At 36.3% G+C, this 40,809-nt stretch carries 36 protein-coding genes; 23 read left to right on the top strand and 13 right to left on the bottom strand.

What is annotated here, in order from left to right:
* Positions 1-796 precede the first annotated feature (796 nt).
* A complete protein-coding gene (locus tag H6W52_RS17950; protein WP_087709790.1) occupies positions 797-1,258 on the top strand; it encodes an Lrp/AsnC family transcriptional regulator in 462 nt (153 codons plus the stop codon).
* Between the two features lie 72 nt (positions 1,259-1,330).
* Here the strand turns inward: H6W52_RS17950 and H6W52_RS17945 are convergent, their stop codons facing one another.
* The 5 genes from H6W52_RS17945 to H6W52_RS17925 form a co-directional block, all read right to left on the bottom strand.
* On the bottom strand, positions 1,331-2,368 hold the full coding sequence (locus tag H6W52_RS17945; protein ID WP_116099967.1) for a heme-binding protein: 1,038 nt from the start codon (positions 2,366-2,368) through the stop codon (positions 1,331-1,333).
* A gap of 33 nt (positions 2,369-2,401) precedes the next feature.
* The gene (locus H6W52_RS17940; protein ID WP_116099968.1) at positions 2,402-3,208 is read right to left on the bottom strand and encodes a hypothetical protein; all 807 of its coding nucleotides are present in this window, start codon (positions 3,206-3,208) and stop codon (positions 2,402-2,404) included.
* 69 nt (positions 3,209-3,277) lie between these two features.
* Entirely contained in the window at positions 3,278-4,768 is a 1,491-nt protein-coding gene (locus tag H6W52_RS17935) for a ferritin-like domain-containing protein (protein WP_116099969.1), read from the bottom strand.
* Between the two features lie 5 nt (positions 4,769-4,773).
* The gene (locus H6W52_RS17930) at positions 4,774-6,837 is read right to left on the bottom strand and encodes a GMC oxidoreductase (RefSeq protein ID WP_116099970.1); all 2,064 of its coding nucleotides are present in this window, start codon (positions 6,835-6,837) and stop codon (positions 4,774-4,776) included.
* Positions 6,834-7,277: a hypothetical protein gene (locus H6W52_RS17925; RefSeq protein ID WP_116099971.1), complete on the bottom strand. Its 444-nt coding sequence runs from the start codon at positions 7,275-7,277 to the stop codon at positions 6,834-6,836. The genes H6W52_RS17930 and H6W52_RS17925 overlap by 4 nt, the downstream gene beginning before the upstream one ends.
* 308 nt (positions 7,278-7,585) lie before the next feature.
* Between H6W52_RS17925 and H6W52_RS17920 the strand changes: the two genes are divergently transcribed.
* The 6 genes from H6W52_RS17920 to H6W52_RS17895 all read left to right on the top strand — a co-directional run bounded on the left by H6W52_RS17920 (position 7,586) and on the right by H6W52_RS17895 (position 14,929).
* On the top strand, positions 7,586-8,386 hold the full coding sequence (locus H6W52_RS17920) for a Cof-type HAD-IIB family hydrolase (RefSeq protein WP_116099972.1): 801 nt from the start codon (positions 7,586-7,588) through the stop codon (positions 8,384-8,386).
* A gap of 285 nt (positions 8,387-8,671) precedes the next feature.
* Positions 8,672-10,714: a CTQ-dependent lysine 6-oxidase LodA gene (gene lodA / locus H6W52_RS17915; RefSeq protein WP_116099973.1), complete on the top strand. Its 2,043-nt coding sequence runs from the start codon at positions 8,672-8,674 to the stop codon at positions 10,712-10,714.
* 1 nt (position 10,715) lies between these two features.
* On the top strand, positions 10,716-11,819 hold the full coding sequence (lodB, locus tag H6W52_RS17910; protein WP_116099974.1) for a lysine-epsilon-oxidase maturase LodB: 1,104 nt from the start codon (positions 10,716-10,718) through the stop codon (positions 11,817-11,819).
* Between the two features lie 101 nt (positions 11,820-11,920).
* Positions 11,921-12,631, top strand: a complete 711-nt coding sequence (locus H6W52_RS17905) for a glycohydrolase toxin TNT-related protein (protein WP_116099975.1) — start codon at positions 11,921-11,923, stop codon at positions 12,629-12,631.
* Positions 12,632-12,643: 12 nt separating this feature from the next.
* Positions 12,644-13,060, top strand: a complete 417-nt coding sequence (locus tag H6W52_RS17900; protein ID WP_116099976.1) for a hypothetical protein — start codon at positions 12,644-12,646, stop codon at positions 13,058-13,060.
* 144 nt (positions 13,061-13,204) lie between these two features.
* A complete protein-coding gene (locus tag H6W52_RS17895) occupies positions 13,205-14,929 on the top strand; it encodes a DUF4041 domain-containing protein (RefSeq protein WP_116099977.1) in 1,725 nt (574 codons plus the stop codon).
* A 52-nt stretch (positions 14,930-14,981) separates the two neighbouring features.
* Here the strand turns inward: H6W52_RS17895 and H6W52_RS17890 are convergent, their stop codons facing one another.
* Positions 14,982-15,398: a hypothetical protein gene (locus tag H6W52_RS17890; protein ID WP_076390434.1), complete on the bottom strand. Its 417-nt coding sequence runs from the start codon at positions 15,396-15,398 to the stop codon at positions 14,982-14,984.
* A 242-nt stretch (positions 15,399-15,640) separates the two neighbouring features.
* Positions 15,641-16,834 (bottom strand): MFS transporter, encoded by a 1,194-nt coding sequence (locus H6W52_RS17885; protein WP_116099978.1) that lies wholly within the window; start codon positions 16,832-16,834, stop codon positions 15,641-15,643.
* A 196-nt stretch (positions 16,835-17,030) separates the two neighbouring features.
* On the opposite strand from H6W52_RS17885, the gene H6W52_RS17880 reads away from it, so the two are divergent.
* Positions 17,031-18,614, top strand: a complete 1,584-nt coding sequence (locus tag H6W52_RS17880; protein ID WP_116099979.1) for a Na+/H+ antiporter — start codon at positions 17,031-17,033, stop codon at positions 18,612-18,614.
* Here H6W52_RS17880 and H6W52_RS17875 read toward each other — a convergent pair.
* Positions 18,600-18,932, bottom strand: coding sequence for a hypothetical protein (locus tag H6W52_RS17875; protein WP_116099980.1), 333 nt, complete (start codon positions 18,930-18,932; stop codon positions 18,600-18,602). The genes H6W52_RS17880 and H6W52_RS17875 overlap by 15 nt on opposite strands.
* A gap of 843 nt (positions 18,933-19,775) precedes the next feature.
* Between H6W52_RS17875 and H6W52_RS17870 the strand changes: the two genes are divergently transcribed.
* From H6W52_RS17870 to H6W52_RS17840, 7 genes are all read left to right on the top strand, one after another.
* Positions 19,776-21,035 (top strand): aminotransferase class I/II-fold pyridoxal phosphate-dependent enzyme, encoded by a 1,260-nt coding sequence (locus tag H6W52_RS17870; RefSeq protein ID WP_116099895.1) that lies wholly within the window; start codon positions 19,776-19,778, stop codon positions 21,033-21,035.
* A gap of 7 nt (positions 21,036-21,042) precedes the next feature.
* On the top strand, positions 21,043-21,672 hold the full coding sequence (locus H6W52_RS17865) for a TetR/AcrR family transcriptional regulator (protein WP_087709820.1): 630 nt from the start codon (positions 21,043-21,045) through the stop codon (positions 21,670-21,672).
* A gap of 98 nt (positions 21,673-21,770) precedes the next feature.
* Positions 21,771-22,856: a DNA polymerase III subunit gamma/tau gene (dnaX, locus tag H6W52_RS17860; RefSeq protein ID WP_116099896.1), complete on the top strand. Its 1,086-nt coding sequence runs from the start codon at positions 21,771-21,773 to the stop codon at positions 22,854-22,856.
* 32 nt (positions 22,857-22,888) lie between these two features.
* The gene (locus tag H6W52_RS17855; RefSeq protein WP_116099897.1) at positions 22,889-23,476 is read left to right on the top strand and encodes a hypothetical protein; all 588 of its coding nucleotides are present in this window, start codon (positions 22,889-22,891) and stop codon (positions 23,474-23,476) included.
* Between the two features lie 488 nt (positions 23,477-23,964).
* Positions 23,965-25,044 (top strand): chorismate mutase, encoded by a 1,080-nt coding sequence (locus tag H6W52_RS17850; protein WP_076390562.1) that lies wholly within the window; start codon positions 23,965-23,967, stop codon positions 25,042-25,044.
* A gap of 164 nt (positions 25,045-25,208) precedes the next feature.
* Positions 25,209-26,135: a ribosome small subunit-dependent GTPase A gene (gene rsgA, locus H6W52_RS17845; protein ID WP_087709826.1), complete on the top strand. Its 927-nt coding sequence runs from the start codon at positions 25,209-25,211 to the stop codon at positions 26,133-26,135.
* Positions 26,136-26,562: 427 nt separating this feature from the next.
* The gene (locus H6W52_RS17840; RefSeq protein ID WP_076390425.1) at positions 26,563-26,979 is read left to right on the top strand and encodes a nucleoside-diphosphate kinase; all 417 of its coding nucleotides are present in this window, start codon (positions 26,563-26,565) and stop codon (positions 26,977-26,979) included.
* 54 nt (positions 26,980-27,033) lie between these two features.
* Here the strand turns inward: H6W52_RS17840 and H6W52_RS17835 are convergent, their stop codons facing one another.
* The 3 genes from H6W52_RS17835 to H6W52_RS17825 form a co-directional block, all read right to left on the bottom strand.
* Positions 27,034-28,875 carry an alpha-L-fucosidase gene (locus H6W52_RS17835; protein ID WP_206608151.1) on the bottom strand — a complete coding sequence of 614 codons (1,842 nt, stop codon included), beginning with the start codon at positions 28,873-28,875 and terminating at the stop codon, positions 27,034-27,036.
* 295 nt (positions 28,876-29,170) lie between these two features.
* Positions 29,171-29,821 (bottom strand): ribulose-phosphate 3-epimerase, encoded by a 651-nt coding sequence (gene rpe / locus H6W52_RS17830; RefSeq protein ID WP_076390423.1) that lies wholly within the window; start codon positions 29,819-29,821, stop codon positions 29,171-29,173.
* Between the two features lie 39 nt (positions 29,822-29,860).
* Positions 29,861-30,934, bottom strand: a complete 1,074-nt coding sequence (locus H6W52_RS17825; RefSeq protein WP_116099899.1) for a M42 family peptidase — start codon at positions 30,932-30,934, stop codon at positions 29,861-29,863.
* A 51-nt stretch (positions 30,935-30,985) separates the two neighbouring features.
* Between H6W52_RS17825 and H6W52_RS17820 the strand changes: the two genes are divergently transcribed.
* Entirely contained in the window at positions 30,986-31,690 is a 705-nt protein-coding gene (locus tag H6W52_RS17820) for a DUF4294 domain-containing protein (protein WP_116099900.1), read from the top strand.
* Between the two features lie 30 nt (positions 31,691-31,720).
* Here H6W52_RS17820 and H6W52_RS17815 read toward each other — a convergent pair whose 3' ends face one another.
* Together H6W52_RS17815 and mnmD are read right to left on the bottom strand one after the other, a co-directional pair.
* Positions 31,721-32,137: an NUDIX domain-containing protein gene (locus H6W52_RS17815; RefSeq protein WP_087709834.1), complete on the bottom strand. Its 417-nt coding sequence runs from the start codon at positions 32,135-32,137 to the stop codon at positions 31,721-31,723.
* 197 nt (positions 32,138-32,334) lie between these two features.
* Positions 32,335-33,009, bottom strand: coding sequence for a tRNA (5-methylaminomethyl-2-thiouridine)(34)-methyltransferase MnmD (gene mnmD, locus H6W52_RS17810; RefSeq protein ID WP_116099901.1), 675 nt, complete (start codon positions 33,007-33,009; stop codon positions 32,335-32,337).
* A gap of 84 nt (positions 33,010-33,093) precedes the next feature.
* Here mnmD and H6W52_RS17805 point away from each other — a divergent pair, with 84 nt between their 5' ends.
* The 7 genes from H6W52_RS17805 to H6W52_RS17775 all read left to right on the top strand — a co-directional run bounded on the left by H6W52_RS17805 (position 33,094) and on the right by H6W52_RS17775 (position 40,336).
* Positions 33,094-34,164, top strand: a complete 1,071-nt coding sequence (locus H6W52_RS17805; protein ID WP_108408762.1) for a branched-chain amino acid aminotransferase — start codon at positions 33,094-33,096, stop codon at positions 34,162-34,164.
* Between the two features lie 1,266 nt (positions 34,165-35,430).
* The gene (locus H6W52_RS17800; RefSeq protein ID WP_116099902.1) at positions 35,431-35,940 is read left to right on the top strand and encodes a hypothetical protein; all 510 of its coding nucleotides are present in this window, start codon (positions 35,431-35,433) and stop codon (positions 35,938-35,940) included.
* An 81-nt stretch (positions 35,941-36,021) separates the two neighbouring features.
* Complete coding sequence (locus H6W52_RS17795; protein WP_228408246.1) at positions 36,022-37,059, top strand: peptidylprolyl isomerase; 1,038 nt, start codon at positions 36,022-36,024, stop codon at positions 37,057-37,059.
* Positions 37,060-37,212: 153 nt separating this feature from the next.
* Positions 37,213-37,788 carry a hypothetical protein gene (locus H6W52_RS17790; RefSeq protein ID WP_116099903.1) on the top strand — a complete coding sequence of 192 codons (576 nt, stop codon included), beginning with the start codon at positions 37,213-37,215 and terminating at the stop codon, positions 37,786-37,788.
* 85 nt (positions 37,789-37,873) lie between these two features.
* Positions 37,874-38,998, top strand: coding sequence for a DUF262 domain-containing protein (locus tag H6W52_RS17785; protein WP_116099904.1), 1,125 nt, complete (start codon positions 37,874-37,876; stop codon positions 38,996-38,998).
* Complete coding sequence (locus H6W52_RS17780; RefSeq protein WP_116099905.1) at positions 38,998-39,705, top strand: HEPN domain-containing protein; 708 nt, start codon at positions 38,998-39,000, stop codon at positions 39,703-39,705. Before H6W52_RS17785 ends, H6W52_RS17780 begins: the two co-directional genes overlap by 1 nt.
* Before the next feature lie 64 nt (positions 39,706-39,769).
* Positions 39,770-40,336: a hypothetical protein gene (locus H6W52_RS17775; protein ID WP_116099906.1), complete on the top strand. Its 567-nt coding sequence runs from the start codon at positions 39,770-39,772 to the stop codon at positions 40,334-40,336.
* The last annotated feature ends 473 nt before the right edge of the window (positions 40,337-40,809 follow it).

Genomic DNA, 40,809 nt, shown 5'->3' with positions numbered 1-40,809 from the left:
TTTTCTCTCTCGTTTCATAGGTTAAAATTAAGGTTTTATGCTTAACTTTAACTGGACGCTAAATTAGTACATCCAATAACCTTATTTCATTTTTGTGTACAGTTTCCGAAGATGATTTTAATGTCTGATTAAAAATCAATAGAAAATAAAATTATAATTTTCGCATAAATGTATGTATAATGGATATGTTTTTGATATTTTTAAGATAAATAAGTAAATTAATCTTTAATTTTATTTATAAAAAGTGAAAATTTCTTTAATGTTAATGAAAATTAATTATTCATAGAATAATATTCTTTTTAATAGTTTATTTTTAGTCTTTTTTAAGTATTGTAATAGTTTTGATAATCTTCGTAAACCACAGTGGAGGGCTATACAATACCTGAAATTTATTAAAAGAGCAAAAAAAAACAGTTGCACAACCTGTGCAACTGTAGTCCCTAAGATTATTTAAACTAAAAATGTGTATTTTTAATTGAAATATTTTTTTTAATATTATCAGATAAATGTATATTTATTGATTTAAACTGTAAAAAGTAAGGGTTACAAAACAAGACCACCCCATAATTAGAGTGATCTTGCTATAAAATATTCCCTTTTACTTGTATGTCTTTGTAATTATATTTTGTAACAGCATCTTCATTCTTGGTGTTTTAGTTTTAGTAAAAATAGAGATTAAGAATAAAACAATAATCAATGTCATATAATTAAGTAAAATAAACTTTAAAATTGTTATTATGTAGAATATAATTCTTTATATTTGGAGGAATAATAACCTCTAAAAGAATAATATTCTATGGAACATCTCGATAGTAAAGATTTACAGTTACTCAGATTACTCCAAAGTGATGCAAAACTAACCGTAAAAGAACTGGCAAAAGAAGTTAATCTTTCTCCTTCGCCGGTTTTTGAACGGGTAAAGCGACTGGAACAGGAAGGATATGTAAAGAAATATGCCGCCGTTTTGGATGCTGAAAAACTTAATTTGGGATTCACTGTATATTGCCAGTTAAAACTAAAAAGCAACGACAGTTATCTCGCGGTAGAATTTGAAAGAGAAATTATGGAAATTGAAGAAGTGGCAGAATGTTACAGTATTTCCGGAGATTTTGACTTTCTGCTTAAGGTATACGTGAAAGATATGAAGCAATACCAGAATTTTGTTTTTAATATTCTCGGAGCCGTTCCGTCCATCGGAAGCACGCACAGTACTTTTGTGATGGCTCAGGTAAAAAATACACATGGATTAACCATTTAATTCTTAAGCTGTTTCAGTGTAAAAATAAAACCTCCGGATTTCTCCGAAGGTTTTTTTATGAAATCACAAAACCTAAATTTCACTTGGGGTAAGACCTGCGGTAGGATCAAAAGCTTCATTTTCGTCCATGCTTCTAAACTGCATCTCTGTTTCCTGTCTTTTTCTCATCGTATTAACCGTTACGTGAGGCCAGTTAATCGGCTGTGCAGAACCTGTTGCCGGAAAAACAAGATTGATGGTTTGCGAATACTGAAGAATCTGATCTGCGTTTCCATCGCTGTCCGTAATATCTTCGATCCAGAAAGTCGCATCCATTTTGGTTGCATTTACATTCGTCTGGATAAAAGGAATATTTAAAATTCCGCCATTCGCATCTGGAGTGTTTGTAGACATCTCAATCACTGTCATGTTGGTTACTCCTCCTTTAGAACCTACTAAACTTTCCAGAGTAGACTGAAGAAAAGCGTTTGGATTTACCTGATTAAATTCCGCAAACTGAGGATTTCCGATAATCGGATCCGAATATCCCAGTTGAGTAATTGGCCCTCCATTCAGCATCGTAGGAATAGACGAAGCAGGATCAAAGAAGCCTGTTCCCGGATTTTCTGCATCGAAAGAACTTCCAAGAGCCAATAAAGAGTTTCCGTGAGGAATCGTCGACATTCTTGAAATAGTGTAACCTCCGTTCGGCTGTCCTATATTAAGAAACAAACCTGTTTCTACGTGTATGGTTGAACCTTTAGGAAAACCTCTGTCGTTACAAAAGCTTGTTTCGCATGCACTTACGATCTGCTGTTCATACAATAATCCGAAAATTAACTGTTCAACCTGTTGTCCTTTTACAACAGGGCCTCTGTTTCCTGCCTGTACGACAACAGGATTAAAAGTTAGTGTTTCTGTATAAGGAATGACCTCAAAGACAAAGCCCGTATCCTGTCCCGGTACGGAAATCGTGTTCCAACCCGAAGAAGCCTCACTTCCCGGAATCTGTACATTTTCCCAGACACCTACAAGAGGAGCCAGAGCTCCAAGATCTGATGATGCAACTTTGTGTAACGGAAGAACCTGTGCTCCCAAAGTTAAGCCTCTTACTTTACTTTCTAAATTCATAATGATGGGTTTTATGGTTAAGTTTTAGTTTAATTAAATATAATATGCTCTTGTCTGAATGGCTGCCGGAGCCGACATGCTGGATCTTACCGCGAAAGCTGGAGTATTTCCGATAAGGATTTCCATATCTTTTTTCATCGGATGTTCGGAGTTTCCATATTCCATGCTTACTCTTTTTTTGCTTTCTTCGGCATTTAGGAAATACAAATTCGTAGGTTGTAAAATATTCCATCGGCAGCCAATCAGTTTTCCTTCGTTCTGCCCGTATTCTGTAATAGGCGAAAAAGCCGACATTTCAGGAATAAGATCTGCGAAATCTGCTTTACAGGTGAAAATGGTTTCTTCGCTGTTTTCAGGATCGTTGCAGGTTACTGTCCATGTATTTTGTCCCGGAACGTTAAGGGAAGGAATATTGATGGTAAAAGTTGTTTTGAATTTCGGCTCTCCGAACAGTTCTATTCCGGCCTGTATCGCCATATCTGCATCGCAGGGAACATGAACGCGTTTATGTCCCATTAATTTCGTTTGTTCTTCCCCTCTCAGATATTCTTCTGCGGTAACAAAAGCAACGGTATCTTTTTGAGATTCAGGATAGCAGACAATATTCAATTCAATTTCCTGAGTTGTGCTTGCTCCGTTTGGAAACTGACCTGTGTAGTTCTGAAAATTAAAACTCACAATAGCTTTTCCGTCAAAATTCGAAGCGGTAAGCCCTGTGTTTTCAAGGTGTTTTAAAACTTTTTCGCGGTCTACAAGAAAAGCAACTTCGAAATTAAAAAGTGTCGCGTAATAGAAGGGAAGTCCGAATCCTTTCGGAATTGGAGGTAATTGATTGCTCATGGTAAATTAGTTGTTAAAGTTTTATTGTAAAGCCCATTAATTAAAAAAAACGGGCTTTAGTTTTATTTTTTAGTTAGAAGGATACTCAAAAGTTGGTCCTGCGTTGTATTGGGAAGTCAATGGCTGGCTCATCAATCCGATTGCCTGCTCTTTCAATGCATACATATACATGATGGATTTTGCCAGTTCTTCAGAATGTCCTTCTACGGCAGCCTGAATTGCATCCAATAACTTTTTATATGTAATATTAAATTGTTTTCCCTGTTCAAATAACTGCGGATTCGACTGGTAATCTGACATTTTAGGGTTCGGTTTCATCGGATACGCTGCGTTCCAGTCAACAGGAAGCGGTTTCCCAACCGGTGGAGTGGTTACAGGCATCATTCCGTTTTCATCGGTGAACGGTCTGTAATCTCCCCCTAAATAAAAATGTTCATGGAAAATTTCCTTAAATCTGAAATAATGAGCCAGTTCCGCACCTTCCTCAAACTGTGAAGGATCTACATCGAAAATAGAATCATCCGCGCCTTCTCCTTGTCCCTTAATTTCCTGAAAAACAAGAATAACGCCTTCTAATGCATCAACAGGATACAGTTTTCCGCCGCTTCCGTAGTATTGTTCCGGACGGATCTGTTTCGTGGGATCTCCGGTAAAAATTCCGCCTTTATTTAATTCTTCAAAAGTCTGCGGTAGTTTTCCGTTTGCTTTATAATAGGCAATAATCTGGAATACAACAATGTAAAAGAACACCACATCATAATATTCTCCAATGGTATGAACATTTTTCATGATGAAATCCTTCATGTTTTCCAAGGTCCATGAATTATTTTCCTGAACGGCACCTCTTGAAAGCATGGCTTCCGGTTGTGCGTCATAATCGTATTTCGGTGCTTTTACCAAAGGATTACTTGGGCTTTCAATGGCAATAAAGGTTGCAATACTGTTGGATGAGAATGTTTCCAGACCTACGTAGAAATCCACATTCAATGGTAGTTTCATCGGGTAATTAGGATAATTCTGCGGTCTGTTTACCGAAGGCTGAATGCTCACTGCATTCATCACGTTACAAACCATAATCATGTGAAGCATTTCTTCTACCGCTACACTTCGGATGATCTGTGAAGGAAGAATATTCGTTCCGTCTTTAATAGAATATAAAGCCGTTAAATATGGAGGAATTGTGGAATGCTCGATTAAAATCGCAGTCTGAAGCAAATCCTGTAAAATCGGACGGTAATCTAGATTCTCTAATCCTTTTTTTACCTGAAACGCCTTTTCTCCGGAGAAATCTGCGTTCGGATTAATTTCCGGAACTTCACCGCCAAATTGTGATCTAAGATATTCGTTAAACGCATCAATCTGGTTGTTAAGCAAAAGATTGGTTACGTTTTTACTGTGGTATTTTATTCCTTCAATCCAGTTTTCTTTACTGTTTGTGTTGTCAAATAATAACGACTGTAAAGAAATGGCTTCGTCTAAGATGGTATTTTTATCTGAAGAACTTCTTAGAAGGCTGCTGTTTTCCTGAGGTTCTGTTTTATTGATTAGTCTTTGTCTCATGTTTTCTATTTTAATATGTTTTCCAGATCTTTCAGAATAGATTCTACGGAACGGATGGTAAATGCGGATAAAGTAAGAGTAGGGTTGGAAGTTCCCAAAGTCGTCATATTTCCGGCTCCTACAATGTATAGATTCGGATGATCCCACGATTTACAATAGCTGTTCGTTACAGAGTCGTCCGGATTGTCGCCCATTCTGTGGGTTCCTACAATATGTCCGGCTCCGTTATAAGAATATCTTACATTATTATATACAAAAGTATTATTGTCTGTCGCATTGTATTTGGTGAAATCTTCAATACCCAGTCTTGCAAACATTTGGTCGGAAGCTAATTTTGCCTGCTCCATTGCTCTCATTTCGTATTCTGTAAGCCCGTAATTGATAACAGGACGCGGAATTCCCAATACATCCAGATATTGGTCGTTAATAGTTACACGGTTATCAGGATTCGGAAGCTGCTCTATTTCAAAATGGAAAAGCACCTGTCTGGAAAGTCTGTGTGTTAATGCATCTTTCAGTTCTTCTCCAAAAAGACCGTCATTTAAAAACTCTGAAAGGTCTGATCCCGGAGAAGAAGCCGGCCAGCTCCATCCCCAGTTGTCAAGAGGAGAGATCCATGCAGAAAACTCGCTTCTGAAATTTCCGTCACGGAAAGACGAAATGTTGGTGGTGGAGCCGGGACCTCTGTAAGAATAAACAGGATCCGGAAATAATCCCCAAGTAAGCATTACCATGTGATCCATCAGGTTTCTTCCCACCTGATCGCTTCTGTTGGCAACGGTTTTTTCAACATTTTGCCCGTTTTCGAAAACAGTGTATTTCGAATTTAAAAGAATTTTCGGATTTTCAAAAGCATTAGCAGCAAGAATAACGATTGTTTCGTTTGTATCAATAACCTCTTCTACAAATTCTGTTTTTTCTCTTGAAATATATCTTCTGATATGAACTTTAGAGATTTTTTCCTGATCTGCTACATCTACACTCAGTTTGTACACTACGCTTTGTGCCTGAACCTGAATATTATGATTTCTCTGAAGATTCTGGTTTTTATTAACTTTATATAAAGCTTTTTTCAGCGTTTTCAGAGCGTTGTATTTTGCCTGAACCGGACAGATCGGAACGCAGGATGCATTTCCTTCACAACGTTCTCCCATATAAGGATTCCATACAGCTCCTAAAGCTTTGTATTCTTCGCTTTCAATATTTTTTAAAGTCAGAGTATATCCCGATTCTGATGCTTCAGCTTTCACTATTTTGGATGTTCCGTAAGCAATATTCGGGGTAGAATTTCTTCCCTGCGGAGACGGAACAAGCATTATCGGATATTCTTCAAAGTTGAGCTGAACCGAAGTTCCTGCCAATCCGTTAATAATCTGATGATCCATATAACTCTGCGGAATTTCTTCCATCGGAAAAACATAATTTTTACCATAATATTCTTCAATACTTTCCTTAATAGGATATTCCTGCGCTGCAACGTTTCCGGAAACACCGATCTCAAATTCAGCCATTTCATAATAAGGCTTTAATGTCTCATAATCAATTGGCCAGTCCATCGCTCTGCCATATTGTTCCTTCAGTCTGAAATCGTTCGGAAGCATTCTTGGGGTAGTTCCGAGCCAGTGAAGTGTAGTTCCGCCTCCTACACGAATGGCATCACTTGCAAAAGGCATCGGACCGAACTGTACCAGATAACCTTTTTTATCCGGAAACGGCGGAACAATCGGTTCTATATCCAGAACATTCGGAGAGGGAGCCTGTTTCAGATTCGGATACGGTGAATTCGGAACTTTGGCTTCTTCTATGTAAAACTTACGGATGTAATCGTTGTAAGTAACCATTGAGGTAGCAGAATCTAGTTCTATCCCGGCTTCCAATCCTGCTTCATACATTAAAATTGATAGTTCTTTATACGTTTTGGAGTCGTCCGTTTCGGAACGGTGGATCATTTTTTTTGCATCGGCATCAAAAACGTGATCTGTTAAAAGTTTGGCAATCAAAGATCCTGCGATTCCTGTTCCTACGATGATTACATCTTTCTTTTGCTGAGGTTTTTCTGTCTGATTCATGAGTTGCTGTTTACAGGTTTTGTTTCCCAAGATTTAAAGCCCGGCTGTTTTGCTCCCGGCGGATGCGCATGCATTACCGTCCATATGAGACCTTCTTTGTAAGATCTGTCGTTTACGTAAGCGCCTTCCCAGGTTCCCATATACCAAAGGGTAATTACACTCTGGGCAATTTCATGAGTTGCGGGATTGGCAATAATTTCTGCGGTGATCGCAATTTTCAGCTGATCCTGACTTGCCGAATTTTCCAGAACATTTTTAGAAATATTCAGAAATTCAATAAAAGTGGCAGTTTCAATCTGGTTGAGAATGTACTTGTAATAAATCTCGGCTAAGCCTGTAGATTGGAGCTCGTTCACGGAAAATCCGGTGAGGGATTCTGAAATAGCCATGAACACGTCGTAATAGTAATCGTCGACGTTGAGGATTTTGTTGATAATCATCTCGTTGAATTATGGTTAAAGTTTTAGTTTTTATGCTTAGATAATTTTATTTATCAGGTAAATTGGGTTATCTAATTTTCGTCTATAAAGTTATATATTTTTCACATTGATTAGAATAAATGTTGTTTATTTAGAATCTTTCAAAAGTAAATGTTTTGTTTTGATGATTATTATAAAATAAACGATTTTATCAATCGAAATTTATCAATATGATTTTCTGTTAATCATTTCGTAAAATTGAGAACCTGTAATTTAAAACAATAGCAATATCTTTGTATTATAAATTAGAATTACAGTAAAATATTTTTATGAATGATATTAAAATGATTGTGACAGATATGGACGGAACGTTTCTGAATTCTTCCCATGAAGTAAGTCCGGAATTTCCGAAAATATATGAAGAGCTGAAGAAAAGAAATATTTTATTTGTTCCTGCGAGCGGAAGACAGATGTTCGGGATTACCAAATATTTTGGTGAGATAGAAAGTGAAATGGCGTTCATCGCTGAAAACGGAGGGTACGTTATTTACAAAAATGAAGAGCTTTTTGCAGATCAGCTTGATCCAAAATATATCACGGAAATTATCGCAGCAATCAGAACAATTCCCGGAGCAATTGCTGTTTTGTCCGGCAAGAAAAAAGCATATTTTGAAACCGATAATCAGGATTTTATAGATTACGTTTCCCAGTTTTATACAGATAATGAAAGAAAGGAAGATCTTACGCAGGAAATTGATGACAGTATTTTTAAAGTTGCGGTATATCATTCCGGCGGTTCGGAATTAAACGTTTATCCTGTATTAAAAGATTTTGAAAAATATGATTTGGAGGTAGTGGTTTCCGGTCAGTATTGGCTGGATATCATGAATAAGAATATTAATAAAGGAATGGCACTGGAAAAACTGCAGAAAGCTTTGGATATTACTCCGCAGCAGACTATGGCTTTTGGAGATTATATGAATGATATTCAGATGCTTGAAAATTCAAAATATTCTTATGCGATGCAGAATGCGCATCCTCTGGTAAAAAAAGCGGCAAGTTTTGAAGCCGGATCTAATGATCATTTTGGAGTTCTTAAAGTAATTAAAGACTATTTAAACATCAATTAAAACTTTCATTTATAATAATTTAAACCTTCAGATTTTATATCCGAAGGTTTTTTGCTTATTAAACGTTTAATTAATAATATTAAACTGTTTATGATTGCTGTTAATTTAAAATTTTCAATTTATTTATAATAATTTCACCAACATATGAGAAAATTATTTTAAATTTATCATCTGAATAATTGCTGCTTTTTGCGAGTGATATTTGTAAAACAAACTAAACAACCATTTATAAAAGGCGGAACCGAAAAGCCAATAAAAGAGTAGGGAAAACTAAATAATTAAACCATGAATCTATCAATTCACCCATCAGTAGGTGTTGCCCGATTAGGGAATAGCACAACTGAAATCTGCCTGTCTCCGGACACCATCGGTGGTCTGCCGTTTGATGCCGATAACAACGGAAATTCCTTAGGTCCGATTACTTCCTTTAAAGATGCTGCAGGTCTTATCAAAAGACAGGGACAGCCTTTTAAAATCCTTTCAGACACAGGACAAGAAATCACCCTAGACACTCCAAACGTAGCTTCTATCGAATGGACGGTGCATTTGGCAAATAAAAAAGCAGCGTGGTATCAGTACAGCGAGCTTCAGGGAAATCTGTTGTACGGTCAGGAAAACAGCTACGAAAATCAGAACATTCCATTCAGAAATCCCGATGTACCGCAGAATGACAGACAAACTTTAATCGTCGATCCGGGACCCAGAACCATTTCCGGTAAACAAAGTTCGATAGGATTCGATCAGAACAATGTTCCTGCAGGTTATCCTGCACAATACCCTCCACAGAAAGTTTTATACGGTGTTCCGGTGGTTACGTTGGGAGATCTTCTCACAGATAATTCCGGAAGGCTGGTTGTTTTGGGAGGATTTGGTCATGCGGGCGGAAATTTACCTTTAACAAGTTATGGAGGTTCCAGTACATGGCACGACGATATTTCGGACGGACCTGTTTACTGTACGGTAAACTTTAATGACGGAACGCCTTCCGTTTCACTTACAGCATGGGTAATTATCGGATCTCCGGATTTCGCGCCGGAAATTGTGAATATTTCAAATTTAAGCGACACGATGTTTGATGTCGGGGTAAGAAATTTCAATCTGGTTCCTGAGATGTACAGCAACGGAAATTATAATCCGAACTTTCAGGCAAATTTCCAGAGAGATATTTTACCGATTATCAACAGAATCAGCAAATATCAATGGGTTGCCAATGTACAGTCGATGATGGCTTTTACCAGCAATATTTTTGATTTTACAGACAATTCTGAGGCAAACCGCCAGAATAGACAGAATTATTTTTCATATTTCAGACAAAATGATGCTCAGCCGCCGGTTCCTCCTTACTTACCTCAGGAACAGCTTCTGAAAGAAAACGGAACTGATATTTTCCCGATGATGCCTTTAAATTCAGGAAGCAACTCGGTGAGCAATACGAATATCATGAAATTCATGGCATTGGATGAAACTCAGCTTTTCCTGATGCAGCAGTGGGCGAACGGAAATTTTGTAAGCGATCCGAATTACGAACAATATCCTGTAAATGCAATGGATGCAGCAAGTGTAGGAAATTGTGTAGGACTTCCGATGTGTCCGGGAATTGAAGTAACCTGGAATTTACAGAATCCTATTATTTATGCAAATCCTTATAGAATTTTACAATACGGAAACGAACAGCAATATGCAGCACAAGGTTTAACGCCGTCTCGCGACGAATGTGAAGGCGGAGGCTGCGAACCGGGAGATCTTACCAAAAGAATGGCTTGTCCTTGGCAGGCGGATTTCTTCCAGTGTACGATTCAGCTGATTAATTTTACAGATCCGTCTGTGAATAAAGCGGGTTCTCCACCTGCACCGCTTCCTCCAACGTATTATTCTTACTGGTGGCCGCCTCAAAGTCCATGGGATGTTTTGGTAGGTGAATTTACCGCTGAAGGTCAGTCGGCTACCAATGTTCCGGCAGGACAGCAGATGAACTACGCACGTGGAATCAACAGTTTTACGCAGATGGTTCAGTACTGGTACGCGCTAGGATTTATCAGGGATAAAAATTCTCACAGCGTAGGTTTCCCATTCTTTGTGGAAACTGAAAGAAATAACGAAATATTTACATATGACAATGTTCCGGTAAGCCAGATCAGCGGAAATGAAGAAGATGATGAGACTACAATTCCTGTTTTCTATATCGAAAAGAAACCGCAGGTGGTTACCGAAAGAAGTGAGAAAGGCAGACTGATGATGGAGCATCTGGAAGAAGTTGGATTTAAAGAAATTGCTGTTGCAGCAGACCGTATGCCTTTGCCTCGCTCAGGAACGCGAAACAGAAGATAAAATGCAAAACTTGTTAGAAACTAATGTATTAATTGTTGGTGGAGGTCCAGCTGGGACTTCCGCCGCTTTAAGTCTGCTTAAATATTCTGACCTGAAAGTAGTTATCGTAGAAGAAACCAGTCTTGAATCTGTAAAAATTGGTGAACAGGTGAACTCAAGTATTTTTGATCTTCTCAGTTATATGGGAATTGATAAGACAGCTTTAGATCAGAATAATTTTATCAGGGGACACAGCAGTACTGCAGCTTGGGGAAGCGAAAGACTGATGGTTCGTGATTCTATTTTCAATACGGAAACCGAGAGTTTTCAGCTTAACCGGGAAGAATTTGATTATCTTCTTCTGGAAAATGTATCAGAAAAAGGCGGAATTATTTTTCCGAGAACGAAATGCCTGTCTTTTGATCAGGATGAAAACAATCACTGGACGGTAGATGTAAAACATGAAACGAAAGGAAACTTCACGATAAAAGCAGATTATCTGATCGATGCAACCGGAAGAATGGGAAGTGTATGCCGGAAAATAGGAGTTCAGTCAAAACGGTATGACGAACTTGCAGCGATCGGAAGATTTTTTTATTTTGATGAATCTCAGACCATTGAGCAGACCATCATGATAGAATCTATTGATGACGGGTGGTGGTACTGTGCTTCTCTTCCGAATCATAAGATGACGCTTACTTTTTTTTCCGATGCACAGATTATTAAAGAAAAAAGGCTTGAAAATACTGAAAACTGGAGCAGATTATTATCAAAAACAAAACACATTCAGCATAAAATATCAAAAGCCGCTTCCGAAGGAAAACCCTGGGTAAAAAATGCATTTTCTCAGATTGCAGACATCCGTTCAAGCAAAAATTTTCTGGCGGTAGGAGATGCAGCCGCATCATTTGATCCTATTTCATCCATGGGGATCGGTTTTGCCATAAGTTCTGCCTGTCATGCTGCAAAAGCGATTATTGATGCAGATTCAGGACACGAAAATACTTTTGTTAACTATCAGGAAAACATTAATAAAATTTATCATAATTATCTCACAACGAAGACATTTTTTTATCAGAAAGAACAGCGCTGGAGCGATGCTGTGTTTTGGAAAAAAAGGATTTAAGAGGTTGGGATATGAAATTAAATTAGTAATGGCAGCCTCATAACGATCTGTGAGGCTGTTTTTTGCTTTTACATTTTTAAAATTAATAATTATTGAAATATATGAAAAAACTACTCAATTACATTTCGTTTCTGTCGGTTGTACTGTTTTCCGTAGCGTGCAGCTCTTCCACCATAGAAGATGAAAATGCACCCAGTGAAGTAACCACGGTATTTTATAAAAACGCTGATGAACTCGCTGCAACTTATGATCCTTCGAATACGGTAAATCAGTCGTTAAGAAATCAGATTTACGATTTATACAAACAAGGGAAATGGAGCGAACTGGAATCTGTTTTTAAAGTTAATAATCTGAACGGAGGATGGCCGCCGGCAAACGGAGGGTATAATATTGTAGATAATACAGATTTCACAGCCGGACAAAAATACGACCGCTATAGCGGCGCAATCGGAACGTACAGCGGAACCGGAGCACCCACTCTGGGAGGAAATTTTACCAGTCCGATCATCAATGGCTACGTTTACACTTTTGCTCAACGCGCTCTTAACAAACCGGAAAATGCCTATGATTTTTATTACGAAATAGAAGTTTTGAATAATTTGTTACCTTTCAAGGGACAATCGGCAGACATTATTCCGTGGTTCGGGCAGGTTGGGAAGGGAAAACAGACGATGTGGAAAATTCCTCTGGATCCTTCAACCGGCTACACAAAAACATGGAATAAACTTGCGCAGGAAGGTTATATTAAAGTAACGATAAAAAGAAGTCCGAGCGGAAATTATCCTTCAGCGGTTGGAATGGTGATTCAATAAATTTAACGGAAAATGTACGCAATAACAAAGAAAATACAGATTATAAATAAGGCAATTATTCCGAAAGATACGTTTATCAATGATGAAATCAGTCCGTCTGCGGAGCTGAAATTCATCTGTTGTAATTGCAGTCATGAAAATCTGGTGAAGATTACTCCTTACGAATCTGGTTTTCCGGTTTTTCAACTTTATCATGAAAATAAAATTCTATCTGTTGACGAATTGCTTAAAAATTCAATGATAAAAGAGACACAAAAGAATATGCTTCATGCCGGAGAGTTTACAGTTCATAATTTACCAACGTTGTATTTTGGGACAGACTGCGAATCCTGCGCTACAAAATATATCGGAATTTTCAGTTATGGCGAAAAACAACCGGGACTGGAAATACTTTCTGTTTCCGGAGTATGGGAATATGCAGAGGCATAATATTTTTTTAGAAGGTGTGTTTCGGCTTCAAATCGAAGATTTGAAGCCGAACTTTTTTTATGAACTTATGGAAAACCATAATCAGCAGATGTTCTAAAAGTGTATTATTGCCTCATCTCATCATCAAAAAAAGACTTTAATTATATGGACATTTTAATCATCATTATTTTAGCGGTTCTGCTGATTGTTGCATCCAGTAAATCGGGTAAAAATAAAAAACAGGTTTCGGAGAAAGAAGCTCAGATTGCAAATCTTAACAGGGAAATTAATCAGCTCAGAACCGAGATTTCAAACCTCAATTCAGACAAAAGATCTTTACAGGACAAAATCCAGAGATTAAGAGCCGATTTTTCTAATCTGCAGATCGAAAAACGTTCGGTGGACGAAAAGAATATTCAATTGAAAAATCAAAATGATGCTTTAAGCAAATATCAGGACATTATTAATGTTCAGGTAGAATGCGAATATCTTCTGAAAAGAGCAGAAAGAGACAGTTTAAAATTAAAAGAAAGAGCACAGGCGGAGCTGGATAATGCGCAGCTTCAGGCGAAAGAGTCGAAAAGAATGGCAAAGGAACTTGTAGAAAAAAGAACCAGAGAAGTTGAACTGTTGTATGAGAATGCAGTAAGAGAATCCAAAAGAATTATTGATAATGCTGAAGACAAGGCACTTGCCATCGGAGGTGATGCTTACAGAAGTTTACGGGAAGCCAATGAAATTGCCGACAGAATAAAAGCAATGAAAAATGTAATAAAAGGCTACGGAAACGAATACATTGTGCCTTCTTACACTTTGCTGGATGATCTTGCTGAAGAATTCAGCCACAAAGAAGCCGGAGAAAATCTTAAAAAACTTCGACAGAGTAACAAATTGATGATCACAAGCCGACAAGCCGGAATCTGCGAATATATTGATGAATTCAGAAGAAATATTGCCATAGACTTTGTAATCGATGCTTACAACGGAAAAGTTGAAACCATTTTAAATTCAGTAAAAAAAGACAATTACGGAATTCTGAAACAGAAAATAGACGATGCTTTTCAGTTGGTTAATTTCAACGGAGAAGCATTCAGAAAAGCCAGAATTTCGGTGGAATATCATGAAGCCCGTCTTGAAGAACTGAAATGGGCGGTTATTGCTCAGGAACTGAAATGGCAGGAACAGGAAGAGCAAAGACAGATCAGGGAACAGATGCGGGAGGAAGAAAAAGCAAGAAGAGAATATGAAAAAGCCATAAAAGATGCCGAAAAAGAAGAATTAACACTAAAAAGACTCATCGAAAAAGCTGAATCGCAAGTCGCAAAAGCCAATGAAGAGCAGAGACTTATTTTCCAGCAGAAACTTGAAGAACTTCAGGGGAAATTACTGGTTGCAGAAGAAAAAAATCAAAGAGCGATTTCGATGGCGCAGCAAACGCGCTCCGGAAATGTTTATATTATTTCAAATGTTGGATCATTTGGAGAGGATGTTTACAAAATCGGAATGACAAGACGTCTGGAACCGCTGGATCGTGTTCGTGAGCTTGGAGACGCAAGTGTTCCGTTTGAATTTGATGTTCACGCCATGATTTATTCTGATGATGCTCCGGCTTTGGAAAGACAGCTTCACAAAAAGTTTTTAAAGAATCAGCTTAATAAAATCAATCCGCGGAAAGAATTTTTCAGACTTGGAATTAACGATATTAAAAATTATCTGGAAGATACCGGAATTATCTGCAAATGGACGCTTACCGCAGAAGCCAGACAATATCGCGAAACACTGAAGCTTGAAGAGGAAATGAAAACCAATAAGCAGCTCGAAAAAGAGTGGGAGCAATATCAGGAAGAAGCAGATCCTGTAGCTTTAGAAGAAGTATTGGAAGAGGAATAAAAAGACAAAACCACAACCCGAAAGTTGTGGTTTTTAATGAAAGTATATATTATTAAGATTCGGTGTGCATCAGTCCATAACTTATGGAAGTGGGTTCTTTTCCAAACAGGCAGGAGAAAATGTTCTGAAATTCATGGATGTACTTACATTTGATAGAATTTCCGTAGATTTTCAGTCCTTCAACAATTTTTCTGGAACTCAGATCAAAATCGTATTTGATGAAAGTCTCAGGTCTTTCGTAGCGAATACGCTGTTCAGAACTGTAAGTTCTTGAAAATCCGAATTTTTCCAGCCATTCTTCAGTAATCTGGATAGGCTTGATTGATTTTGCCGGAACAGAAAAACTGTGAAAATCATTTTCAATCTGTACAAAATAATCTTTTTCATCATTCTGGAATATTTCAGTAATCGTATAGATCTGATTTTTATATTCCACTAGATTTTTAATTTTTAAATCTGCAACGTTCATAATATTTTGTGGGTGTTTATGTTATTATTCTAAGGTTAGTGAATGCCTTGTGTAAGAAGTTTTGCAAATACTATGCCTTATGTTTGGAATAATAATTAAACTATTGTTAAGAATTATTTTCTATTTTAATTTAGTTTGTTGATAATCATTATCTTATGATTAATAATGAATTTTAAACAATTTTGCAAAAGATTGAATTTGTGGTACTTATGTGGTATATTATGTTAAATTGAAAAATTTAATTATTCAGTTTTCAGAGATTTATGTTCAATAGTTAATGCGAATGCGATCATAATGACTGAAATTAATACACCAATAAAAACATTCCATGAGGTAGAGTGGAGCAGATATCCTGTACCGCTTCCTAAAAAACTGGATCCGAAATAATAGAAAAGCCAGTAGATGGAAGTTGCTGAAGATTTTCCTTCTTTAGCATGCAACGCGGTCATTTGGCTTGCCATAGTATGAGCCGCAAAAAAACATAGCGTAAACAATCCCAGTCCGAAAACAACGATATAAATATTTTCTGAAAGAAGAAGAATAAGTCCCGTTAACAAAAAGAAAATCGAACCTTTTAGAATGTATTTCTTTTCAAATCTTACGGATAATCTGCTGGTTATCATGGTTCCCAAAACACCGAAAGTGTACATCAGAAAAATAAAAGCAATAAAAACATGGTTCAAAGAAAACGGATCAGATTCCAATCGGAAAGTCATATAATTATAGATGCTTACAAAAGTTCCCATCAGCAAAGCGGCGATAAAATACAGTCGGAGCATGTAAGAATCACGTATCAGTCTTTTCATCTGCTTCATTTTCAGGTGATAATCTGTTTTCTGAGGCTTGAAAAATTTTGAATCCGGAAAAAGCCTCCAAAACACCAGTCCCAAAATCAGACTTTGAATCCCGATCATTAAAACAGCATTTCTCCATCCGAATTCTCCGGCGAGAAGAGTTGCCAAAATCCTTCCGCTCATTCCTCCAATCGTGTTTCCACTGAGATACATACTGATTGCCAAAGCTACCACAGAAATTTCAACTTCCTCTGTAAGATAAGCCAGAGCCACCGAAGAAACTCCCGAAATGATAAAACCTTTTATAATTCCAATAATAATAAGAAGCATTAAACTCGGAATCCATGTCGAAATGATGGTTAAAACTGCCGAAGCAATCAAGGAAAAAACCATCAGTTTCTTTCGCGAAAAACTATCTGCGCGGAACGCAAAAAAGAAAAGTCCCAAAGCCATCCCGATTGTGGAGGAAGAAACAAGCAGGGAACTGTCGCCTACCGTTTTGTGAAAATGTTCCGCAACCATTGGCAATAACGGCTGAAAAAGATAAAGCTGCGCAAATACCGAAAGTCCCGATAAAAATATACACAGTTTGATGTAGTAAAACCGTCTGCTTTTCCTGTCTGCTTTTTCTGAAATATTCATGATGTGCTTAAAAAATCAAGCAAAAAATTATGGAGTTATTTTTATCTGCTAAATTGATGAAATTTTTTAAATCCTTAAAATGTCTTTTTTTAATTGATTTTCTATTGAATTTTTAAATTAACTCAGCATTTTCCGGTTAAATTTTTACGGCAGTTTTTCACTTTAATACGTATCTTTAATTCAGAAAAAATTAAAAATGATCGAAAACTTTCCTTTTTATCTCTCACTGATTCTTGCCATTGTCTTTATTATTATGATCGCCAACAAAATAAGGGTTGCCTATCCTGTGCTGTTGGTTGTAGCAGGATTGTTAATCAGTTTTATTCCCAATGTTCCGGTCATCAGAATAGATCCCGAACTTATCTTTATTATCTTTCTTCCACCCTTGCTGTATGAAGCAGCGTGGGCAATTTCATGGAAGGAGCTCTGGAAATGGAGGCGGATTATAGGAAGTTTTGCCTTTGTTGTTGTATTTCTTACCGCAACGACGGTTGCTTTTGTGGCCAATCATTTTATTCCCGGATTTTCTCTTGCTTTAGGATTTCTTTTGGGGGGAATTGTCTCGCCGCCCGATGCGGTAAGTGCGGGAGCGATTCTTAAATTTGTAAAAGTTCAGAAAAGACTGTCTTCTATTCTGGAAGGAGAAAGTCTGCTGAATGACGCGTCTTCCTTAATCATATTCCGTTTTGCGATGATTGCCGTTGCAACCGGTCAGTTTATTTGGCAGGATGCGGTTTTCAGCTTTTCATGGATGCTGATTGGCGGAATCGGAATCGGGTTAATCATCGGCTGGCTGTTCATGAAAGGACATAAACTGCTTCCTACAGATGCCAATATGGACACAATTCTTACCATTGTTGCACCTTATTTAATGTATATTGCGGCAGAAGAAGCGCACAGTTCAGGAGTTTTGGCTGTGGTAAGCGGCGGGTTGCTGCTTTCCAATAACCGCCATAATTTTCTCAGTACTTCATCACGTTTGCGCGGACTGAATGTCTGGGAAAGTCTGTCTTTTGTACTTAATGGTCTGGTTTTTATCCTCATTGGTCTGGACCTTCCGGAAATTACTTCAGGTTTGGGAGAAGTAAGTATTTACGCTGCGGTAGGATACGGTTTGCTTGTAACGGCTGTTTTAATCGTGGTAAGAATTCTGTCGGCTTACGGAGCGGTAGTAGTTACTTTAATTGCCCGAAACTTCATCACGGTTGCAGACAACAGAAGTCCCGGATTTAAAGCTCCGATTCTGTTGGGCTGGACCGGAATGAGGGGGGTAGTGTCTTTGGCAGCAGCACTTTCAATTCCCGTAAAACTCTATCCCGATGGTCCGGATTTTCCTCAGCGGAATTTAATTTTATTCATCACGTTTATTGTGATTTTAACGACATTGCTGGTTCAGGGACTCACGCTTCCTTATCTCATCAGAAAAATGGAAATCCCTTCCTACAACGATCATTTGCCTGAAGATGAAGCGGAAGAGCTTATCCGTCGGGAAATGGCGAAAATGACTTTAGAGCATCTCAGAAAAAATCACAGCGGATTATTGGAAAAAAGTATCTTTTTGCAGCAGATCCATGAAAAATGGAAAGGAAAAGTGGAAAAAGACTCCGATATTAAACTATCCTCAGAAATTAAAGAGGCTTATCTTGATATTCTCAATGCCCAAAGAGCATGGCTGATTGAACAAAACTACGACAAAAAGCAGCATTTTGATGAAGATCTTATCCGAAGACATCTTGTGAAAATCGATCTGGAGGAAGAGAGACTCTCACTGATTCATTAAAAAAGTTAAAACTTTCTGCAGGTATTCATCCTCTTTTAACACTTTTTCATACGACTGTCTTGCGTACACAGGCGAAAGCTCGTAATTCTCCGGTTTAGAATCAATATCCTCATTCTCAATATATTGGTTAAGATGATGCGTATATTCTTTAATCAGCTTATTAATGGTTTTTCTTTTGATCTTACAGATGGTGTTGTTTTTTATTTTCTGTAAAGAATTAAGAATAAAAGATTTATCGCCGTGAAAATTGATCACATTTTTTATATAGGAAAGATTATGATGATCCTGTAATACAGAATGGTTTTCTTCAAAAATCATGATAGTGGAAGTTTTTTTAATTGAAAATAGTTTCAGAACACCTGATGATAATTGCAGATCAATTGACGGGTATGGTAAACGACTTTCTCATCATACGGATGATATAGTCTGTAAGAAAAGAATATTGAATGATCATAATAATTACTTTAAGTGAGTGATTGAACGATAAGATTGGCTGCTGATTTTTACACTTCAAATATCCAACCAATTTTTATTATTTTGTTAAATGTATTGAAAATTTGTAACAAAACACAGAATATGTGTGATATTTTGTTGAGTTTATTATTTATGATTGATATTATTGTGGTATGTTTAAATTATTTTTCTTAAAATAATATTTAAAAATCTTAAATTATGTTAAAAAAAATATTTATATTTGCTATAATTCCATTAATGGTGATTTTAATTGAAATGTTGAAATTTTTCTCTTAATGGGACTTTTTAAAGACTGAATTAAATGATTTGGCTTTAAAAAATGTGGACGGTACATTCTAAAAGGACAAATGTTAAGAAAGGCTGATTCTGAAGTTCCCAAAAAATAGATTTCAGCCTTTTTTTATTTCTGATTTTCAATGATATTTTGCAGCAAAAGTTGTAAATTTTCTCTACCAAATCATTACCAAACACATATCCTATTAATTGCTTAATTTTTAAGCGATTGAGGAAATTTTTGTTTTATTCTTTTTTTGTTAATATTTAAATTATTTTAAAGATATAAAGGTTTTTTAAGATTATTTAATACAAATATTTTATGCATAATAAATTTTAATAGAAAATAAATTTATATATTTTTAAAATAATACTATATTTGTTTTAACATTAAACAGCTAACAAAAATTAAGGATGGACATTAACTTTTCAACAGCAACTTTTAAGGATTTCGAAAATATTCCCGGCTTCGATATGATGGAGCGTGCAGACATTTATTATGACTTTCTGGAATACATGAAATCAAACGGACGTCATCACTACAGATTGCAGAATAATACAGGTTGCAGTTCTGTAATGAATGTGGGAACTCACAACGTAACCAGAGAATTTGTAAGCTTTGTTACAAGTGATTACTTAGGGTTTACACAACACCCGAAAGTAAAGCAGGCAGCAATTGAAGGAGTAGAAAAATACGGAACCGGAACGGCGGCAACACCACTTATTGGAGGATATTATTCTTACCACAACGATTTAGAAGCTAAAATTGCTTCCTTTTTTGGGCGTTCTCAGGATGAAGCTGTGATTTTTACAACAGGATACACAACAAACAGTGCGACATTGCAGATCCTGTTGCAGAAAGAAGACATCGCAATTGTAGATATGGCAGTACATGCAAGTGTATATGAAGGATGTATTCTTACCAACAGAAAAACATTTCCGCACAACAATCTGGAGGCTTTGGAACAGATTTTGAAAACATCGGAAAAGCAGTTTCGTACAAAGCTTGTGGTAATAGACGGTGTCTATTCTCAGGATGGAGATACCGCTCCTATTGAAGAAATTTATAGATTAGTAAAAAAATATAACGCCTATCTCATGGTTGATGATGTTCATGGAGTAGGTATTTTAGGGAAAACAGGAAGAGGTACAATTGAAGATACAGGATTGCTGGATAAAATAGATATTATTACGGGAACTTTCAGTAAAACATTCGGTAACCTTGGAGGATATGTAATCGCCAATAAAAGCCTTACCAATTTTATAAGATTCCAGTCCAGACAGCAGATATTTTCAGCAACAACGCCTCCTTCCACGGCTACAGGAATTATAAAAGCCATTGAACTGATAGATGAAGAACCACAATGGAGAGAAAAACTCTGGGAAAACATCAATTACTTTAAAAAAGGACTGAATGATCTGGGGCTGGATACCGGGACAACATGTTCCGCAGTTGTTCCCGTAAAGATCGGAGATCCGCATATAACGGGCGATGTAGGAAGAATGCTTCTGGAACACGGAGTATATACAAACCCCATTATTTATCCGGCTGTAGCCAGGAAAGATGCCCGAATCAGGATGAGTGTTACCGCAACACATGATAAAGAACATCTTGATAAAACCCTCAATGCCTTTGAGGATATCAATAAAAAGTTGCATATTGCAAAAAAATAAATAACAAATGCCAAGAAAAGTTGTACAGGGCCCTATACGGGACAAAGAAAAAACAAAACAAAAATTGCTTGCTGCTGTTGGAAAAATCCTTAGAACCAAGGGGTACTCAGGATTGAAAGTGAGTAAAATAGCAGCAGTGGCAGGCTTTGATAAAAAATTAATTTACGAATATTTCGGAAGCACCGAAAAGCTTATCGACGAATACATCAGATCTCAGGATTACTGGAGCAAAATGAACCAGGATAATATCCATGTGGATTTTTCAGACGGAGGTAAAGAGCTTTCTAAAGTTGCCATTCTTAACCAGTTTGAGCACATCAAGAAAAACAAAGAACTTCAGAAGATTATTCTTTGGGGATTATCAGAAAGCAAACCGATTCTGAAAAAAGTGGCCGATGAGAGAGAAGAAATGGGAGAAATGCTTTTCACGAATATTGTAGATCCGCATTTTAAGGATAAATCTACAAGGTATCGTGCCATTGCAGCACTTCTGGTTTCCGGAGCTTATTATCTTAACCTTTACACAGCTCACAATGCAAGTATATTCTGCGGAATAGATCTGAAAAGTGATGAAGGAAGAAAAGAAATAGAAAAGGCGATTACCGAAATCATCGATTTTGCTTACGAAGAAAGATAATATGAGAAAAGTTTACTATTGTCAGAACAGAGTTATTTTAAAAGTAATTTAAAAGAATTTCATTTTTAAGTTACAACAATATTTCTTATTTTTGACCAATGGAAAATTTTATCGTATCTGCACGAAAATATCGCCCGCAGCAGTTTGATACTGTTGTTGGGCAGTCTCATATTACGGATACTTTAGAACACGCTATTGAAGAAAATCAATTGGCTCAGGCACTGCTGTTCTGTGGTCCGAGAGGAGTAGGGAAAACTACCTGTGCCAGAATTCTGGCGAGGAAGATCAATGAAAAGGACGGATCAGTTTCGGAAGACGGTTTTGCCTACAACATTTATGAGCTGGATGCTGCATCGAATAATTCTGTGGACGATATCAGAGAATTGATCGATCAGGTACGTTTTGCGCCTCAGATTGGTAAATATAAAGTGTATATTATCGACGAGGTTCATATGCTCTCTTCTGCAGCCTTCAATGCTTTCCTTAAAACACTTGAGGAACCGCCTGCTCATGCTATTTTTATCTTAGCGACTACCGAAAAGCATAAAATTATTCCTACCATTTTATCCCGCTGTCAGATCTATGATTTCAAAAGAATCGTAATTGAAGACATTCAGGGACATCTTAGGAATATCGCTCAGAAAGAGAATATTCAATACGAAGATGATGCATTGTATCTTATTGCCCAGAAAGCAGACGGAGCTTTAAGAGATGCACTTTCCATCTTCGACAGGCTTTCTACATTTTCCCAGAAGAACATTACTTTAGCAAAAGCCGCAGAAGTTTTAAATATTCTGGATTACGATCAGTACTTAAAAATTGTAGATTTAGCCAAAGAAAATAAAATTCCCGAAGTTCTTTCCGCTTTCAATGAAATTGTAAAAAAAGGATTTGATCCTCATATTTTCATCGCAGGATTGGGAAGTCATTTCAGAGACCTTATGATGGCACAGAATACTTCAACCATAGATCTGATAGAAGTAGGAGAACAGACCAAGACAAAGTTTGTAGAACAGGCCCAGAAATGGAATCCTCAACAGCTCATTGATGCTATTGAGATTTGCAATCATGCAGACATTAATTATAAAAATTCCAAAAATCCAAGACTTACGGTAGAAATTGCTTTAATGCAATTGGCTTCTTTGACGGCTAATTCAGACGTTGCTAAAAAAAAAAGTTTATAATTCTGGCTCCGTTTCTCAGTGAGAAGCAGGAAGTGAAAATCCCCGTAAAACCTACGGAAACTCAGGAGCAGAAACCTAAACAGGAACAACCCTCTGAAAGTCCGGAACTTCCCGTTGTCACAGAGATCAAAAAAACCTCAAAACCTTTGTCGCGAACCGGAATTTCTTCAGGTTTCAGCATCAGTTCTTTTTTAAACAAAGAAGAAACAACTGTTGTAGAAGAAAAAGTTGTAGCCAAAACAGAACAGCTTCCCCAAAATCACTTTACCGAAACAGATCTTCAGGCAGAGTGGAATTTACTTCTCAAGCAGCTCCAGAGAAAAGATGCCATTATTTTCAATGCCATTAAATCTTTCAAAATGGTAAAATCCGGAGAAAATGAAATTACCGTTCTGTTTCCTTCGGATTCTGCAAAAGCTGAATTTGATAAAGTAAGCCGTGAATTTTTTAATCATTTTAAAACGAAAGTTCACAATCATTCCATTCAGGTTGCATATAAAAGAGATGCCGAAAATCTGAAAGTAGAAGTAATGACTCCAAGAAAAAAGTTCGAAAAGTTTGTTAAATTAAATCCTTTGCTGAAAGATCTTGATGATCTGATGAAATTCGATTTAACATAATTATTGTTCCTTAATAATTTTTACTGCAGAAAAATCTTTAAGAAAAAGTTTCACAATTTTTATTTTAAAAAAATAGGGTACATGAAACTCTTTTTTAAATAAAATTTATATATTTGTCAGATAATTGAAAAACAAAACGCAGCTTTTTCAGTTAAAATGTAAACCGAAAATCTAGAAATAGAACATCTATTTTGGAAAAATTAATAAAGTCATATCAATCTGTATTTGCTCCTGCTGAATTTTTTAGCGGGCAATTTGGCTTTTCTTTTCCGTATTTTAGAAATTTCAGAACGTATTATCGATTTTATTATTGGTACTGCTAGTATAAATTTCTTTCAAAAAAATCTACAGGAATTATAGATTTCTTCTTATTTCCTGATTCCTTTAAAAAATTTTAACGGCATTTTTTAGAAAGAATTATAAAGTAATTTTATAATGCTTTTTTGTGTTTGAATATGAACAATAACGATAATAGTAAAATTAAAAATATGAATTTAAAAGACTTAAAAAACGAATGGATTAATGAATTCCAGCAGCCCATGATGATTGCAGGACCATGCAGTGCAGAAAGTGAAGCACAGATGCTGGAAATTGCAAAAAGAATTAGGGAAACCAATGCCAATGTTCCGGTTTTCCGTGCAGGAATCTGGAAGCCGCGTACAAAACCGAACGGATTTGAAGGAGTAGGAGTAATCGGTCTGAACTGGCTGAAAAAAGTGAAGGAAGAATACGGTTTCAAAACAGCGACGGAAGTTGCCAATGCACACCACGTTTTCGCAGCTTTGGAAGCAGATGTAGACATTCTTTGGATCGGGGCGCGTTCTACGGTAAATCCTTTTACCGTTCAGGAAATTGCACAGGCATTGAGAGGAACAGACAAAACCGTGTTGGTAAAAAATCCTGTAAATCCGGATCTTGCTTTGTGGATCGGAGCTTTGGAAAGACTTTTAGGTCAGGGAATTACCAACTTGGGAGTTATTCACAGAGGATTTTCTACATACCAGAAAACAAAGTACAGAAACAATCCAAACTGGCAAATTGCTTTGGATTTTAAAAGCCAGTTCCCAAATATCCCGATGCTGATCGACCCTTCACACATCTGCGGAAACAGAACTGGTTTGGCAGACATTACGCAGGAAGCTTTAAACGTAGGTTACCAAGGTGCCATTATAGAAACACACAGCAATCCGGATGAAGCATGGAGTGATGCTGCACAACAGATTACACCGGAGGTTCTGGCAGAATTAATCGGGAACTTAAAAGTGAGAAATTCAGGATTGGCAGGATTTGAAGGAGAAATGGGAAGACACAGAACGTTAATTTCTGATATAGATTTTCAACTGATTGAAATGCTTGCGCAGAGAATGAAAATTTCTGAAAAAATCGGAAAGCTTAAAAAAGAGAATGATATTGCCATCTTCCAGCCGGAACGTTGGAAAGAAATTACGGAATACGCAACTCAAAAAGCTGTTGAGACCGGAATGACGAAAGAATTCATAGAAAAAGTGTTCAAAGCGATCCACGAAGAGTCTATCGAGGTTCAGAACAGCATTATGATTAACAGATAATCTGGTTTTAGAGTGAGAGAGTTTTAGAGTGGGAGAGTTTTGGAGTAGGAGAGTTTTAGAGTTGGAGAGTGAAAAAGTAATTAGATGACTTTTATAAAAGCTCTCCGGCTCTAAAACTTTAAAACACTCAAACTAAATTTCCTATATTTGCAGCATCTTACAGTATGAAAGGAAAAATCATTAAATCTACAGGAAGCTGGTATCAGGTTTTGGAAATGGAAACCGGGAAAATCTTCGAAGCAAGAATTCGCGGAAAATTTAAGCTGATTAAAACACGACTTACCAATCCTCTTGCTGTAGGAGATTTTGTAGAATTTCAACTGGAACAGGATGATATTGCGTGGATTACAAAGATCGAGCCCCGCAGGAATTATCTCATCCGAAAATCTGTAAACCTTTCGAAAGAAGCACACATCATCGCTTCAAATATCGATCTTGCCTGTTTTATTTTCACATTAAAACATCCTGAAACTTCCCTTGGATTTTTAGACCGTTTTCTGGCGTGTTGCGAAGCCTACAATATTACTCCCTTAATTTTATTCAATAAAATTGATGTTCTGCATGAAGAAGAAATCGAAATTGTAAAGGATATTGAGTTTCTTTATAATGAAATCGGCTACGATGCTCTGGAAATTTCTTCTTATTCAAAATTAAATCTGGAACAGCTTCAGGAATTGCTGAAAGACAAAACGTCAGTTTTTTTCGGACATTCAGGTTGTGGAAAGTCTACTCTGGTGAATGCTTTGCAGCCGGGACTTAACCTGAAAACTTCTGAAATTTCCGATACGCATTTAAAAGGTAAACACACCACAACTTTTGCACAGATGCATTTCTGGGATTTTGGCGGTAACGTAATCGATACACCCGGAGTTCGTGAATTTGCCATGATCGACATCGAAAAAGAAGAAGTTCAGCATTATTTTCCGGAGATTTTCAAAAAAAGAGAAGAATGCAAATACCACAACTGTCTTCATATTAACGAGCCGAAATGCGCGGTAATTGATGGTCTGGAAACCGGAGAAATTCAGCATTCAAGATATTCTACCTATATTAAATTAATGGAAGAGGCGGAAGAAGCTTCCCAAAAATAATTTTAACCTTCTACGATCATTTCTTCATCATTATTTGGTATAATGAATAATTTTTTGTGCCAAAAATTCTTGCTTTGGTAAAAAGTTTCTTGTCATTTTAATTCAGTATTAAATCTGGATTTAAGATGAATAAAGCTTAATATTCAGCCGGTAAAAACTTAAACAGGAGTTTAATTATTTAAAAATCTTGAAGTTAGGTGTAGTTTTTGGGGAATTACAGTCAATAAAAAACCCAGCCGAAGCTGGGTAAAAACTAATAACCATGAAAACTCAAATTAAACATGAGAATCACAATAAAATCAACAATTACTGTGCCAAAGTTTCGTTCATAAAACCTTAACAAATGTTATTTTTATGTTAAAAATATTTTAAAATTAAAATCAAAAGAATTTTTTGTATTTTTGCGCCATTAAAAAAATATACATTTATGTCTAACATTACATTCACTATGATTAAGCCAGATGCAGTTGCAGACGGACATATCGGTGCTATATTAGGAAAGATCGCAGAAGGTGGTTTCAAAATCAAAGCAATGAAATTGACTCAACTTACTGTTGCAGATGCAAAAAAATTCTATGAAGTTCACGCTGAAAGACCATTCTACGGAGAATTGGTAGATTTCATGAGTTCTGGACCTATCGTTGCTGCTGTTCTTGAGAAAGACAATGCGGTAGAAGATTTCAGAACTTTAATCGGTTCTACTAATCCTGCTGAAGCTGCAGAAGGAACAATCAGAAAAATGTTTGCAAGAAGCATCGGAGAAAACGCTGTTCACGGTTCTGACTCTGACGAAAACGCTCTTATCGAAGCAAAATTCCATTTTTCAGGAAGAGAAATTTTCTAAGAAAAATCATTTCAAAATAAAAAATCCGGAGAAACTTCTTCGGATTTTGTTTTTTTACAGATTGCTTTCAATTGCGCCAACTTTTTCACGGTATAATTCGAGCGGTTTATCAAGAAGAACGGTAATAACAGTTAGATTTTTATCCAGTTTCTCTTTGGGTACGTCAATATAAATAATTCCCGGAACCTCACTCCAGTAAAGCTTATTGTACATTTCATGGCTTAATAAAGTTCCTTCACCCACAATACGGATTCGGGCAATTTCGTTTTTAATACCTTTTAAAGCGATCGGTCCGGTCGGAATTCCTTCCACAAAAAGATAAAGGGTTTGTTTGTCTTTGGAAAGTACAGAGTTTCCTGAAAAATGACCTTCTGGAAGCCCTTTTTCGGTTTCATAAAGTGCTTCTGCGTGTTTGCTGATCCAGTTTAGAATTTCGGGATTGGTTTTGCCGGTTTTGGGAAGTTTCATTTCCATTCCGTCCTCTGTTAAACCTGAATTTTTGAAGATGTTGTTTCCTGAATGAAGCTGTTCTGCAATTTCATAGACTGCCAGTTTCGTATTCTTATTTTCTAAAGATTCAGGAAGAGATAAATTGGGCTTATCATTTTGTACTCTGATCATAGGTTCGTCAATTGATATTTCAACAACGGTTACGTCCTGATCAAATTTTACATGGGAAAAATTGAAAGTGAAATCTCCGTTACCGTTACTTTTAATATCAATCTTCGCTTTATCGTCCCCAAGAATTCTGGCAGAAATAATGTTGGTCATTAAACCATATATTTTTACAAAGTCTTTGGCTTCTTCAAGATAGAGAAATATTTTTTTCCGGTCTTTTGAAAATGCAGATTTTCCTTTATAATTGTCGAATGGCAAACCTCGTGTTGTTCCATAAATGGCTTCGGAATTTTTTGTTGTCCATCTTCCTAAGTTCTTTAAAATTTCAACCTGCTGTTCCGGAATGGTTCCGTCTTCTTTCGGAGCGATATCCAACAGTAGATTTCCGCCCATATTAATCACATCCGCCAAAGTTCTTACGATCATATTCGGAGTTTTATAATGATTGTCGAAGTGCTGAAATCCCCATGAATCATTCATGGTGTAGCAAAGTTCCCAGTAATTGCTTTGAGGTTTTACCACAGGAATTCCCTGTTCCGGAGTTTCGTAATCTCCATGATTTTTCAGTCTGGAATTAACGATAATGTCCGGATTGAATTTTTTTAAATTTTCCAGAGTTTTCGTAGCGCGCCATTCTTCTGATGAGTGTTCCCAATCGCCATCAAACCACAAAAGATCGGGCTTAAATTGTAGTGAAAGTTCATTTAATTGATTCTGATAATAGGTGACGAAATTTTCCCAGCGTTTCGGATCATTTTTAATTTCGTAACGTTTTTTTGTCCGGGTATTGATATCGTAATAAGGATGGCTCCAGTCGGGAAGAGAATAGTAAAGTCCAGTTTTCATTCCGGAATTTTTTAATGCAGAGATAAACGGAGAAAGTACATTTTTTTGGGCTAAGGAATTTTTAGGAATGGTGGTCGATTTTTCAGCTTTTGAATCCCAAAGTGCGACGCCATCATGATGTTTTGTGGTAATCACGGCATATTTTGCTCCGGAATTTTTAATCAGCTTTACCCATTCATCAGGTTTGTATTTTGCAGCCGAAAAACCATTGAGCTGTTTCATGTAATTTTCATGGCTGATGTAATTATTGAAAAAAGACCATGATTCCGGAATTCCGTTCACAGAATAAATTCCCCAGTGAATAAAAATTCCGAGTTTGGCATCCTGAAACCATTCCATTTTTTGATTTTCCTGTGACTGATTCTGTGCAGGATATTTTCCTGAAGATAAAACCAGACTTAAAAACAATATGCCGATTAATTTCCCTTTCACGTTTTTTCTTTTTATGATCTAAAAATACTTAAAAAGAACTTTATAGAGCTCCTGTATTTATTATTGAATAATTAAAACCTTCCTGTTCTTCGGGGTTAAGTAGAAATACCGAGATTAAAATTCCGTGTTTTTACGGATGTTTTTGTCCTTATTTATTGCCATCTTTACATCAGCATTAGAGAAGGAAAATTTAAGCATTAAACTCTTCAAAACTAATAACCATTAAAGGCTCAGATTTTCATTAAGAAGAAAGGCAACTCAACGGAGTTGCCTTTTTGTTTGTATTGAAATAAAATTAAATTTTCAGTAATTCGATCGTTCTTTCCGGATTTTCTGCTGAGAAAACTGCATTTCCTGCAACCAGAACATCGGCTCCGGCTTCGAAAAGTTTAGAGGCGTTGTCGATATTTACACCACCGTCGATTTCAATTAAAGCGGTAGAATTGTTGCTTAAGATCAGGTCTTTTGTTTCAGCAATCTTCTTATAAGTATTTTCGATGAATTTCTGCCCTCCGAATCCCGGATTTACACTCATCAGCAAAACAAGATCCACATCTGCAATAATATCTTCCAGCATCAGAACCGGAGTGGAAGGATTTAGCACAACACCGGCTTTTGCACCCAGACTCTGAATATGATGAATCGTTCTGTGAAGGTGAGTACACGCTTCGTAATGCACCGATACAAGATCCGCTCCGTGATTAATGAATTCTTCCACATATTTTTCAGGCTCTACAATCATCAGATGCACATCTACAAATTTTTTAGCGTGCTGCTGAACGGTTTTCATTACCGGAAATCCGAACGAAATATTCGGAACAAATCTCCCGTCCATTACGTCTACGTGAAACCAGTCTGCCTGAGAATTGTTCAGCATTTCGATGTCTCTTTGCAGGTTCCCGAAGTCTGCGGATAAAAGGGATGGAGCAATAAGCTTCGTTTTCATTTTTACTTTTTACTTTTAACTTGTCTCTTTTTACTTCTGTTAATGATACTTCAGTTTCATTTCCGGCTGAATTCTCAGAAGTGTTTCGTAGATCAGTTGGATTACATTTCCTACGTCTTCTTTGGAAACCATTTCCACTGTGGTATGCATATAACGCAAAGGTAAAGAAATTAATGCACTCGGAACGCCGCCGTTAGAATGCGCGAAAGCGTCGGTGTCTGTTCCCGTAGCGCGGCTCGCTGCTGCTCTCTGGAAAGGAATTTTCTTCGTTTTTGCGGTGTCGATAATCAATTCTCTGATGGTGTGATGAATGCTTGGTGCGAAGAAAACCACCGGTCCGTCTCCGCATTTCTGGTCACCTTCTTTTTTCTTTTCGATCATCGGAGTGGTGGTATCGTGCGTAACGTCTGTAACGATGGCAATGTTCGGTTTAATGGTATCCGCAATCATATCTGCTCCATACAAACCTACTTCTTCCTGAACGGAATTGGTAATGTATAATCCGAACGGAATTGTTTTTTTATTTTCCTTTAAAAGTCTTGCCACTTCAGCAATCATAAAACCACCGATTCTGTTGTCTAACGCCCTGCAAACGAAATAACGGTCATTCATTTCGAAGAATTCATCGGGGTAGGTAATCATGCATCCTACATAAATTCCCATTTCTTCCACTTCTTTTTTGGAAGTTGCACCACAATCGATGAAGATATTTTCAATTTTCGGAGTCGGTTCGTTCTGGTTGGCTCTGGTGTGGATTGCAGGCCATCCGAAAACGCCTTTTACAATTCCGTTTTCACCGTGGATATGAACCACTTTGGACGGAGCGATTGTCTGATCAGAACCTCCGTTTCGGATCACGTAGATCAATCCGTCGTCTGTAATATAATTTACATACCAAGAAATTTCATCAGCATGTGCTTCAATCACCACTTTAAATTCTGCTTCAGGATTAATGATTCCGTAGCAGGTTCCGTAATGATCCACTTCAATTTTGTCTACATAAGGTTTAATGTAGTCCATCCATACTTTCTGTCCCTCATGTTCGTATCCTGTTGGAGATGAAGTGTTTAAATATTTCTCTAAAAATTTTAAAGATTTCTTTTCAAATTTCATAAAAAGGAATGATTTTTGCGTTCAATTTTTGTTCTAATACGCGTAAAAATAATGAATTTTAGTAAGATTATTTGTCTTTTTCTCTTCTTTTTTGGAGTCAGTATTTCGGCTCAGAAGGATTCCGTCATTGCGAAACCTTTAAGTCAGTACCCTGCAGAACTTTTGAAAACAGACGAATTCGGCAATAAATATTTCTATGATGAAAGGCAGAAAGCAAGAATCTATGAAATCAACGGGGAAACTGTGGTAGTAATGGATGAGCTGGTTTTGCTGAATAAACCTAAATTCAATAATCAGCTGGATCGAAACTATTATTATTTCTTAAATAAAAAGCTTTACAGAGTATATCCTTTATTTTTAACCGCTTTACAGCAATACAGAGATATTCAGGGAGAAATGACGAATATGGACAGTAAGGCAAAACGAAAATACATCAGAGACCGACAGAATATTCTAGCCGACCAGTACGAAAAACAGCTTCGTGATCTTACGACAACAGAAGGGCAGGTTTTTGCCAAACTGATGAACAGAGCAACCGGAAAAAATGTCTACGAAATCATTAAAGAATTAAGAGGAGGATGGAGCGCATTCTGGTGGAATGTAAAAGGAAAAATGGCAGATATTGATCTTAAAGATCCTTACGATCCGCACAAAAACAGAACCGACGAATATCTGGAATCCCTGCTTCAATCTAATTGGAATTCTGGTTATCTTCAGCCTTATTCCGGAGCAAGCAGCTTTAAAGTCTACAAATAATATCGATCATAAAAAATTCCTGTAAAGCTTTTACAGGAATTTTTCTTTTAATTTATCAAAAACAATTTTGTCGATGGGCAACGGAAACGGATTGTCCGGTCTGTCGATCTCAATCCATTCTGTTTTTTCAATGCAGGGATCGAGAATCAGGAAATCGCCTTCGTCAATAATGTTTACAATATAATATATGGTAAGAAGCTGTTCATTTTCTCTGAAACGCGAAACCAGAAAATCTTCCTGCGTATAAAAATGTTCCACAACTTCTATTTTCACATTCAGCTCTTCATCGAATTCACGATGCAGACAATCTATTAATCCTTCTCCAAACTCCAGTCCGCCACCCGGAAATTTCATTAAAGGTTCACCTGCATATTCTTCAAATAAAGTAAGGACTTTTTTATCTTTTACCGCACAGGCGTAAACTCTAATGTTGATCTTATCTATCATATATAATAATTTGTTAAAGCTAATTTAGGGAAAATTTGTCGGACGCCCGAAGACATGATCTGGAAGTTTACGACTGATTTTAATTTTTTTTAAAGCTATTTCCCGCTTAATAAGGTATAAACTCAAAACTTTGCAGACTATAAAACATCAAGTAGTAAAACCTCCATCTTCCAGCCTCAAGCTTCCATCTTCCTTCCTTACAACTTCACTGCATTAATCATCTCTCTTTTTCCCGGAGGTCCCTGTTTTTTTTCAACATTAAAATTCAGTTCCTGAAGAATTCTTCTTACGCTTCCTTTCGAAGAGTAGGTTGTTAATAATCCGTTAACAGCCATTTTATCAGCAACCATTTCAAAAAGGGGCTTTTCCCAGAGATCGGGCTGTACTCTTGCGCCGAAACAATCGTAATATACCAGATTTATTGCGGGTAAATCGATATTCTTCAGATCAAAAAAATCACATTCTATCTTTTTTAAGTTGAAACCACTAATGATTTCTTCTGATTTTTCCCATTCTGCCAGATGAATTTTTTGATAAATATTTCTGAATTCGGAGTTATCGAAGAGTTCAAAATAGGCTAAATCGTTAATTTCCGATTCATTTATGGGGTATTTTTCAAGGGTAAAATAGTTGATGATATGATTTTTGTCAGTTTTTAAATATTCATTAATTGTTACCAAAACATTCAAACCTGTTCCAAAACCGAGTTCTAAAATATTAATTTCGTAATCATTTATCAGATTTAATCCATTTTTGATAAACACGTGTTCGGCTTCCTGTAATGCACCATGGTGTGAATGATAGTTTTCATTTAAATCATTGATAAACAGTGTTTTGCTGCCGTCTTTTGTGGTCTTAATTTCTCTTTTCAAGCTATTTTTTTACAAATTTACTCTAAAATTTTTATATTTAGAAAATTATGTTAAATTTGTAGAACCTCATAAAAAATTTTAGAAATGATAATTCAAAAAACTGAAAACTCAAGAATTTCTACATTCGACCCAAACAATTTTTCATTCGGAAATACTTTTATCGATCATATGATCATCTGTGAGTACGAAAACGGAAAATGGGGTGATGTAAAATTGGTTCCTTATGGTCCTTTGGCATTTACACCGGCAATGATGGGTGTAAATTACGGACAGGCTTGTTTTGAAGGCATGAAAGCCTATAAAGACAAAGACGGACAGGTTTTCCTTTTCAGGCCCGAAAAGAATTTTGAACGTATCAATAAGTCGGCAAAACGTCTTGCCATGCCGGAAATAACGGAAGAAATGTTTTTGGACGGACTGAAAGCATTGGTTGATATCGACAGAGAATGGATCCCTTCCGGTGAAGGTATGTCTTTGTACATCAGACCATTGATTTTCGCTACTGAAGAAGCATTGAAGGCGAGAGTTGCCAATAAATATATGTTCGCGATCGTTGCAACTCCTGCAAAGATGTATTATACAGAACCTGTTTCTGTAAAAATTTCAGACCATTATTCAAGAGCGGCAAGCGGTGGAGTAGGTTCTGCGAAAGCTGCCGGAAACTATGCGGCTTCTTTCTACCCGACACAGTTGGCAATTGAAGAAGGATATGAGCAAATTATCTGGACGGATGATGCTACTCACGAATATTTCGAAGAGAGCGGAACGATGAACGTTTTTGTAAGAATCAACGATACCATTTATACACCTCCGACTTCAGAAAAAATCCTTGACGGCGTTACAAGAGACAGCTTTATTCAGTTGGCGAAGAAAAGAGGAATTGAAGTAAAAATAGAACCGATTAAAGTTCTGGACGTTGTAGAAGCTCAGAAAAACGGAACTTTAAAAGAAGTTTGGGGAGTAGGAACAGCAGTGGTTACTACCGTTTTCCAGGCTTTAGGTTACAAAGGAGAAAAGCTTGAATTGCCAAGATTATCAGACGAAGAAAGCTTCGCAGTTACTTTGAAAAACGACCTTGTGAATCTTCAGACAAACCTTTCAGACGATCCTTTCGGATGGAGAGTTTTAGTAGACCACGTATTGGAAACAGTTTAATTTTTTTAAACGTTAGATATTGTAAAGCCGGGAATTTTTTCCGGCTTTTTGTTTTAAATTTTTATCAGTTAAGTAGTTTAAAGTAAAGATACTTGCTCCTTTAGGAGCAGAATCTGTGTAGAAATAAGAATAAGTCTATCAATCAATCCATAGGATTGATATCTATAATTCTCAATAAATTTTCTAAAGATAGCGTTCCTACGGAACGCCGAACGTAAGCCTAAATATGATTTCTACACAGATAAAACTCCACAGAGTTTTTTATTCTGGATGTCTTATTTATCGCTGTTTTTAAAATTCATATATTATACTTTGCTTAGATCCTTTCAGGATGACAAAAATGCTGTAAATGGATTTGAGAAAGAATAACAATTTTACATTGAAAAAAAATCTGCGGAATCTGCACAATCTGCGGGAGATTATTCAAAAGATTCTTCATTCCATAATGCTTCGCAAAATTTCAATCAGAATGACATGGGATTGTTAAAGATTTTTGGAGATAAAAGGAATTGTTAACAATTATTCATTGTTTTGTCTTTCGTTTAGTGTTCGCGAGCCTGTCGAAGAGCTTTTTTCGAGCCATTTATTTATAGATTGTTGTTCTTTAAAAGTCCTGTGTTTAGATCCTTTCAGGATGACAAGCTGCATGATTAATATCTCTCGCAGATTTTGCAAATTTAGCAGATGATTAAGTAGAAAAATCAGCACAATCTGTTAAATTATTTACAGTATGTTTGTCATGCTGAAAGCATCTAAGGAAAGTTCTCAATGTATCGTTGAAATCCTCTCAGGAGGACAAAAATGCTGTCAATGGATTTGAGAAAGGATAAACAATTTTACATTGAAAAAAAAATCTTCGTAATCTGCGAGCGATAAAGCAAAAGATTCTTCATTCCATATTGCTTCGCAAAATTTCATTTAGAATGACATGACTCGTTAAAGATTTGAATAAAATAACAAGCTGTACTTGTTTAGGTGTTGTAAGGAACGTTTGTAATCCTAGCCGGGATTGGAGCAATTGTCTGAGCTCATTTTTTTAGTTTACGGCGCGGCGAAGCCGCGCCGTAAACTAAAAAAATAGCGAGTGCGGAAAGCGCGATAAAGCTCCAAAAAAATACAATTCCTTTCAAGAGCAGTGGAAATTTACATCATAATCCTTCGACTGTTTCACACTCAGGAAGACAGGGAAATTGTCACAGTTTTTAATTCAATAAGTTCCTGAAGTTTTGTAATTGATTCCCGAAATGTGTATTTTCGCAAAAGTTTATGAAAAAAATACTCTTCATATCGATACTGGGTTTACTGAGCTGCAGCAAAAATGCGCAGACTCATCCTCCCGTTGGCGGCGTTCTCAGCAAGAACGATCTGGATGTTTCCAAAAACAGGATGAAAAATCTGAATGCACAGGAAAGATACCATATTCAGGAATGGATCGGCAATCAGTCGGTAAAGTTTTATCCTACGCAGCTTAATTACTGGACGAATACGGAAGGTTTTGACCAAAGGCAGAGAAGGCAGGACAATACGCTGATCTCTTATTCTTACGACCTGTACGACTTTGATCAGACGAAAATCTACGATCAGCCGATCGCAAGAAGAGATGCCAAATTCGGTCATTTTGATGAACTGAAGGCGGTAGAAGATGCTTTGCGTTTTATACATGACGGTGAGGAAGTTACGCTTCTGGTTCCGTCTGCACTGGCGTATGGAACGTACGGAGATGAGAAGAAAATAGATAATGACATCCCACTAATCATAAAATTAAAAGCATTATAATCCATGAAATTGTTTAACAAGAATATAATTCTGGCGGCGGCAAGTGTTTCGCTGATGAGTTGTACACCAATTTATAAAAAAATGAACGTAGACAAAGAAACTTACGAAGGTCTTAATGACGGACTTTATGCGAATCTTCAGACGACAAAAGGTAATTTGATCGTAAAATTCGAGGATAAAAAAGCACCGGTAACTGTGGCTAATTTTATTGGTCTTGCAGAAGGAAAAATCGATAACAAAGCGAAAGCGAAAGGCGTTCCTTATTATGACGGAACGATTTTCCACAGAGTGATTAAAGATTTCATGATTCAGGGGGGAGATCCTCAGGGAACTGGAATGGGAGATCCGGGATATAAATTCGAGGACGAAAGAAACGATCTTAAGCATACCGGAAAAGGGGTGCTTTCTATGGCGAATTCGGGTCCGAATACCAACGGTTCCCAGTTCTTCATCACAGAAGTTGCGACGCCTTGGTTAGACGGAAAACACACGATTTTCGGGAAAGTGGTAAAAGGAGAGGATGTAATCGATGCGATTGCTAATGTAGAAAAAGGAGCGCAGGATAAGCCTAAAACTGACATCGTTTTGGAAAAAGTTTCCGTTTTCAGCAAAGGAGACGAGTACAAAAACTACGATGCTGCAAAAACCTTCACAGAAGGAAAAGCTAAAATTGCAGAAAACAACAAAGCGTTTTTAGCAAAAGAAGAGGCTGAAAAAGCTAAAAAAGAAGCTGAATTCAAAGCCAATCAGGAGAAAATGGTTGAAGATCTGAAAGCAGGAATGCAGAAAACAGAATCGGGTCTTTACTATAAAATCACGAAAACAACAGAAGGAAAAGCTCCGAAAGCGGGGGATAACGTTTCTGTACACTATGCAGGAAAACTGGTAGACGGATCGGAATTCGATTCTTCTTTCAAGAGAAATGAGCCGATTGAAATTCCTATCGGGATGGGAAGAGTGATTAAAGGCTGGGACGAAGGAATCCTTTTGTTAAAAGAAGGTGAAACCGCTACTTTACTGATTCCGCCGGCAATGGGTTACGGGGAAAGAGGAGCAGGAGGAGTAATTCCGCCAAATGCATGGTTGATCTTCGATGTTGAGCTTGTAAAAGTAAAATAATCTGAATCTTACAATATTCTGAAAGCCGTCCGAAAGGATGGCTTTTTTCGTTACTGTTTTTTTGTAACGATTCGCCGGACTTCTGCGACAGATTTAAGGAAAGAAGAAGTAATCGTCTTCTTTAAAAATCGTAACAACTGTCTATTTAAAATTATGAAAACCAAATCATTCCTGTTTCTGTTCATGTTCCTGTCGTTGATGTCTTTTGCTCAGACGAAGGCAAATCCGGAAGATGCAGCCATTAAACAATCACTGTCGTATTTCGTGAATACCATTAAAACAAAGAAAATCGATCAGTCGGTGAACTGCATCTATCCGAAATTTTTCACGGTGATTCCGAAAGATCAGATGACGCAGATGCTGAACATTACCTACAACAATCCGTTTATGAAGATTGAAGTTCAGGATTTTAAGTTTGGGAATATTGCAAAGCCGGAACAGATTGATAAAGAATATTTCTCCATCGTCAATTATTTTCTCAAGCTGAAATGCAATGTCGGTTCCCTGAATGAAGACATGAAGAAGAAAATCCAAGCGATGCTGATTCAGAAATACGGCAAAAACAATGTACAGTATGCTGCAAAGGAAAATTCTTACGTCATCAACGCCAATATGAAAGCTTGTGCCGTTTCCAAAGACAAAAAATACTGGAAGTTTGTGATCCTCGAAAATGAATACAAATCTCAATTGGTAAAAGTGCTGCCGAAGAAGATTTTGGAAAAAATTTAAAATTTTTGATTTTATTTATTGAAAACATTATTATATTTAAGAATTTGTTATACAATTAATTTATAAATGCAAAACTATTATTAAAATGACTGAAAATGAAATCCTAAAAAATGATATTGAAGAAAATGAAAATTTGAATGAAGAAACTTCTTTTATAAATTTTTTAGAAAAAAAGCAAAGAGAGCTTTTAACAAGTACAATTGATTATAATTTGGAAAGTTTAAGTAATTTAATCACTAAAAGAGTTATTGATTTAGCCCCAAAATATCAAAGAAGATTTAGGTGGGATGAAGCAAGAAAGTCTAAGTTAATAGAATCTTTTTTAATGAATGTTCCTGTACCTCCAATATTTTTAAATGAAGATGATTTTGGAAAATATAGTGTAATAGATGGAAAGCAAAGACTATCAGCAATAAGTGAATTTGTTACAGGAAAATTAAATTTAAAAGATTTAGAAGTTTTTAAAGATCTTAATGGATTAAATATTTTTGATCTACCAATAGAATTTCAAAATTCATTGAAGATAAGAGCTACAGTTAGAGCTATAATTATATTACGTCAATCCGATAAGGACATTAAATATGAGGTGTTTCAAAGATTGAATACCGGAGGTGTTAAATTAAATGCTCAAGAAATTAGGAATAGTGCTTTTCCTAGTTTATTAAATGATAAAATATTAGATTTATCAGAAAATAAAAATTTTCATAAAGTATTAGGAATAAAATCTAAAGCAAAATCAAGAATATATCAAGAAATGAAAGATGCAGAATTAGTTCTTAGATTTTTTGCCTTAAAAGATATTTATAAGAATTATAAAGGAGGTCTTAAGAATATTCTTGATGGTTATTTAGATGATAATCAGGATTTAAAGAAAAATGAAATTAGTGATTTGGAAAAGGATTTTCAAAGTACACTTGACTTGGTTCAAACGATATTTGGGTTTGATGGTGCATTTAGAAGATGGATTCCTCAAGGAAATAAATGGAAACAGCAGATTTCGGCTCCTATATATGATTCTCAAATGCTATCATTATATGGAAAAGACAAAGCAAGTATTTTAGCTAATAAAGACTCCATTCTAAGAGATTTTAAACAACTGTTTACCGAAGATAATTTATTTATAGAATCAATCGAATCATCTACAGCAACTCCTGTAAGATTTCAATATAGAGTTGAAAAGTTTGAGGAAATTTTAAATAATTATATTTAATGGGAGTCGCTTTTACAAATTTTAAGGAATCTCTTGGTCTTGCTGCTTCTTTAAAATTAATTGAAAGAGAAAAATATAACAGTACAAAGCAGGCTAATCAACCATTTATAATGGGTTTGAGAGGTGGTGCGGCTGTGCTTATGGTCGCTGCTTTTGAGTTTTATCTAAGAAAGTTATTTGAAGATAATATATCAAAACTCAATACAAGTCCGCCATCAATAGATTTTCAAAAATTACCAGACAAATTTAAAATTAAGATTGTTTTTGAAAGTCTTGAAAGTCCAATGAAAGGTCCTAAATATGGAATCATAAAAAACAAAATTGACCGTATTGATGATGTTTTAACAGCTTGTAAACATTTAATAGGAGAACATATAAATCCAATAATATTTTCAGATACAAACAGTAATCCTAATGCAGATACTGTAAAAACTAAATTTAAAGATATTGGAATTAATGATATTTTTCAAATTATAAAAACTGGGTTTGAATCTAAATGGGGAACTTCAGTTGCTAACACCTTTATTGAAGATAAATTAAATGAAATCGTAAATGTAAGACATGTTGTTGCACACACCGCAGATACACTAAATATAACTAAACTTTCCCAAAACGAAGCTCTAAAATTTTTGCGAATTCTTGCAGAACTCTTGGAAAAAGAGATGGAAAGACATATTAATAATTTGTTAATAACAGCAAAAAAATAAGTCCATAAAATTCATATAATCTTTTGAGGGTTTGTAATCAATATTTCCGCTCAATCTAAAAACCATGTTAGAAAGAAACCATCTTGAACCTTGCGGAAGCAGTTCGAGCCATAGAAGTCTCGACAGCTTTGTGAAAATCATGAATGCACTCATGGGAGACGTGTATGCAGAATTGTATTTTCTGGAAATTCCCTCTTTCGATACCGAAAGAATTCTGTTCGTAGAACGAAAAAAAGGAATCGAAAACTACCGCATCGTTTATAAAATTGCAGAACGTACGATCCGCCTTTCGGAAGGTAACGAAGCAGAAAGAATTTTAGAATATCAAAGAAAGCTGTCACCGGATTCCTATAAAATACTGCAACAGTTGTTTGAAAGTGCGCTTTATCAGACGAGATATCCTAAAGAGCGGCGTATTGTTCTCGATGGAGTGCAATACTATTTCTCCAACATTTTGAAAATGGGGAAAATCTCATCACCCGTAGAGAACTCTTTAATCGGAAAACTCATAGACATCTGCGAAAAAATAAAAAATATGATTCAGTCAGACAACAGACCATTGGTTTTTGAGGATGATTTCAGAGGTGAAATGGAAGCTTTAATCAGGGAAATTAATGGTGATTTAGGTTAATCAATGGTTTTCTTTTCATTCTGAGGAAGACTTCCAGAAAGACACCGTCTTATTTTTACAGAGACTCTTCGACAGGCTCAGAGTGACACTGCGAATACTAAAAGAAAGACAAAACAATGAATAATTGTTAATGATTCTTTTTTCTGCCAAAATCTTTAATGGTCGCTTATCATTCTGATTGAAATTTTGCGAAGCATTATGGAAAGAAGAATCTTTTTGAAAAGATCTCGCGTAGATTGTGCAGATTTTTTTTTCAATGTAAAATTGTTTGGACTCTCTGAATGTCTTTGCAGCATTTTTGTCATCCTGAAAGGATCTCAACGATACATTAAAAACTTTGTTTAGATGCTTTCAGCATGACATACTGTAAATAAATCACCCGAAATAGCTATTCCATAAATAACGTGAATTCGGAGAAAAACATGAGGTGCTTAATGTCTAAAATTAATATTTTAGAATTGAACAAATACTAA

Origin of the sequence: Chryseobacterium sp. C2(2020), assembly GCF_014218915.1 — a bacterium.
Classification (GTDB): Bacteria; Bacteroidota; Bacteroidia; order Flavobacteriales; family Weeksellaceae; genus Chryseobacterium; species Chryseobacterium mucoviscidosis.
The sequence above is the reverse complement of the archived record's forward strand: the minus strand, read 5'-3'. Positions and strand labels throughout refer to the sequence as shown.

What these genes read in the sequence shown, in the direction of transcription:
- H6W52_RS17950 (WP_087709790.1), top strand. Translation starts at nt 797, where the DNA reads ATGGAACATCTCGATAGTAAAGATTTACAGTTACTCAGATTACTCCAA.
- H6W52_RS17945 (WP_116099967.1), bottom strand. Translation starts at nt 2,368, where the DNA reads ATGAATTTAGAAAGTAAAGTAAGAGGCTTAACTTTGGGAGCACAGGTT.
- H6W52_RS17940 (WP_116099968.1), bottom strand. Translation starts at nt 3,208, where the DNA reads ATGAGCAATCAATTACCTCCAATTCCGAAAGGATTCGGACTTCCCTTC.
- H6W52_RS17935 (WP_116099969.1), bottom strand. Translation starts at nt 4,768, where the DNA reads ATGAGACAAAGACTAATCAATAAAACAGAACCTCAGGAAAACAGCAGC.
- H6W52_RS17930 (WP_116099970.1), bottom strand. Translation starts at nt 6,837, where the DNA reads ATGAATCAGACAGAAAAACCTCAGCAAAAGAAAGATGTAATCATCGTA.
- H6W52_RS17925 (WP_116099971.1), bottom strand. Translation starts at nt 7,277, where the DNA reads ATGATTATCAACAAAATCCTCAACGTCGACGATTACTATTACGACGTG.
- H6W52_RS17920 (WP_116099972.1), top strand. Translation starts at nt 7,586, where the DNA reads ATGAATGATATTAAAATGATTGTGACAGATATGGACGGAACGTTTCTG.
- lodA (WP_116099973.1), top strand. Translation starts at nt 8,672, where the DNA reads ATGAATCTATCAATTCACCCATCAGTAGGTGTTGCCCGATTAGGGAAT.
- lodB (WP_116099974.1), top strand. Translation starts at nt 10,716, where the DNA reads ATGCAAAACTTGTTAGAAACTAATGTATTAATTGTTGGTGGAGGTCCA.
- H6W52_RS17905 (WP_116099975.1), top strand. Translation starts at nt 11,921, where the DNA reads ATGAAAAAACTACTCAATTACATTTCGTTTCTGTCGGTTGTACTGTTT.
- H6W52_RS17900 (WP_116099976.1), top strand. Translation starts at nt 12,644, where the DNA reads ATGTACGCAATAACAAAGAAAATACAGATTATAAATAAGGCAATTATT.
- H6W52_RS17895 (WP_116099977.1), top strand. Translation starts at nt 13,205, where the DNA reads ATGGACATTTTAATCATCATTATTTTAGCGGTTCTGCTGATTGTTGCA.
- H6W52_RS17890 (WP_076390434.1), bottom strand. Translation starts at nt 15,398, where the DNA reads ATGAACGTTGCAGATTTAAAAATTAAAAATCTAGTGGAATATAAAAAT.
- H6W52_RS17885 (WP_116099978.1), bottom strand. Translation starts at nt 16,834, where the DNA reads ATGAATATTTCAGAAAAAGCAGACAGGAAAAGCAGACGGTTTTACTAC.
- H6W52_RS17880 (WP_116099979.1), top strand. Translation starts at nt 17,031, where the DNA reads ATGATCGAAAACTTTCCTTTTTATCTCTCACTGATTCTTGCCATTGTC.
- H6W52_RS17875 (WP_116099980.1), bottom strand. Translation starts at nt 18,932, where the DNA reads ATGATTTTTGAAGAAAACCATTCTGTATTACAGGATCATCATAATCTT.
- H6W52_RS17870 (WP_116099895.1), top strand. Translation starts at nt 19,776, where the DNA reads ATGGACATTAACTTTTCAACAGCAACTTTTAAGGATTTCGAAAATATT.
- H6W52_RS17865 (WP_087709820.1), top strand. Translation starts at nt 21,043, where the DNA reads ATGCCAAGAAAAGTTGTACAGGGCCCTATACGGGACAAAGAAAAAACA.
- dnaX (WP_116099896.1), top strand. Translation starts at nt 21,771, where the DNA reads ATGGAAAATTTTATCGTATCTGCACGAAAATATCGCCCGCAGCAGTTT.
- H6W52_RS17850 (WP_076390562.1), top strand. Translation starts at nt 23,965, where the DNA reads ATGAATTTAAAAGACTTAAAAAACGAATGGATTAATGAATTCCAGCAG.
- rsgA (WP_087709826.1), top strand. Translation starts at nt 25,209, where the DNA reads ATGAAAGGAAAAATCATTAAATCTACAGGAAGCTGGTATCAGGTTTTG.
- H6W52_RS17840 (WP_076390425.1), top strand. Translation starts at nt 26,563, where the DNA reads ATGTCTAACATTACATTCACTATGATTAAGCCAGATGCAGTTGCAGAC.
- rpe (WP_076390423.1), bottom strand. Translation starts at nt 29,821, where the DNA reads ATGAAAACGAAGCTTATTGCTCCATCCCTTTTATCCGCAGACTTCGGG.
- H6W52_RS17825 (WP_116099899.1), bottom strand. Translation starts at nt 30,934, where the DNA reads ATGAAATTTGAAAAGAAATCTTTAAAATTTTTAGAGAAATATTTAAAC.
- H6W52_RS17820 (WP_116099900.1), top strand. Translation starts at nt 30,986, where the DNA reads ATGAATTTTAGTAAGATTATTTGTCTTTTTCTCTTCTTTTTTGGAGTC.
- H6W52_RS17815 (WP_087709834.1), bottom strand. Translation starts at nt 32,137, where the DNA reads ATGATAGATAAGATCAACATTAGAGTTTACGCCTGTGCGGTAAAAGAT.
- H6W52_RS17805 (WP_108408762.1), top strand. Translation starts at nt 33,094, where the DNA reads ATGATAATTCAAAAAACTGAAAACTCAAGAATTTCTACATTCGACCCA.
- H6W52_RS17800 (WP_116099902.1), top strand. Translation starts at nt 35,431, where the DNA reads ATGAAAAAAATACTCTTCATATCGATACTGGGTTTACTGAGCTGCAGC.
- H6W52_RS17795 (WP_228408246.1), top strand. Translation starts at nt 36,022, where the DNA reads ATGAACGTAGACAAAGAAACTTACGAAGGTCTTAATGACGGACTTTAT.
- H6W52_RS17790 (WP_116099903.1), top strand. Translation starts at nt 37,213, where the DNA reads ATGAAAACCAAATCATTCCTGTTTCTGTTCATGTTCCTGTCGTTGATG.
- H6W52_RS17785 (WP_116099904.1), top strand. Translation starts at nt 37,874, where the DNA reads ATGACTGAAAATGAAATCCTAAAAAATGATATTGAAGAAAATGAAAAT.
- H6W52_RS17780 (WP_116099905.1), top strand. Translation starts at nt 38,998, where the DNA reads ATGGGAGTCGCTTTTACAAATTTTAAGGAATCTCTTGGTCTTGCTGCT.
- H6W52_RS17775 (WP_116099906.1), top strand. Translation starts at nt 39,770, where the DNA reads ATGTTAGAAAGAAACCATCTTGAACCTTGCGGAAGCAGTTCGAGCCAT.